The organism is Lysobacter sp. KACC 24251 (genome assembly GCF_057747755.1).
This window is the reverse complement of record NZ_CM173222.1, coordinates 902,710-958,993: the sequence shown is the minus strand read 5'-3', so window position 1 is coordinate 958,993 and position 56,284 is coordinate 902,710. Positions and strand designations below refer to the sequence as shown.

Below are 56,284 nucleotides of genomic sequence, written 5' to 3'. Positions count from 1 at the left end.
TCGAATGGCTTGCGCCAACGCGGGTCGGCCGGTATCGGGCCGATCCTGCGCATCCAGGTGCCCAATTTGCGGTCGCGTCGGGCCAGGTGCCCGAATGCCGCGTCAGTGTCGAATCCGCGTGCAATCCGAGCCATGTCGCCCTCACTGCCTCACGGCGGCCGCGGCCCAGGCGAGCCACCCCGCCATCATCAATGTGCCGCCCATCGGGGCCAGCGCGGTAGGCCATTGCAGGAACACGTTCCCCACGAGGCTGCCGGCGAACAGCAGCGTGCCTGCCAGCAAAGATGTCAGGGCGAGCACCCGCCACACGCGGCCCGCGGCCAGTGGCCCAAGCGCGGCCAAAGCCACGCCGTGCCCAAACAGGAACAGTGCGGCCGACTGCAGTCGTGCCTGCGCCTCGCCCTCGGTGCCATGGGACGCGTGGGCCGCCAGGCCCACCGCCAACGCCGCCAGCACCGCTCCTGCCGCGGCCAGCCATCGGCCCGCCACCACGCGGATGGGCGTCGTCGCTGTCACCGACCTTCCGGTTGCCTGCATGGCGTCGCCTCCTGTTGATCGTCCGCCGTCACGATACCAAGCTCCGCCCTTTTCCACCGCCCAAAACAAAACGCGCCGCGGAGTGCGCGGCGCGTTCTGCTTCCGGAAGCCGGAGGGAAGGGCTTACTTGACCGCCCAGACCACTTCGAACTCGCCTTCCTCGGTGAAGCCCTTGTCCAGGCCGCCGATCCAGTTCTCGTACGGCCGCTCGGTGGTCTCGTAGCCACGGGTCATGGCCCAGCCACGCAGCGCGTCGCGGATGCGGTTCAGGTTGGCCATGTGGCCCTTGAAGCGGGTCACCGCGATCTTGGTCGGCTCGGTGTAGTTGGCGGTCACCGGGCCCTCGAGCTTGATGTCGAGCTTGCCGGTGGCACCGGCCTTGCGGACCGGCTGAACCACGTCGAACGAATAGGTCTGCGAACCGAACTCGTTGGTCACGATGCGCACCGGACCGGCGGCCTCGAGGCCGTTGGCGGCCATCACCTTGTTGATCCACTGCATGTTGTTCTGCATGGTGGACTGCACGACTTCGTTGTTGCGCTCGACCGCGGCGGTCACGACGAGGACGTTCTCGGCGGCACGGTCAGCCAGCTTGGGAGCGGCGGTCGCATCGACCTTGGCCAACTCGTTGTAATCGTAGTTGGGCACGGTCGCCAGCATGTTGCTCAGGCGGGTCAGGCCCATCTTGATGTCTTCGCCGACGTTGCTCGAGACATACATGCCGGCGTAACGGCCCAGCAGGTTCCAGCCGTAATCGATATCGTAGGTCTGGGTGATCTGCACGTTGCGGTTGTTGCGGCCGGTGGGTTCCAGCAGGAACTCCATGCGCTTGTTGCGACCGGGATCGACGGTCTCGAGGTCAAAGGCGATGCGCTTGTTCTTCTCGCTTTCGGCCAAGGTCCAGCTGCCCGCACCGATGCCCCGCTCCTCCGACTGGTAATCCAGACGGGCACCGACGCCCGAATCCGGGCCCGACAGCGACAGCTTGATGGCTGGGTCGCGCAGCACCAGCGGGTTCCAATCCTTGAAGCGGCGCAAGCTGTTAAGCGTGTCAAACACGATCGTCATCTTGCGGTTGGTTTCCACCGAATGCTCAAGGTGGCGGCTCGACGGCAGCACGATGCCGACAACCAGGAACAGCGCGGCGACGATCGCCAGCGAAATCAGAATCTCAAGCAGACGGGTCATTCAGTTTCTCCAGGGCCTTGGCCCGGGGCGGGTGTGGGCACAGACCTGCCATCGTATCAAGCGCGGGGCGGGGAGGCGAGATGCCAGTACGTGGCGCCGGTTCACGTTCCAGCGCGGACCCGGGGCACGATCACATCGTTGTCACACCAGTTGCAGCTCGAACGCCTTCAGCACGGCCCGCGTACGGTCCCGTACGCCCAGCTTGCTCAGGATGTTGGACACGTGGTTCTTGATCGTGCCCTCGGCCACGCCCAGCGAATTGGCGATCTCCTTGTTGGAGAAGCCGCCCGCCATCAGCCGGAGGATCTCGGTCTCGCGCTCGGTGAGCGGGTCCGGGCGGTCCAGGCTGACGAAGTCGTTGCGCATGTGCTCCAGTCCGGACAGCAGGCGCTGGGTCATGGCCGGCTGTACCAGCGAGCCCCCGTCGGCCACGGCCTGGATGGCGCCCACCAGTTGCTCCAGCGACACGTCCTTGAGCAGGTAGCCCTTGGCCCCCGCCTTCAACCCGGCCAGCACGAGCTGGTCGTCGTCGAAGGTGGTGAGGATGATGGTCGGGGGCAACTGGCCAATGCGGGCCAGGGCCTGCAGTGCTTCCAGCCCGGACATCACCGGCATGCGCATGTCCATCAGCACCACGTCTGGCTTGGCCTGCGGGATCAACTCCACGGCCTGCTTGCCATCGCTGGCCTCGCCAATCACTTCGATGCCGTCGGCCAGCGCCAGCAGCGAGCGCACCCCCTGACGCACCAGGGTCTGGTCGTCCACCAAATACACGCGAATCATCCGCTGACTCCTTCACAAGCAGCGACCTGCGTCGCCGAGGCCGGTAACCGGAGGTCCAGGCGGAAGCCTGCCCCGGGCCGGGTTTCAATTTCGATCGTGCCACCGTATTGGGCGATGCGCTCGCGCATGCCGCGCAGGCCATTGCCCGCCACCAGCGCATCCGCGCCGCGTCCGTCGTCGCGGGCCTTGATGTGCACGCATCCGTCTTCGCGCCGCACTTCGATCCACAGGTGCCGGGCCCCTGAGTGACGCACGGTGTTGGTGATGATTTCCTGGGTGCAGCGCAGCAGCACGTGGGCGCGCTCGGGATCGTCCAGGGTCAGTGGCGACTCGACGTCCATGCGGATGTCGAGCGCGGGCACGTTCTCCGCCAGCGGCCGCAGCGCGGCCGACAGGTCGAGGGCGCCGCTCTCGCGCAGCGTACTGACCGCCTCGCGCACGTCGGTCAGCAGCAGCCGGGCCAGCGTGTGGGCCTGCTGTACGTGTTCCTTGACCCGGCCTTCCGACAGGTGCCCGGCCACTTCCAGGTTGAGGCTCAGCGCGGTCAGGTGGTGGCCCAGCAGGTCGTGCAACTCGCGCGAGATGCGCGTGCGCTCGTTGATCCGGGCGCTTTCGGCCAGCAGCAGGCGGGTCGCGCGCAGTTCGGCGTTGAGCCGGCGCTGCTCCTCACGGGCCTGCGCCTGTTGCTTGGCCACCAGCGCGGTCACGAACACGAAGCTGGAGAAACCCATGTACAGCAGCGACTGGATCACTGCGATGAGCAGGGGGAAGTCCAGTGCCTCGACAAACACGGGGATGATGGCCAGGTTGCTGGCCACCAGCCAGACGATGGCTACCCGGAGGTTCAGAAGCCACGGAAGCAGGCCGGCCATGACCATGAGCAGGGCGCTGCCCAGCCCCGAACCGGAGAAAAACCCCACGGCAATGGCACAGACGGTCAGTACCAGCAGCAGGAGATGGTCGACGTAGCCGGCCACGCGCTGGCCCAGCGACCGGGTCATCCACCAGTACACCCCGCCAAATGCCAGGTAGGCGGCGACCCAACGCAAGACCCGGCCCCGGGGGTCGAAGACCGGCTCGCCGGGCTCCGCCAGCTCGGGAGAGAAGAAGGCCGGGTCGAGCCACACGGACAAGAGCCACCACCCGACCATGGCCCAGGTGAAGAGGCCGGCGTAACGTAGCAGTCGGGAATGGTTCAGGCGGGCGAGCATGTCCGCATCGTAGCGGCATCCCGGCGCCACCGTGCCGCCCGAAAGTCATGGCTGAACAGGGAAATCTTCCCGGGACGGGTGCCCACGCCCCCGTCGCCCCGGTTCGGGGACCATGCGATAATCGCGACCGCCGGGCAGCACCATGCCCCGCCCCACGAAACACTGGAGCCCGGAATGTCGATCGTCGTCCGCGACGTGCGCGAGCACGAGCTGGATTCCGTCCTAGCACTGAACAACGCCGCCGGACCTGCGATCCTCCCGCTGGATGCCGCAAGACTCCGTTACCTTTTCGAGAACGCTGAATATTTCCGCGTCGCCGAGCGCGACGGCACGCTCGCGGGCTTCCTGATCGGATTCGGCAGCCACGCCAACCATGACAGCAGCAACTTCCGTTGGTTCCGCGAGCGGTACCCGGAGTTCTTCTACATCGACCGCATCGTGGTGGCCAGCCGCCGCCGCGGCGGTGGCGTGGGCCGTGCGTTCTATGCCGATGCCCAGAGCTACGCCGAACTGCGCTACCCGCAGATGGCGTGCGAGGTGTTCCTCGAAGGCACCAACGACCCGGTGTTGCTGTTCCACGGCAGCTTCGGTTTCCGCGAAGTCGGCCAGCACGTCATGGAGGAAACCGGCGTGCGCGCCGCGATGCTGATGAAACCCCTGTGCAGTTACGCCTGGGTCCACGAGACCTACGGCGATGCCCTTCCCCATGAGCCCTGGATCACCCAGCCACGCAGTGCGATCACCGCGCGACGGCTCACGGGGACCTGCCCATGAGTGCAAACGCATTCGACTACGAACAGGCAGGTGAACTGAAGATCGGCCAGGTGGGCATCGCCAACCTGCGGGTGCGCACGCTCGACGTGCCGCGCCTGGTCGAGGAGATGCGCAGCCGGGTAGAGCGAGCGCCGAAGCTGTTCCAGCGCGCCGCGGTGGTGCTGGATTTCGGCGGGCTCACCCAGGTGCCCAATGCCTCCACCGTGCAGGCCCTGATCGACGGCCTGCGCGAGGCAGGCGTGCTGCCGGTGGCCATCGCCTATGGCAGCAGCGAGACCGAGCGTCTGGCGGAAAACCTCGGCCTGCCGCTGCTTGCCAAGTTCCGCGCGCAGTACGAGCGCGGCGACGAGCCGGCACCCGCACCGGCCCCGACGCGCCGGGAGCCGGAGCCCGAACCCGCCGCCGCCAACCCCAAGGCCCCTGCAACGCCGCATGCAGGCCAGCCCGGGATGATGCATGCTTCACCGGTGCGCTCGGGCCAGCAGGTCTACGCCGACAACCGCGACCTCACCGTGCTGACCTCGGTCGGCGCGGGCGCGGAAGTGATCGCCGACGGCTCGGTGCACATCTACGGCCCGCTGCGCGGTCGCGCACTGGCCGGCGCGCAAGGCAATGAAAAGGCCCGGATCTTCTGCCGCGAGTTCCATGCGGAACTCGTCGCGGTGGCCGGGCATTACAAGGTGCTGGAAGACATCCCCAAGGACCTGTACGGCAAGGCCGTGCAGGTCTGGCTCGAAGACGGGCAACTCAAACTCGCGGCGTTGGATTGACGCTGCTTCACCGGAGGAACATCACTTGGCCGAAATCATCGTAGTCACGTCGGGCAAAGGCGGCGTCGGCAAGACCACCAGCAGCGCCAGCATCGCCTGCGGCCTCGCGCGCCGCGGCCACAAGGTCGCTGTCATCGACTTCGACGTGGGCCTGCGCAACCTTGACCTGATCATGGGCTGCGAACGCCGCGTGGTGTACGACTTCGTCAACGTCGTCAACGGTGAGGCTTCGCTGAAGCAGGCACTGATCAAGGACAAGCGCTTCGACAACCTGTTCGTGCTGGCCGCGTCGCAGACCCGCGACAAGGACGCGCTGACCAAGGAAGGCGTCGAGAAGGTGCTCAAGGACCTGGCCGACGAAGGCTTCGACTACATCCTGTGCGACTCCCCCGCGGGCATCGAGAAGGGCGCGTTCCTGGCCATGTACTTCGCCGACCAGGCGGTGGTGGTCGTCAACCCGGAAGTGTCCTCGGTGCGCGACTCCGACCGCATCCTGGGGCTGCTATCGTCCAAGACCCGCCGCGCCGAGAACGGTGAGCGCGTGAAGGAGCACCTGCTGCTCACCCGCTACAGCCCCAAGCGCGTGGAAACCGGCGAGATGCTCAGCATCGCCGACGTGGAGGAGATCCTCGGCCTGAAGACCATCGGCGTGATCCCCGAGTCCGGCGACGTGCTCAACGCGTCCAACAAGGGCGAGCCGGTGATCCTGGAAACCACGTCAGACGCCGCCCAGGCATACGACGACGCGGTCGCCCGTCTGCTGGGTGACAGCCGCCCGATGCGCTTCGTCACCGTTGAGAAGAAGGGCATCCTGGCCAAGATCTTCGGAGGTTGATGATGGGTCTGTTCGATTTCCTGCTGACCAAAAAGCAGACCGCATCGGTCGCCAAGGACCGACTGCGCATCATTGTCGCCCACGAGCGCTCGGGCCGGGGCAACAGCCCGGATTACCTGCCGATGCTGCAGCGCGAACTGCTGGAAGTGATCCGCAAGTACGTCAATGTCGATGCCGAAGCGGTCAAGGTCGACCTCATCGGGGACGGCGACAACAAGGTGCTGGACATCTCCGTGGCGCTGCCGGAGAACCCGGCGCAGGCCTGATTGATCGGGGCGGTGGCCTGAAACCACCGCCCCACTGCCCATGCTCACCCTGGCCCACATCGGCTTCGAGGCGCCTGCCGCCCTGCTCGCCCGCTATGGCCTGACGCTGCGCCGCGTCGGGGACGGCGAGCCCATTCCCGGCAGCTATTGGGGCGAATGCGAGGCGGGCCTGGTCGGCACTCAGGTCCATGCGCGCGCAGACACGCCAGTGCACTCGTTGCTCCACGAGGCGTGCCATCTGATCGTGCTGCCGACCGAACGCCGGGAACAGGTGCACACCGACGCCACCGACTCGATCGAGGAAGAAGATGCGGTCTGCGTGCTGCAGGCGTTGCTGGGAGACGAACTGCCCGGCGTAGGACGCGAGCGCGTGCTCGCCGACATGGACGCGTGGGGCTACACGTTCCGCCTGGGATCGGCATCGGCCTATTTCCACGATGACGCCGCGCTGGCCTGGGACTGGCTGCATGAACGCGGCCTCGCCGACCGCGAAGCCCGCCGCGCCCTCTTGCCTGCCGCACCGCGACTTGCGCCACCCTCCAGCGCCCTCTAGCCTTCGCGGACCAGCGCCCCGGCGCGACCGTACCCTGAGGAACCATGCGCATGACCCCGATCCGCACGCTGCTCGCACTCGGCGTCACCGCCGCCGTGCTGGGCATGGCTGGCTGCAAGAAGGAGCCCACGCCCGCGCCCGCCACCAGCGCCGCCGCATCCACCGCACCGGCCGGCGAGACCGCAGACCAGTTCATCGCCCGGGTCAATGCCGAATACCTGGCCATGTACCCGGAGCTGACCGCCGCGCAGTGGCTGTCGTCCACCTATATCAGTGACGACAGCCAGTTGCTGTCGGCCAAGGCCAACGAGCGCTACCTGACCCAGCTCAACAGCTGGATCGAACAGGCCCGCCAGTTCGAAGGCAAGCCGATGTCGCCCGAGACCGCGCGCGCCATCCACCTGCTGAAGCTGGCCACCGCTATGCCGGCACCCAAGGACCCGGCCAAGTTGGCCGAGCTGACCAAGATCGCCACCAAGATGGAAGGCATGTACGGCGCCGGCACTTATTGCACCGGTGACGGAGAGGCCAAGAAGTGCCGTCAGCTGGGTGAACTCGAAGATGTGCTGCGCAGCAGCCGCGACTACACCGAGCAGCTGGACGCGTGGCAGGGCTGGCACACCATCGCCCGGCCGATGCGCAAGGATTACACCCGCTTCGTCGAGCTGGTCAACGAAGGCGCCAAGGAAATGGGCTTTGCCGACGCCGGCGAGATGTGGCGCTCGGGCTACGACATGACCCCAACCGAGATCGCCGCGGAGACCGACCGGCTGTGGGGCCAGGTCAAGCCGCTGTACGAACAGTTGCACTGCTACGCGGGCACCCGGCTGGACGCCAAGTACGGCGCCGACAAGGGCCACGTGGCCGGCGGCATGCTCCCCGCCCACCTGATGGGCAACATGTGGCAGCAGGACTGGGGCAACCTGTGGGACGTCCTGGCGCCCTACCCCAACGCCGGCAGCCTGGACATCACCGGCGCGTTGGCGGCCCAGTACCGCACGGCCTATGACGCCGAGCTGGCCAAGCACGCGGGTGAGCGTTCGCCGATGGACCTCGCGGAAATCGAGCACGCCGCTCAGACTGCCGTGGCCCGATCGATGACCGAACGCGCCCAGGATTTCTACACCTCGCTGGGCATGGCCAAGCTGCCGGAGACCTACTGGGCCAAGACCCAGTTCATCAAGCCGCGTGACCGCGACGTGGTGTGCCACGCCAGCGCGTGGGACATGAACATGACCGGCGACGTGCGCACCAAGATGTGCATCAAGCCCAACGAGGAAGATTTCACCACCATCTACCACGAGCTGGGCCACGTGTATTACTACATGGCCTACAACAAGCTCCCGCCGCTGTTCCAGCAGGGCGCGCACGACGGCTTCCACGAGGCCATCGGCGACACCATCGTGCTGTCGATGACGCCCAAGTACCTGCAGTCGATCGGCCTGGTGGGTGAGCAGCAGCAGAGCAACGAGGCGCTGATCAACGCGCAGATGCGCATGGCGCTGGCCAAGGTGTCGTTCCTGCCGTTCGGCCTGATGATCGACCGCTGGCGCTGGGGCGTGTTCGACGGCTCGATCAAGCCGGGCGATTACAACAAGGCGTGGTGGGAGTTGAAGGCCAAGTACCAGGGCGTGGCCCCGGCTGCCGCGCGCGGGGAGGACTTCTTCGATCCGGGCGCCAAGTACCACGTGCCGGGCAATACCCCGTACACCCGCTACTTCCTGGCGCACGTGCTGCAATTCCAGTTCTACAAGTCGCTGTGCGACGCGTCGGGCTACAAGGGTCCGCTGCACGAGTGCTCGTTCTACGGCAACCCGGAGGCGGGCAAGCGCTTCCAGGCAATGCTGGCCAAGGGCGCCAGCCAGCCGTGGCAGAAGACGATGAAGGAACTGACCGGCGGCGAGAAGATGGACGCGTCCGCCGTGCTGGAGTACTTTGCGCCGTTGCAGGACTGGCTGAAGCAGCAGAACGAAGGTCGTACCTGCGGCTGGCAGGCCTCGGCGACGAACGCCGCACCGGCCAAGGCGGCCACCCCTGCGCCGGCAGCGCCGGCCAAGCAGGGCTGATCGGCCCTGTGTGTAATCGGAAGGCCGGCCGCGAGCCGGCCTTCCGCATTCCGGGGGGCGCAATCCCCCTTCATAGCCCGTCAGGCTAGGCTAGCGGCATGACCCACTTGCTCCATCCGGCGGACTCCGCCCGGCATCACGCGCCCATATCCCGTACCCGCTACTGGGTGCGGGGCACTGGCGTGTTCTTCGCCATGGGCGTGCTGTACCTCGGGCTGATGCAGGTGGGTTTCTTCCATTGGCTGATGGCCAATGGCGCACTTTTCGCCGCGCTGTGGTGGCTGCCTCGACGATGGTGGCCATGGCTTTGTGCCGCCACCATCGCGGCACGTCACGCCAACGGCGTCATCGTAGCGTTGCATACCCGCGACATCCTGGATGGGTTTCTGGGCTACTGGCCCGGGCCTGTGCAGTACGTGCTCGGCAACGTGCTCGAGCCATTCCTGGTCATGACGGGGGTGCTCGTGCTGCGGCGGCGGTCGCTCTCGCCCGACGGCCCGATGCTCCCGGAGCGGATCGTCCCCTTGCTTCTGGGTGGTCTGCTCTCCGGGATGATGGTCGCGGCCAAGGATCTGGCCTACGTGCTTTCCGAAGGCCGTGTGGGCGACATCCGCGCCAACCTGCGCGGCAACTACGTCGCACTGGGCGGGCCCGACGACGCGGCGATACTCGGGACGTTCACCATCAGCCATGCGCTCGGCACGTTCCTCGCGATCCTGCTGGTCGCCCCGTTGGTGCCGTGGCTGACATCTGAGGAGAGCCGCGCCGGTTCGGCACGTATTGTGCGCAGCGCATTGCACTGGATGGTGCCTGCGGCCGCGCTGTACCTGATCGTCGCGCTGCAACTTCCGGGTAGCAACCTCTCGGAACTGTTGCGGGTGCTGCTGCTCGTGGGCACGGTGGTGTTCGCGATGCGCCATGGCTGGCGCGGCGCGCTCCTGTCGACGCTGGCCACCAGCGTGGTGATTGCGCTGGAAGATCACGTGGGTCAACCCGCCTACAACCCGATCCGCATGCAGGCTTACCTCGGCATCAGCGGCACGATGGGGCTGCTGCTGGGCGCCAGCATGGACAACATTCGGCAGCAGGCAAGCACACTGCGCGAGGCGCGCGAACGCAGCGACCAGTTGGCGCGCGACCTGTATCTGGCAGCGGCGCGCAACCTCCACACCGAAGAACGCGAGCGGCGCCGCCTGGCCAGCGAGCTGCATGACGAGTTCGGACAGAACCTGACCGCGCTGCAGACACACCTCAAGCTGGCAGAACGCGACTTCAACGCCGCCGGCAGGTCCGCCGCCCTTTCCGCGCTGTTCGACCTCACCGGCGCCATGCGCCAGAACATCTCCGGGGTGCTGGAAACACTGCGCCCGGCAGCGCTCGACCAGATGGGGCTGTATGCGGCCATCGACCGCGGCGCGGTGCGGCGGCTGGCCGAGGATGCCGGACTCCATTTCGAGACCCACCTTGAAGGTGACGCCCGCCTGCTCATCGCCTTCAATGACACGCAGGTGATTGCCGCCTACCGGCTGGTTCAGGAAGCGGTGACCAATGTGGTGCGTCACGCGCGCGCCTCGCGCTGCAGCGTTCGCCTGCGTCCGGAGCAGCGCAACGGCATGCTGTGGTTGTTCATGGACGTGCGGGATGATGGCATAGGCGGAGCCGATTGCTTCCTGCAGGGACGCGGACTGACCAACATGCGGGACCGGGTGCTCGCGCTGGGCGGTTGCCTGCACGTGCGCGAACTTAGACCCGGGTCGCGAATCCACGCCGTTTTTCGTCAAGCCTCGTGAACGCCACCCTCACGACGATAGCGGTAATTTCACCTACCTGAACAAAAGCGTTTTCCAGGGGACGTTTGTGACTCAAACCGCCACACCCCGCCGCGCAACGCGGCCCCGAGCTCCCGCCAAAACTCCCCAGGATCCGCTGCCGATGATCCTCGCCGCCATGCAGGCGGTAAGGCGCGGTGATTTCTCGGTGCAATTGCCCGCCCACTGGGACGGCATCGAAGGCAAGCTGGCGGAAGCCTTCAACGACATCGCCTTGGCCAACCGTCGCCTGGCCACCGAACTGGATCGCGTCGGCCAGAAGGTGGGCCGCGAAGGCCAGACCCGCCAGCGCATCGCCCTGCACCACCGGGAAGGCGCGTGGGGTGGCATGGAACATTCGGTCAACGAACTGGTCGATGACCTGCTGCGCCCGGTGGAGACCATCACCGAGGCCATCGCGGGCGTCGCCAAGGGCGACCTGACCCGCACCGTGCCGCTGGAATCCAATGGTCGCCCCTTGCAGGGCGAATTCCTGCGTTCGGCCACCATCGTCAACCGCATGATCGACCAGATGGGCGAGTTCAGCTCCGAGGTCACGCGCGTGGCGCTGGAGGTGGGTACCGCCGGCCTGCTGGGCGGGCAAGCCAAGGTCAAGGGCGTATCGGGCGTGTGGCGTGAGCTCACCGACTCGGTCAACCAGATGGCATCCAATCTGACCGGCCAGGTGCGCAACATCGCCGAGGTCACCATCGCCGTGGCTAACGGCGACCTGTCGCGCAAGATCACCGTGGACGTGCGCGGTGAGATCCTGCAGCTGAAGGAAGCCATCAACACGATGGTGGACCAGTTGCGCGGCTTCGCCTCGGAAGTGACACGCGTCGCCCGCGAGGTCGGTACCGAGGGCAAGCTGGGCGGCCAGGCCATCGTGCCCGGCGTTGCCGGCACCTGGAAAGACCTGACCGACTCGGTCAACGCAATGGCGTCCAACCTGACCAGCCAGGTCCGCAACATCGCCGAGGTGACCACCGCCGTAGCGAAGGGCGACCTCTCGCGCAAGATCACCGTGGACGTGCGCGGGGAGATCCTGGAGCTCAAGGACACCATCAACACCATGGTGGACCAGCTCAACGGCTTTGCCTCGGAAGTGACGCGCGTGGCGCGCGAAGTGGGCACGGAGGGTCGCCTCGGCGGCCAGGCGCAGGTACCCGACGTCGCCGGCACGTGGAAGGACCTGACCGACCACGTGAACTCGATGGCGTCCAACCTCACCCTGCAGGTGCGCAACATCGCCGACGTGACCACCGCGGTGGCGAAGGGCGACCTGTCGCGCAAGATCACCGTGGACGTGCGTGGCGAGATCCTGGAGTTGAAGAACACCATCAACACCATGGTGGACCAGCTCAACGGCTTCGCCGCGGAAGTGACCCGCGTGGCACGCGAAGTGGGCACCGAAGGCCGTCTGGGCGGCCAGGCGGTGGTGCCGGGCGTGGACGGTACATGGAAGGACCTGACCGACTCGGTCAACGCCATGGCCTCCAACCTCACCACCCAGGTTCGCGCGATCGCCGAGGTCACCACCGCGGTGGCCAAGGGCGACCTGTCGCGCAAGATCACCGTCGACGTGCGCGGCGAGATCCAGGAGCTCAAGGCCACCATCAACATGCTGGTGGACCAGCTCAACGGCTTTGCCTCCGAAGTCACGCGCGTGGCGCGCGAGGTGGGTACCGAAGGGCGGCTGGGCGGCCAGGCCGAAGTGCCCGGCGTGGCCGGCACCTGGAAGGACTTGACCGACTCGGTCAACCAGATGGCCTCCAACCTCACAGCGCAGGTCCGCAACATCGCCGAGGTGACCACCGCGGTGGCGAAGGGCGACCTGTCGCGCAAGATCGGCGTGGACGTCAAGGGTGAGATCCTCGCGCTGAAGGACACCATCAACACCATGGTGGACCAGCTCAATGGCTTCGCGTCGGAAGTGACACGCGTGGCGCGCGAGGTCGGCACCGAGGGCAAGCTGGGCGGCCAGGCCGAGGTGCCAGGCGCGGCGGGTACCTGGCGCGACCTCACCGACAACGTCAACTCGATGGCGTCCAACCTCACCACCCAGGTGCGCAACATCGCCGAGGTGGCCACCGCGGTGGCCAAGGGCGACCTGTCGCGCAAGATCGCGGTGGACGCGAAGGGCGAAATCCTCGAGCTTAAGAACACCCTCAACACCATGGTGGACCAGCTCAACGGCTTCGCCGCGGAAGTGACGCGCGTGGCGCGCGAGGTGGGCACCGAGGGCAAGCTCGGCGGCCAGGCCCGCGTCCCGGGCGTCGCGGGCACCTGGAAGGACCTGACCGACAACGTCAACTCCATGGCCACCAACCTCACCACCCAGGTGCGCGGCATCGCCAAGGTGGTGACCGCGGTGGCCAACGGTGACCTGCACCAGAAGCTGACCGTGGAGGCCAAGGGCGAAATCGCCGCGCTGGCCGACACCATCAACTCCATGACCGACACGCTGGCGATCTTCGCCGACCAGGTGACGTCGGTGGCACGCGAGGTGGGCGTGGAAGGCCGCCTGGGCGGCCAGGCCAACGTGCCCGGCACCGCCGGCATCTGGAAGGACCTGACCGCCAACGTCAACCAGCTGGCGGCCAATCTCACCACGCAGGTGCGCGCGATCGCGGAGGTTGCCACCGCGGTGACCCAAGGCGACCTCACCCGTTCGATCACGGTCGACGTGCGTGGCGAGTTGTCCGACCTGAAGGACAACATGAACCTGATGATCGGCACCCTGCGCGCCACCACTGAGAGTGGTCGTGAACAGGACTGGTTGAAGTCCAACCTCGCCCGTTTCAGCGACATGATGCAGGGCCAGCGCGACATGATCACGCTGGGACGCATGCTGCTCTCGGAACTGGCGCCGCTGGTCAACGCCCAGCAGGGCGTGATGTACGTGGTGGAAGGCGACGGCGGCACGCACGCTCCCTACCTGCGCCAGCTCGCGGGCTACGCGGACGCCGCCACGTCGCCCACGCAGCGCACGCTGCGCATCGGCGAGGGCCTGATCGGCCAGTGCGCCGCCGAGGGCCGCCTGATCCTGGTGGAGGACGTTCCGCCGGGCACGGTGCAGATCGAATCCGGGCTGCTCAACGCAGTGCCACGCAGCGTGATCGTGTTGCCGGTGCTGTTCGAAGACCAGGTCAAGGCGGTGCTGGAACTGGCCTCGCTGGGCGAGTTCACCCGCTCGCAACGCGCCTTCCTCGAGCAGCTCTCCGGCAGTATCGGCATCGTGCTCAACACCATCGAAGCGACGATGCGGACCGAGCACCTGTTGTCCCAGTCGCAACAGCTGGCCAAGGAACTGCAGTCGCAGCAGACCGAGCTGCAACAGACCAACGAGGAAATCGCGCTCAAGGCCACCCTGCTCGCCGAGCAGAAGGCCGAGGTGGAACAGAAGAACCTGCAGATCGAGCAGGCCCGACGCGCGCTGGAAGAAAAGGCCGCGGAGCTGGCGCTCACCTCGCGCTACAAGTCCGAGTTCCTCGCCAACATGTCGCACGAGCTGCGCACGCCGCTCAACTCGATCCTGATCCTCGGCCAGCAACTGGCGGAGAACCCGGAAAGCAACCTCAGCAACCGCCAGATCGAGTTCGCCAAGACCATCCACGCTGCGGGTACCGACCTGCTGCACCTGATCAGCGACATCCTCGACCTGTCCAAGATCGAATCGGGCACCGTCACAGTCGAAAGCGAGGAACTGCGCTTCACCCACCTGCGCGAGAACCTGGTGCGCGGCTTCCGCCATGAAGCGGAGCGTCGCCAGCTCGATTTCAGCGTGGAAGTCGACCCGGCGCTGGGCAACTCGCTCAGTACCGATCCCAAGCGCCTGCAGCAGATCCTGAAGAACCTGCTGTCCAATGCCTTCAAGTTCACCGAACAGGGCAGCGTCCGGCTGCGCGTCTTCCCGGCCAAGCGCGGCTGGCACCCCGACCACGACGTGCTGTCGCAGGTGCCGATGGTGGTGGCGTTCGAGGTCACCGACACCGGCATCGGCATCTCGCCCGAGAAGCAGAAGATCGTGTTCGAGGCTTTCCAGCAGGCCGACGCCGGTACGTCCCGCAAGTACGGCGGCACCGGGCTGGGCTTGGCGATCAGCCGCGAGATCGCCGGCCTGCTCGGCGGCGAGCTGACCCTGTCCAGCAAGGTGGGCGAAGGCAGCACCTTCACCCTGTACTTGCCGCTCAAGTACGTGGGCGCCGACCACACCCACAGCGTGCGCGCGGCCAGCGCACAGGCCATGTCGCCCATGCCGGAACTGCCGCCCGCTCCGCCGCGCGAGGCCGTGCCCGACGACCGCGAGTTCGTCACCCAGGGTGAGCCCACGCTGCTCATCGTGGAGGACGACACCCGCTACGCGACCGTGCTGCGCGACCTCGCGCGAACCAACGGATTCCGTGTGCTGGTGGCCCACACCGGCGCAGAGGCGCTGCAACTGGTGCGCGACTACCGCCCCACCGCGATCTCGCTCGACATCTTCCTGCCGGACATGCTCGGCTGGACAGTGCTCGCCAAGCTCAAGCAGGACTCCAGCACGCGTCACATCCCGGTGCAGATCGTCACGGTGGAGGAAGAGCGCCACCAGGGCATCGAGCGCGGCGCATTCTCCTACCTCGCCAAGCCGGCGACCCCGGATACCATCAGCGCGGCGCTGGAGCGCATCCGCCAGTTCACCTTGCCTCGGGTCAAGAAGTTGCTGGTCGTGGAAGACGACGCGGGCGAGCGAATGAGCATCGAGGAGCTGGTCCGCCACGACGACATCGCAGTCACCACCGTCGGCACCGGTACCGAGGCGCTCGAGCAGCTCGCCCAAGACGCCTACGACTGCGCCGTTCTTGACCTGCGCCTGCCTGACATGGACGGCTTCGAGCTCATCGACCGCATCCAGGCCAGAGCCGAACTGCAGGATCTGCCCATCGTCGTGTTCACCGGCAAGGACCTGACCGCCGACGAGGACCGCCGCCTGCGCAAGGCCGCGCGCAGCGTGGTGATCAAGGGTGTGGAGTCGCCCGAGCGCCTGCTGGACGAGACAGCGCTGTTCCTGCACCGCGTCATCGCCGACCTGCCGCCAGGCAAGCAGAAGATGGTGCAGCGCCTGCACGAGTCGGACGAAGCGCTGACCGACAAGCGCGTGCTGGTGGTGGACGATGACGTGCGCAACATCTTCGCCCTGTCCAGCGTGCTGGAGCGCCACGGCATGCATGTGGTCAGCGCCGGCAACGGCCAGGAGGCCATCGAGAAGGTCACCAGCGAGGGCGACATCGACCTGGTGCTGATGGACATCATGATGCCCGGCATGGACGGGTACGAGACGATGCGCGCGATCCGGCGCAACCCCGACCTGCGTGCGTTGCCCATCGTGGCATTGACGGCCAAGGCGATGTCCGGCGACCGCGAGAAGTGCCTGGAAGCCGGTGCGTCCGACTACCTCGCCAAGCCCGTCGTCACCGACCAGCTGTTGGGAGTGCTGCGGCAATGGCTGCATCGCTGAGCCTGGCCGGGCCCCCGGGCACCGACGCCCCGCAGGCGCCGGTGAAGATCCTGCTGGTCGATGACCAGCCGGGACGCCTGCTCACGTACCGCGCCATCCTGGAGCCACTCAACGAGACGCTGGTATCGGTCAGCTCGGGCATGGAGGCGTTGAAGCGCCTCATGGACGACGACTTCGCCGTCATCCTGCTCGACGTCAACATGCCCGAAATGGACGGCTTCGAGACGGCCAGCCTGATCCACCAGCACCCGCGCTTCGAGAAGACACCGATCATCTTCGTCACCGCGGTCAACGTCACCGACATGGACCGCCTGCGCGGCTACAAGCTCGGCGCCGTCGACTACGTGATGGTGCCGGTGATCCCGGAGATCCTGCGCAGCAAGGTCGAGGTGCTGGCCGAACTGCACCGCAAGCGGCGCGAGCTGCAGGCGCTCAACGAGAGCCTGGCCGCTGACAACCAGGCCCTGCAACGCGAGAAGGCCGCACAGTTGGAGGCGCTCAACCAGTCGTTGCGCGAAGCCAACGAGGCCTTGGCGGCGCGGAACGCCGAGCTCCAGGTCGAAGTGGCCGAGCGCCAACGCATGGAACAGCAGTTGCGCGATGCGGACCAGCGCAAGGACGAGTTCCTTGCGACCCTGGCCCATGAACTGCGCAACCCGCTGGCGCCGCTGCAGAACGCGCTGTCGATCCGCCGCATCGGGCTGGACGGCCGCGCCGACCCCCTGCAGGACACGATGGAACGCCAGATGCACCACCTGGTGCGCCTGATCGACGACCTGCTGGACGTGGCGCGCGTCACCCGCGGCAAGCTGGTGCTGCGCCTGCGGGACACCGCTCTCGCCGACGTTCTGGCCACCGCGATCGAGATCGCCACGCCTGCCATCGAGACGGGCCACCACCACTTCACGTCCTCACTGCCCAAGGATGTACTTCCGCTGCACGCCGACCCCGAGCGCCTGGCCCAGGTGTTCGCCAACGTGCTCAACAACGCCGCCAAGTACTCCGACCCGGGTGGCGAGATCCACCTCGACGTCCGTCGCGAGGGCGATACCGCGGTGGTGCGCATCAGTGACCAGGGCATCGGCCTGAGCGCCGACCAGCTCGACACCGTGTTCGAGCTGTTCCGCCAGGTCGACACCGGCGTCGAGCGTACCCGCGGCGGTCTCGGCATCGGCCTGACTCTGGTGCGGCAACTGACCGAAATGCACGGTGGCCACGTCAGTGTCACCAGCCCCGGCCCCGGAAAGGGCACCACCTTCGAGGTGCGCCTGCCGTTGTGCACCACGGCAACGCCCAGCGAAACCGTCACTCCGCCCTCCCCCGCGCGTCTGCCCCGCCACCGCGTCCTCGTGGTCGACGACAATCGCGACTCCGCCGATACGCTGGCGATGATGCTGCGCGTGCTTGGGCAGGACGCCATCGCGATGTACGACCCGCAGGAAGTCGAAGCCACGGTGGAAAATTACGCGCCCACCCTCGCCTTCCTCGACATCGGCATGCCGGGCCGCAGTGGTTACGACGTGGCCCGCGCACTCCGCGACCGCCATGGCGATGCGCTGCGGCTGGTGGCCATCACCGGCTGGGGCCAGCCCGAGGATCGCGCCCGCACCCGCGAGGCCGGGTTTGAAGCGCACGTGGTGAAACCACCCGACGTTGACGCCATCCGGCGCATCCTCGCAGGACAACCCCTGCCCGAATGAGCCTGCCCTGCTGATGAGTCCCGAACGTTCTGCCTGGATGGACCGGCTCGCCCACGACTTGCGAGGCCCACTCTCACCGCTCAGTACCGCCGCAAAACTGCTGCGTGACCCCTCTCTCGCGGAGGCCGACCGCCTCGAGCTGCTTGACGTGGTGGACCGCCAGTGCACGCGCCTGGGCCGCATGATCGAGGAGGTCAGCGACTGGATGCGGGCCGAAAAGGGCCGCCTGATCGTCCGGCAGGAACCGCACGAACTGCAGATGCTGCTGGCCAACGTGACCTTCGGGCTGCGCGCGCCGCTGCCGGTCGTCCATGTGAGCCCGGAGGCAGAGTCCGCGGTGGTGCGGGGCGACTCGCTGCGCCTGGGCCAGCTGCTGCGCATCCTGCTGACCCAGCAGTTCGAAGGCGCCGGCCTTCCAGCCGACGTGCGGGTGACCGTGCCGTCTCCGGGACGCGTGCGACTGTCCCGGTTGATTCCGTTCAGCAACGCGGGCGACCTTGACTGCGAGCAGCTGCTGCTGCACCCGTGGCCCGAACCCGGCGACGGCGGCCTGGGCCTGTCCCTGCCGATTGCGCGTGCGATTGCGGAAGCCCACGGCGGCACCCTGACCTGCCGTACGGAGGGCAATGAGGCAATCGAATTCGCCCTCGAACTCCCCACGGTCCCCGCCGGGGTATAATCGCCGGGCTCCATGCACGCGGTGGGAGAAGCGGTTAAGACCGCTGCCGAAGGCGTAACGCCCGTAATCGCTCAGGCCCCCGTACCACTCCGTGCGAGCAACTCTGGAGAGACCGGTCAAATCCGGCGCCGAAGGTGCAAGCAGCGTCTCTACCCTCCCCCGGGTGCTGCAAACTCTCAGGCAAAAGGACAGAGGGGCGCCTCGCGTGCGGCACCGCACGTATGCCTTCGGACGCCCTTCCATGAGCCACAACATTTCCTTGCGCGCGCTTGAGCACCACGATGCCTTCATCGAGCGCCACATCGGCCCCAACGACGCCGAAATCGCCACCATGCTGTCCGTGGTTGGCCACGACTCGCTGGAAGCGCTGACCGACGCCATCGTCCCCGCGTCCATCAAGTCCGCCGCCCCGCTGGCCCTGCCGCAGGCCGTGACCGAAGTCGAGGCGCTGGCCAAGATCCGCGCCGTCGCCGACAAGAACCAGGTCTTCCGCAGCTTCATCGGCCAGGGCTACTACGGCACCCACACCCCCAACGTCATCCTGCGCAACGTGCTGGAGAACCCCGCGTGGTACACGGCCTACACGCCGTACCAGGCCGAGATCTCGCAGGGCCGCATGGAGGCGCTGATCAACTTCCAGACCATGTGCGCCGACCTGACGGGCATGGAGATCGCCAACGCCTCGCTGCTGGACGAAGCCACCGCGGCCGCCGAGGCGATGACGCTGGCCAAGCGCTCGTGCAAGAGCAAGTCCAACGTGTTCTTCGTCTCCAACGGCGTGCACCCGCAGACGCTGGAAGTGCTGAAGACCCGCGCCGAGCCGCTGGAGATCGAGCTGGTCATCGGTGACGACGCCGACGCCATCACCACCGACGCGTTCGGCGTGCTGCTGCAGTACCCCAACACCTTCGGCCAGATCAACGACTACAAGGCGCTGGCCGATGCCGTGCACGCCCGCGGCGGCCTGGTCGCCGTGGCCACCGACATCCTGGCGCTGACCCTGATCGCCGCGCCGGGCGAATGGGGCGCCGACATCGTGGTCGGCAACACCCAGCGTTTCGGCGTGCCGTTCGGTTTCGGCGGCCCGCACGCCGCGTTCATGGCCTGCCGCGACGCCTACAAGCGCTCCATGCCGGGCCGCCTGATCGGCGTGTCGGTGGACACCGAGGGCAAGCCGGCCTACCGCCTGACCCTGCAGACCCGCGAGCAGCACATCCGCCGCGAGAAGGCCACGTCCAACATCTGCACCGCGCAGGTGCTGCTGGCGGTGATGGCCTCGATGTACGCCGTGTACCACGGTCCGGAAGGCCTGACCCGCATCGCCCGTCGCACCCACCGCCTGGCCAGCATCCTGGCCGGCGCGCTGCGCTTTGCCGGCGTGACGGTGGGCCCGGACTTCTTCGACACCCTGCACGTGCTGGGCGTCGACGCCGAGGCCATCCACGCCAAGGCCAAGGCCGCGCGCATCAACCTGCGCCGCATCGACGGCAACAGCGTGGGCATCAGCCTGGACGAGACCACCACGCGCGATGACGTCATCGCCATCGCCGGCCTGTTCGGCGCCAACGTGGCCGACATCGACGTGCTGGACGCCAACACCGCCGACGAGCTGCCGAGCGGCCTGCTGCGCACCAGCGCGTTCCTGACCCACCCGGTTTTCAACACGCACCACAGCGAGCACGAGCTGCTGCGCTACCTGCGTTCGCTGGCGGACAAGGACCTGGCGATGGACCGCACGATGATCCCGCTGGGCTCGTGCACCATGAAGCTCAACGCCACGGCCGAGATGATCCCGGTGACGTGGCCCGAGTTCGGCAACATCCATCCGCTGGCCCCGGCCGAGCAGACTCAGGGCTACTTCGAGCTGATCGACGGCCTGGAGAAGATGCTGGTGGAGTGCACCGGCTATGACGCCGTCAGCCTGCAGCCCAACTCCGGCGCGCAGGGCGAATACGCCGGCCTGCTGGCCATCCGCGCCTACCACCAGGCCAACGGCCAGACCCAGCGCGACATCTGCCTGATCCCGGAATCGGCGCACGGGACCAACCCGGCGTCCGCGCAGATGTGCGGCATGACCGTGGTGGTCACCAAGTGCGACAGCAACGGCAACGTCGACGTCGAGGACATCCGCGCCAAGGCCGAGAAGTACAGCGACCGCCTCGCCGCGATCATGATGACCTACCCATCCACGCACGGCGTGTTCGAGGAGGACGTGGTCGAGATCTGCAAGATCGTGCATGACCACGGCGGCCAGGTGTACACCGACGGCGCCAACATGAACGCGCTGGTCGGCGTGGCCAAGCCCGGCAAGTGGGGCTCGGACGTGTCGCACCTCAACCTGCACAAGACCTTCTGCATCCCGCACGGCGGCGGCGGCCCAGGCGTCGGCCCGTGCGCGGTGAAGTCGCACCTTGCCCCGTACCTGCCCAAGGCATTCGGCACCGACGGCGCGCGCACCGAAGGCGTGGGCAACGGCGCGATGGTGTCGGCCGCCACCTTCGGCAGCGCCAGCATCCTGCCGATCAGCTGGATGTACGTGACCATGATGGGCAGCCAGGGCCTGCGCAAGGCCACCCAGGTCGCCCTGCTCAACGCCAACTACATCGCCAAGCGCCTGGCCCCGCACTACAAGACGCTGTACACCGGCCGCAACGGGCTGGTGGCGCATGAGTGCATCCTCGACCTGCGTCCGCTGAAGGACGCCACCGGCATCGGTGCCGAGGACGTGGCCAAGCGCCTGATCGACTTCGGCTTCCACGCCCCCACCCTGAGCTTCCCGGTGTCGGGCACGCTGATGGTGGAGCCGACCGAGAGCGAATCGCAGTACGAGCTGGACCGCTTCATCGACGCGATGATCCAGATCCGCGAGGAGATCGCCGCGGTCGAAGCCGGCAAGCTCGACCCCGAGGACAATCCGCTGAAGAACGCCCCGCACACCGCCACCATGGTGATGGGCGCCGAGTGGACCCACGGCTACAGCCGCGAGGCCGCCGTGTTCCCGCTGGCCACGCTGAAGCAGCAAAAGTACTGGCCGCCGGTGTCGCGCGTGGACAACGTGTACGGCGACAAGAACGTCATGTGCGCGTGCATCCCGGTGGATGCATACAAGGAAGACGTGGAGGCGTAAGCCACCGCACCGCAACACTCCAGAAGCCCCGCCCCGTGCGGGGCTTCTGCTTTCTGGCGCCCCCTCGCGGCGCGCGCCGCCCAACCCGCGCCACGCGCGGGTAGGGGCCGATTCCCGCTTGAAAACCGCCGCCGGGCACCCAGATTGACGCCCAGTTCCCACCCCATGCCCCCAAGGCCATGACCACACAGACCGAAACCCACCGCTTCCAGGCCGAGGTCCAGCAAGTCCTGCACCTGGTCACCCACTCCCTGTATTCCAACAAGGACGTGTTCCTGCGCGAGCTGGTCTCCAACGCCGCCGACGCCTGCGACAAGCTGCGCTTCGAAGCCCTGCAGGACGCCAGCCTGTACGGCGACCAGCCCGAGCTGGCCATCGACATCAGCTGGGACAAGGACGCGCGCACGCTCACCTTGCGCGACAGCGGCATCGGCATGAGCCGCGACGAGCTGATCGGCAACCTCGGCACCATTGCCCGCTCGGGCACCCGCAAGTTCATCGAGGCACTGTCGGCGCAGCAGAAAGCCGACGCGCAGCTGATCGGCCAGTTCGGCGTTGGCTTCTACTCCGCGTTCGTGGTGGCCGACAAGGTGGTGGTGGAAAGCCGCCGCGCCGGCGCCGAGGAGGCCTGGCGCTGGACGTCCAGCGGCGAAGGCGAGTTCGCGCTGGAACCCGCGGACAGCACCGCACGCGGCACCACCGTCACCCTGCACCTCAAGGACGGCGAGGACGAGTACCTGGACGGCTGGCGCCTGCGCGAGCTGGTGCGCCGCTATTCCGATCACATCGGCTTCCCGATCCGCATGCCCAAGCAGCAGTGGGGCAAGGACGAGGCAGCCGATGGTGAAACCCCGGCCGAAGACGCCGCCGCGCCGGAAGTCGTAAACCAGGCCTCCGCCCTGTGGACCCGCCCCAAGGCCGAACTGAGCGACGCCGACTACCAGGCCTTCTACAAGCACATCAGCCACGACTTCAACGAGGCGCTGGCGTGGACCCACAACCGGGTGGAAGGCAACCAGAACTTCACCTCGCTGGTGTACCTGCCCAGCAAGGCGCCGTTCGACTTCCAGTACAACCGCGACGAGCGCCGCGGCCTCAAGCTGTACGTCAAGCGCGTCTTCATCATGGACGCCGCCGAGCAGATGCTGCCGGCCTACCTGCGCTTCGTGCACGGCGTGCTGGACTCGGACGACCTGCCGCTCAACGTCTCGCGCGAGCTGCTGCAGGGCAACCGCCAGCTGGACAAGCTGAAGACCGCGCTGGTCAAGCGCACGCTGGACCTGCTGGACAAGGTGGCGCGGGACGAAGTCGACAAGTACCTGGGCTTCTGGCGTGAGTTCGGCAACGTGCTGAAGGAAGGCCTGGCCGAGGACCACGGCAACCGCGAGCGCATCGCCAAGCTGCTGCGTTTCGCGTCCACCCGCAGCGAGAAGGCGGATGACACGACTTCGCTGGATGCCTATGTCGAACGCATGCAGGCCGGTCAGAAGGCGATCTACTACCTCACCGCCGACGGCTGGAACGCCGCGCGCAACAGCCCACAGCTGGAAGCCCTGCGCGCCCGCGGCATAGAGGTGCTGCTGCTGCACGAGCGCATCGACGACTGGGCCATTGGCCACCTGCACGAGTACGCCGGCAAGCCGCTTCGCCACGTCGGCAAGGGCGACCTCGACCTGGGCGACCTGGACAGCCAGCAGGACAAGGAGAAGCGCGAGGCCGACGCCAAGGCCGCCGCGCCGCTGGTGGAGGCCGTCAAGGGCCTGCTGGGCGACCGGGTGAAGGACGTGCGCGTGTCCACGCGCCTGACCGACTCCCCGGCCTGCGTGGTGCTGGAGGAGTACGACGTCTCCCTGCACCTGCAGCAGCTGCTGCGCGCGGCAGGCCAGCCGGTGCCAATCAGCAAGCCGGTGCTGGAGATCAACCCCGGCCATCCGCTGCTGAAGCGGCTGGAAGGCGAACAGGATGGCATCGGCCGCGAGGACCTGGCGTTGCTGCTGCTGGAGCAGGCGCAACTGGCGGAAGGCAACGCGCTGGACGATCCGGCCGCGTTCATCCAGCGGGTGAACCGCCTGCTGGTGCCGTAAGGGGGCGCCACGGACGCGTCTGCGGCGGGCGAGGCCCTCGCCCGCCGCATACTCACCCGCGTTCGAACGAGAACAACTGCTGCAGCGGATGCGGCCGCCGCTCGATCAGCGCGCGCAGCAGGCCGGCCCCCATCATCGAGTAGGTGATGCCATTGCCGCCGTAGGCCATGGCGAACAGCACGCGCGAACCGTGGTCCCGGTGCGGCCCGAAGTACGGCAACCCATCCGCGGTTTCCGCGAACGTGCCACCCCACGAGAACACCGGCTCCACGGGCAGCTGGGGAAACAGCTCGGCCACGCGCTTGGCGAGCTTCCCGGCCTTGCCCTCGACCCGTGCGTCGCGGCGTGCGGCGATGTCCACCGCATCGTCCTCGCCGCCCACCAGCAGGCGTCCGTCGCCGGTGGTGCGCAGGTACAGGTAGGGCCGCGCGGACTCCCACACCATCGTGGCCGCCAACGGACCCAGTTGCGCCTCGGGAATCGGATCGGTGATGAACGCGTAGCTGCTGCGGTTGCGGGCCACGCGTCGACCCAGTTGTTCCTGCGCCGCATAGCCCGTGGCCACGACGAGATGCTGTGCATGCACCGTGCAGCCGTCGCCGGTGGTCAGCACCACGCTCCGCGGGCGGACCTGGATGCGCGTGACCCGGGTGCGATCGTGCACGGCGACGCCGCGCGCCTGCGCACGGTGCAGCAGGCGGTAGGCCATGCGATAGGGATCCACGCGCGCCGCCAGCCGGCTGAGGATCGCGCCGGGCGCCTCGAACCCATAGGCCTCCCGCACGTCCTGCGGTTCCAGCCACTCCACATCGAAACCGTGGCGACGACGCAGTTCATACTCCGCACGGAGATCGCGCGCGTGGCGCTTGCGGCTGGCGAAATACAGGCTGTGGTTGCCGGCGAAGTCCACGTCGCGCACCTCGCGCGCCTTGTCGCGCAACAGGTCGATCGCTTCCGCGCAGGCGTGGTAGGCCAGCACCGCGTTCGCCTCCCCGTACTGCTTGGCCAGATCGACCATGTGCGTGTCGATCTCGTACTGCAGCAGCGCGGTGCTGGCCGCCGTACTGCCCCACGCCACGTCGCGCTGCTCCAGAACGACCACGTCATGGCCATGGGCCGACAGTTCGTCGGCGATCAATGCCCCGGTGATTCCCGCGCCCAGCACGGCGACTTCGCAGCGCAGATCCCCGCCCAGCGGCGGAAAACATTGCATCAGCCCGTTCTTCACCGCCCAGAAGGGGTAACCGCTCTTAAGGTCCATGAACGTTGGTTGAGTGGGTGCACATCCATTCAGCGTAAACAGGGACATGCGAACGCGATTTCACGGGTGTTGCACCCGCGGTCGACCACTGTGGGGCTCCCCCCCGCAACGATGAGGCAAATCCCATGGCCCACTACGAAGAAAAGCAGCTGCACGAGCTGCTGTACCAGATGCTGGAAACGGAGCTGGGCGGCGAGCAGGTGTACAAGACTGCGATCTCCTGCGCCGTCAACGACGACCTGAAGAAGGAATGGAAGGAATACCTGGACCAGACCCGCCACCACCAGGAAGTGGTGCTGCGCCTGTTCGAGCATTTCCGCCTGGACCCCAACGCCACCACCCCGGGCCGTGAAGTGGTCGCGCACACCGGCAAGTCGCTGGTGCAGGCGATGGAATTGGCCAAGGCCAAGGCCTCCAAGGGTGCCGCTGAACTGGTGGCCTGCGAGTGCGTGGTGATGGCCGAGACCAAGGACCACAGCAACTGGGAGCTGCTGGGTCGCGTCGGCAAGAAGGCCACGGGCGAGGACGGGAAGGTGCTGCGCGCCGCACACGAGGAAGTGGAGCAGGAAGAAGACCACCACCTCTATCACTCGGCCGGCTGGCTGCGCGAACTGTGGATCGACAGCCTCGGCATGCCCGCCGTGCTGCCGCCGCCGGAAGAGGTCAAGCAGGTGGAGACCGCGATTGGCGCCTCGCGCGCTGAGCAGGCCCGCAGCAAGATGATCTGATCCGCAGCGATGCAAAAGAAGAAAGGCGCCTCAGAGGCGCCTTTCTTCATGGGCGGTTTTGCAGGAGATCAGCGACCGTCGCGGTCGGCGTCGCCCGGCATCGCGCGCTCCAGCATGTGCCAGCCATCGCGAACGGCTTCCTTGGCCTCGTTCCAGGCCAGGCGGGAGTTGGCACGGGCCTTGTCCCAGCCGCGCTCCAGATCGCCCTCGATCTGGTCGAAGGTGCGGCCCGAACGCGTGTTGTAGCTGCTCTCCGCATAGCGGTAGGCCGGCTCATAGTCGTCCCACGCCATGTCCTTACGGTAGTAAGGCGTGTTGTTGTAGGTCTTCTGGAAATGCTCGGTGTAGGTGTTCTGCTTCATCGGGTCATACTCCTTATGCAACTTCGTCCGTAACCGGACAGGGGCGCTGCGGTTGGGGCCAATGCCCTTCGCGGCGACGCGAACCAAGTTACGCAGGCGCGCGCAAACAACGGGTGATATGAACACGCACTGCCACCCCACGTTGTCTTAACGATTTTTTGGGTTCATCTTTGCAGACGGCTATTCAGCCGAAGGTTGCAGCAGTCGCATGGTGTGCGGGTCGCGCTCGCCACCATGGAACTGGCGTAACGCCTGTTCAAATTCGGGAACCTGGGGTGCCACCGCCATGAACAGGGTCATGCACGAACGGAACTTCATCCCATCGACGCCACCGAGGATGTCCTCGGCTGTTTCCGTGCGATGGTGAAGCATCGCCCTGACGCACTCCAGCAAGCGTGGGCCCAGCACCGGATGTGCAAGGTACGCCCGCGCCTCGTCCGCATCGGCGAGACCATAGCGTTCGGCCATCGCGCTGCGCCCAAGTCCACGCAGCTGCGGCAGCACGAACCACATCCAGTGCGTGCGTTTGCGTCCCTCGCGCAATTCGCGCAACGCGGTCTCGTACGTATCGCGCTGGGCGTCCACAAAGCGCTGCAGGTCGGGGTCGTGGCTCATGGCGGAACGAATGGCTCTTCGTGCGGTGACGCCACTCTTCCGGGGCCGCCGTTACCCGGCCATGAAGCCGGGACCCCACGCAGCCAGGCCGCGCGCACCAATGCGAGCCATCGTCACGGCTGCGTTACATCGAACTAACAACATAAGGCGCATGGTGTCCTTGCACTACGACGCAAGGTCGTAACGGCCACTCAGCCGCGCAGCACTCTCCCTTCCCAAACCGCACTGAGCCTCGCACCCCTGCACCCTGCAGGGGTCACGGCTTCGGCCGTTCCCGATTCCGCATCCTGCGGATCGCACTCAAGGCACAAATTCCATGAACAGCATCAACACTACCCCGAGCGGCACCAGCACTGCCCGCACCCCCAGCACCCTCGACCTGATCGACACCGCCGCTGCCAACGGCTCGTTCAAGACCTTCGGCAGGGCCGTGCAACAGGCGGGGATGACCGACGTCCTGCGCGGCGAGGGCCCCTTTACCGTGTTCGCGCCCACCGACGCGGCTTTTGACAAGCTGCCCGCCGGCAAGCTCGACACGCTGCTGAAGCCGGAAAACAAGGAAGAGCTGGTTTCGCTGCTCAACTACCACGTCATCCGCGGCCGCAAGACCGCTGCCGACCTGGGCAAGTGGGAGCAGGCCAAGATGGTCAATGGCCAGAGCGCCCCGATCAAACTGGTTGATCGCCGCGTCAACATCGGCGGCGCGCAGGTCACAGCGGCCGACATCGCGTCACGCAACGGCCTCATTCACGGCATCGACACGGTCAATATTCCGACCAAGCAGTAACACTTGCCCAAGGCAGGGTTGCCTGAAGTGAGACGTCCACGGCGGGGCCATTGGCCCCGCCGTTTTGTTGTGTGCGGCGCGTGGACCGCGCTCAGCGCAGCACGTACGAGGCCAGCACGCTCTGCACCTCGTAGATGCTCAGGTGCTTGTTGAACTGCTTCTGGATCGGCGCGGCCGTGCTGCTCACCCAAATCTTCAATTCGGCATCGAGGTCAAAGGTGCCGCCGGTCTCGATGCTGAAGTGGGTGATGCTGCGGTACGGGATGGAGTGGTACTCGGTCTTGCTGCCGGTGATGCCTTCCTTGCCGACCATGACGAAGCGCTTGTCGGTGAAGACGAAGTAGTCGCGGATCAGCTTGTAGGCGTGCTCGACCTTCTCGCCGGGGGCGAGGATGCGCGCGAATTCTTCCTGGATCTTGGCCGGGTCGATCTTGGAGGCGTTGCCAAGGAGGCCGTCGAGAAGTCCCATGCGTCTGGTTCCTATTGGAGGTGGGTGGTGGTCAGGCGCGACTGGCGCCACGGTTCCCGAGAACGTCAACTGGCGTGCCAGAACGAGATGTCAGGTGGCCCCGCCAGGAACGCGCCGGCCGACTGGATGAAGGATTGGATGTGCGGTTGCTGCATATGGGGACCCAGGAAGACTTCTTGGCTGGGCCAGCGCTCGACCAGCGTGAAGCGGGTTGCGTCACTGGCGCTCTGGAGCAGAGTGATGCCCGCACACTCCGGCTCGGATGAAAGCACCGTGGCAACCAACGCGGCGAGGGCTTGGCTGGCGACCTCCACTTGCCCGGGAAGTGCGGTGTAACTGACCAACACGACGATCTCGCTCATAAATCCCTCCGAAATGCTCAACTGCCTGAAAGAAGCGGATTGCACCACCTTGAGCGCCACTACATTTCCGGCGTAGTGGCCTCAATGACCTTCATCGCCTCGTCCGCGCGCCGTTGTTGCCTGCGTATTTCCTCGGGGGTTGGCTCTGGGCGAATGGCAGGCGGAGTGTGCGGTTCTGCAACGACCGGCCGGGCGGGCATGGTAGGCATGGGCGTGGGTAATGGCCGGGGCGAGGGCGCGACTTGGCGCGCGTCCTGCCTGCGCTCCACCGTCGATCCCGACGGTCGGATCAGATCAGATACCCGTCGAGAGCATTGCCACAGTGCAAGCAGCGCGACGATGCACAGCACAAGCTTCACGAGTTCACCGTCGAGCTTGAAGGTTGGCGGCTTACGACCGACCTCGACGGTCCCCCTCGGCGGCAGGACGAGATCATTTGCCGGGAGTTCCCCACCCCACAGCTTTGGCGGGATCGGCTCGGGCTTCGGAGCGAGCCCCGGCTCCGACGCCAGCATCTCCCGCAGACGGTTCCCATCCACCAGTTGCACACGCGGCTCATGGGCGGCCTTCTGCCATGCCGCGTTGGTGAACTCGCCGGTATTGACGACGATGGCCTTGGTCGCGCGTTCGGTCAGCATCACGCCCAACAACTCATGCATCACGTTGTGGGTGACCTGGTACGCGTTCTCGCGCTTGCACTGCACCACCGTGTACTCGCCATCGCGGTACAGCTTCAGATCGATGCCACCGTCGTAGCGGCTACCGCGACCTCCGGTTCCAACGTGCTCCACGGTGTAGCCCTGCCGACGGAAGTAGTCGGCCATCAGGCGTTCAAACTCCAGTGGATCAATCCGCGCCAGTACGTCGTCGTGCCGGTTGCGGACGGGTCTGCGAGCGTAGCGTGTCCTGCCCCCTGAGCGACTCATACCGGCACCTAGACCGTCAGCGACTCGGGCCACAGAAAGTAGCCGCCAAAACGCGGGCTCATCCTGAACTCGCCACCGGCTTCCTTGCCCTTGTCCGTCAGGTAGGGTTTGCCGGACTTGAGTGCCAGATAGCCTTGGCTGGTCAGCTTCTCGGAGAGGTCACCGGTCTTCAGGCCCAGCTTCTTGGCGAGCTTGGAGGTGGTGAGCTTGCCGACGGTTTCCTCGTCGTCACCGCTGCCATCGTGCTCGGACTCGGCTGGGGCCCCTGCTTGCTCACTGGTCTCGACCCGCTCCAGTGAAATACGCACCTCGTCGCTGATGCGGATGATGCGCTGCGCTTCCTCGTACGCCTCCCGGTACAGTTCCGCGTCGTCGGAACGGCGGATGAGGATGCCCATCTCGTTGTTGTTGACCTGACTGAACTCGTAGAGGTTGAGGCTGGTGATGATGCACAGCTCCTCGTTGAGGTAGCACTTGGCGTGCAGGTTCTTGCAGAAGCTGGTGCGGATGTAGGTCTGCTCTCGCAGCCAGCTGATCTCCATCGGCTGCAGTTCGCTCTTGCCGTACACCATGCGCACGTCAATCTTGAGCCGGTTCTTGTCGGCCAGCAGTTCCTTCACCCGGTCATTGAGCTTGAGATACGGGCTGATCAGGATCAGCCTGTCCTTCGCGTCCTTGATCAGTTCTTCCAGAAAGTAGTTGGTCGCACTGGTGTTTAGGAACTTGGCCATGTGTCTACCTCTCAAACGTAACAATCCACGATTGGAATCCTTAATCGCCGCACGCAAAGCGACAGCTAAGTTGTGCCCCTTCGACCCGATTGCACAAGACAGGCAGGCTGGGCGGCTCGCCGCCCAACCCGGCGCCCTCGCGTGACTCCCCTATGCATGCGCGTTGCTGCTGGGGAGGATACGACAGGGGGTTGCAGGGGTCGGCCGGAAAAAGCCTCAGCTGACCAGCGCACCCCCAGAACACCGCCAGTACCCGACCATGGATGGGGCCCGTGTGCGCGAGGATCGGATTTGGATGCCCCGGCATCCCGGGGCCATGCGCGCGCATTGGTTTTCAATGCGGCAGGACCGTTCGACCAAGCCCGGGCACCCCGCGGCGATGCGGGCGCATGGGATCTCCATGCTCGCGGACCCTCCGACCATCCCGGAGCATTGAATTCCAATGCCCGAGGATCCTCGGGCAATGCGCGAGGATTGAATTTCAATGCCCGGGCATCCCCGCCAGGTCAGCCGGCATTGGAATCGCATCTTCCTTGCGTCTGGGCGCCACCGAGCGCAAGGTCAGCCCCTCATGGCCGCAGCTGGCCCCCGCTAGCGTTGGGCCCAAGACAACCATTTCGTCACCGCCATTGGGGACGACACACCGTTGTGGCCGGGGGGGCGACAATGAAACTGGACAACCTGGTGCGTGCCGGCAGCCTGCAGCCGCACGTCACCTCGGCGGCGGAGGTGCAGCTGCTCCTGGCCGCGGCCCGGCGCAACCTGGCCGATGCCGCGGTGACGGTGCTCAGCGACGAATCGCGCTACGACCTGGCCTTCAAGGCGATCGTGCAGTGCGCCCTGGTCGGTCTGGCCGTAGCCGGCTACTCGGCGCCGCATGCGTCGGCGCAACACGAGACAGTGATCCAGTCGTTGCCGCTGACGCTGCGCGTGTCGTGGGAAGACTGGATGACGCTGGAGACCTTGCGACGCCAGCGCGACGCGATGGACGACAGCGGTGGCCTGGTCGATGCCGCAGCGGTCGACCAGTGCGTGGCGCGGGCGCAGGCGCTGTACCTCCATCTGGAGCGCTGGCTGATGCTGCATCGGCCGGAGCTGCTGGACACCTGAGCTCTGCGGTTTGCTAGCCGCAAAACAACGGGCGGAGCCTCGCGGCCCCGCCCGTTGCTGTACAGCGTTGGTGGTCGGCCCCGCCGCCGGCCGGTGGATCAGGCCAGGCTTTCGGCCGGCGCGTTCACTTCGCCGCTGCGCCCACGCCCCTTCCAGCGCGCGCCCAGCTCCTTGCGCATCGCCTCCAGGCCCTCGCTGTGGCCGGTGGCCTTGAGCAGGGCATAACCCTCCAGGGCGGCGGTGTGGATGTCGCTGCCCAGCGCGATCTGGGTGTCCTCCGCGCGCTGCACCAGCTTCTGCAGTCGGCGCAGGCGCGGGCGCAGGGCGTCCAGCGCGGCGACGTCGGCGCGGGCTTCGTCCAGACCGAAGCTGGCGGGCACCACGGTCGGGTTCTCAGCCATTACGTCGATCACCTTGCGGCAGAAGGGCTCGGTCTTGCCGCCCATTTTCAGCAGGCCCTGGATCTCGTCGTCAGGCAGCGAGATCAGGTCCGCCAGTTCGTTCTCCGCGGTCTGGATGGCGCTGTCGAGGCGGTTCAGGCGTTCGGCATCGAACGCCAGCTTGATGAGGTTCTGTTTCACTCAACACTCCGTTGTTTTCCATGTGGGTAACCCCGACCCGGGCCTCGGGTTCGGCCGTCCGGCCGGGGGTGTGCTCCGTTGCGTCCTTCGGTGGCGGGACCGTGGGGCCGCCGGGAGCGGGCGCACTTTAACAGAGTTGCGCCATCCCCCAATCGGGCGCCCCCGTCCGTGCGCTCCCATTCCGTCCGTTGAATCTAGACGCAGTGGCCGCCCCCGCTGGCCGCCGCGCCCCTGTCCAACAAAGGAGTGTGCTCGCATGTCTGCCCAGCCTTCCGTACACCCGCGCGCAAAGCGGGCGGTGCGCGTCAACCTGGTCGCCACGGCGCTGTTCCTTGCGCTGGCACCCCACGCCCATGCCGACGTCGTCCTCGACTGGAACCGCATCGCCGGCACCCCGCCGGTCGTCGGTTCATTCGGCGGTCCGTACCAGCAGTTCCGCAGCCTGGCCATCGTGCAGATCGCCGTACACGACGCGCTCAATTCAATCGACCGCCGCTACGACACCTACAGCACGGTGCCGACGGCGCCGGCCGGTGCGTCAGCGGACGCGGCGGTGGCCGCTGCCGCGCGCTATGCGCTGCTGGGTGACGATGACGCCGGTCTGGCTGGCGTGGTGCCGGCGGCCAACACCGCCGCCCGAGACGCCGTCGCGGCGGCCTATACCGCGGCGCTGGCGGCCATCCCTGACGGCACCGCCGAGGACCACGGCGTGGCTGCGGGCCGCGCCGCCGCAGCGGCGATCCTCACCACGCGGCTCAATGACGGCTCCGGCTCGCCGCATACACCGGCGTATTCCGCGGCACCGGCGGCGGGTATCTACGTATCGACCGTGCCGTTCGGCTCGGCGGCGCCACAGTTCAACCACTGGTCTGCAACGCGCACATTCGTGGTGCCCAGCGCCACGGAGTTCCGCGTACCCGCGGGCGAAATTTTCGACCTGGCCAGCGATGCGTATGCCAGCGAGTACAACCAGGTCCGCAACCTGGGCGATGCGCGCAAGCGCGGCAGCGCGCCTGACTCCGAGCAGAGTGACATCGCGCGCTTCTGGTACCACGGCGGCGTGGACTGGCATGCCAACGCCCGGTTGATCCTGCCCGGGTTCAACCTGGATGCCTGGGACCAGGCCCGCACGTTGGCGTTGATGGGTGTGTCCATGGCCGATGCCGGCATCGCCAATGCCGAGAGCAAGTACGAGTACGCCTTCTGGCGACCCTTGACCGCGATCCGCTGGGCCGACGACGGCAATCCCAACACCGAAGCCGACCCGACGTGGCTGCCGTTCCTCGTCAACCCGCCCTACCCGGACTACCCGTGCGGCTCCACCAGTGCGGCCGGCGGCGCGACCACCGCGTTGCGGCTGGCGCTGGGCACCAACCATGCGCCGTTCACCCGCACCATCAATGCACCGGCGCTGCCGGTCGCCAACCAGGCGTGGCCGGAGGGCCAGTCCGGAGTGCCAGCCAAGGCGATCACCCGCACCTTCCGCTCACTGACGCACGCAGCCGGTGAAGTGGGCCGCTCGCGGGTGTACGCGGGCATCCACTTCCTCGAGGGCTGCCAAGCCGGCGTAGTGCAGGGGGCGATGACCGCCGAGTACGTGTACGCCAACATCCTGCAGCCGGTGGACTGAGCGCCAACCGCGACGCCCGCGCCCTGCGGGCGTCGCCTCCACCGTGTCTGCACGTGCACCGGGGGATGGTGGACACCTCCCCCCATGACACGGTGGCACCATGACCACGCCGGCCCCGCAGAACCCCCACACCACCAAGCCCGCCGACGACCCGGACGCGCACTGGCGCGAGACGCTGGCGCAGGCGCCCTACTACAAGGCGGGCTACAACTTCGACGATTACGCGCCCGCGTACCGTGCCGGGCGCGAGGCGCCGGGCAAGTACGCAGGCAAGAGCTGGGCCGACGCGGAGAACGCGCTCCGCGCCGACTGGGAACGCCTCAAGGGCGGATCACGCCTCTCTTGGGAGGAGGCGTCGGCCGCGTGTCAGGCGGCGTGGTATCACGAGACGCAGGCTTCGCCGCCGTCTTCGGCCACTTGAGTCGCAGGGTCTCCGGCCAGGCATGGTCGGCGGCGTGCTTGTCCCGCTCCCACAGGGCGCGGGACTGGGTGCGCTTGTGCTCCCAGCGCAGTGCGTCGCGCTGGGCCCCCGCAGAGGGGGTGGGGGCGTGGTGTCCGGTGTGGGCCATGGCCGATCTCGACTCGGGAAACGGGGAAACGCTACCCACGCCAATGTAATGCGCAGGTGATGAGGCCGTTCAGAACGGCACCACGATCCCGACCTGGCCCGAGCGGGCAGGCAGCAGCCCGCCACGTGCGTCGCGATAGTCGGCGTACCACCACCAACTACGGCCGCCCTGCCCCAGCAAACGTAGCGTCAGCAGCGTCTGGTCACGGTCCAGCGCGCCATCACCGAGCGCAAACGTCGCGTCCGGCATGCCGGTGAATGCCGCCTGCGGGCTGCCATCGCTCGCATCCAACACGGAGCGCCGATGGCCGCTGATGTCCAGCAACCAGCCGTTGCCCGTGCGACCCGGCCAATGCCGCAGGTAGCGCACACCCCCGTCGGCATACGTCCGCCACTGCGCGGCGTCCGCGACCGCCAGTTCAAAGCCGGTGTTGCCCCGCTCGGCGAACGCATCGGACTGGATGCGGTCATGGCCGAGTGCGGCGAACGGCACCCACCTGCCCTGGTCCGTCGCCCACGTCCTGCCGGTTTCAAGCCGCAGGTGCGTGGTGCGCGCCTCGCGCCGTGAATACGCGCGGTGGACCTGTCCATCGGCCACGTCGAGGGGACGGTCAGTGATGATGCGGCTCCGCCGGTGGCTGGCGGTGGCAGCGACATACGACGGCCCGGCCTCGCGCAGCAGCGCCAGTTCCATCGGAAGGGTCTCGATCTGCGCGCGTCCGCCACCACGGTCGAACTGCAGGTGGCCCAACGTCTGTCCCACCGCGCTGCCCAGCAGCCAGCGTGGCCCCAGGCGCGCGTCGTGACCGGCAAGCAGGGAAGCAGCGGTGTACTGACTGCCGGCGGCAAATGCCCCGCGCAAGCCGCCCTCCTGCCGGATGTTGCCCGACCATGCACCGGGCGCGTGGCCGTGTTGCAGCGCGCCCAGTCGCGCCTGCAGCAGCGGCGACGGGCCGGCTTCGTCCAGCAGCACGTCGGTGGTCAGCGAATGCGATTCACCGGAGAGGCTGTCGAGCATGCCGATTGCCTGGTCCACGTCGCGGATGCGCTGGATGGCGGACGCCGAGGTGAAGAACTGCTGCTGGGCCAGTGGCAGCGTGCCGCGAGGCGTACGGGCCAGCGGGTCGGCGGCGTGGAAGGCACCGTCGATGCGCCCGGCGGTGCCCAACAGCACCGGGTCGCCCACGCCCTGCGCCTGCATGGCGGCTGCCACCGGCACGCGGGTCACGTCAAACACCACGCTGCCGGGGAAATATACGAGTTGGCCTTCGAGGAACAACCCCGGGGAGGTCCAGCGGTCGAAGGTGCCGCTCAGTCCCAGCTCGGTGAACAGGATGTATTCCCGGTATGGCGCGGTGCCGATATAGCCACCGTTGGGGTCGACGAAGAACTCGAGGGTGCCCCCCGACAAGGTTGCCATGCCATCGACCGTCACCTTCCAGGGGGTTCCCGAACCGAGCTGCACGCGGAGCTTCGCATCTTGCGTCTGGCTGTAGTTGCCGCGGATCTCCACCGACGAGCAGTAGTCCCAGGGACCGCAGGTAAGCGTGCTGAACGTACCGGCGTTGTGGATGTTGCCAATGAAGGTGACGTAACCCACCAGTTCCGCGCCCGGTTGGATCGTCACGTTGCTGCGCAGGTCGCCAATGACGTGCACCGAGCCGGCGTTGATGAAGGTACCCGCGTCAAAGCGGCTGTACTCCAGCAGGTTCAGGCGGCCCGAACCCTCCTTGGTGAGGGAACCGGTAGTGCGCGCGTTCCTGAGTTCCTCGGTGCCTTCCGTGTTGACCACGACATTGCCCGTGAGCGTGTACTCGGGGGGCGATGGTGGGGGCGGGGGCGGCGGGGGCGGCGGCGAACCGGGTGGCGGCGAAGCCGGCGGTGGCGAGGTCACCACGAGGTTGTCGCCCCCACCTCCGCCGCAGCCCGACAGTGCCACGAGTGCAATCAGGGGCGCTGCGCGGAGGGCAGCGGTACGCAGCGCGCGGCGCGGCGTTGCCAGGTGACGGCCTGCTTCAACGGGGGTCTTGGCCATGGGACGCGGCTCCTGCAGTCGAGACGCCCCCTGTATGGAAAGCCAACGTCAGCGAGCCGCGGGAGCTGCCACCCCCGGTCGGGTGATGCCTCGCCCACTGCCCTGGAATGGGTTTCCTAGACCTTCTTCAGGTAGCACGCCTTCAGCATGAAATTGCCGGCGTCCATGCGGCAGTCCACTTCGTGGTCGCCACTGCCGACCAGGCGGATGCTCTTGACCTTGGTGCCCTGCTTGAGGGTGATCGAGGAGCCCTTCACCTTGAGGTCCTTGACCAGCACCACCGCGTCGCCATCGGCGAGCACGGTGCCGTTGGCGTCCTTGACCACGGCGTCGTCCTCGTTGGCGGCCGCCGTGCCACCCGCGGCATCCGCCATGGGCCACTCGTGGCCGCAGTCGGCGCACACGAAGTTGTCGCCGTCCGGGAAGGTGTTCTCCATGGCGCACTGCGGGCATGGGGGAAGCGTGGGCATGGCGCCGCTCCGGTCGGGTGTGGGGGCGGCAGTATAGGCGGCGGGTGCGGGCCCGGCAGAATGAGACCCATTGCCGCAAGGAGGCCGTATGCCATCGATGCCCGAACTACCACTGCCCGCCCTGGTCGCGATGTCGGTCTGCATGCTCGGCACGCTGGGACTGCTGTGGGCCGAAGCGCGCCACGCGCGCGCTGCGCGTGCGGCGTTCAAGACGGTCGCCAGCAGCGCGTTCATCCCCGTGGCGTTGGCCGCGGATGCGACGGCAACGCCCTATGGCCGCCTGGTCCTGATCGCCCTGGCGCTGAGCTGGTTGGGCGACGTGCTGCTGCTTGCGCAGCGCAGCGCGGTGTTCCTCGCGGGGTTGGGCGCGTTCCTGCTGGCGCACGGGGTGTATGCATGGGCGTTTGCGGGTGGGCCGCTGCATGGCGGCGCGTTGCTGGCGGGTACGACGTTGATGATCGCGGTCGGCGTGGTGGTTCTGCGCGCGTTCTGGCCGCGGCTCAAGCCGCTGTACCGCATCGCGGTGCCCGCCTACGTGGTGGCCATCGGCGTGATGTGCACGCTGGCCATCGGCGCGGGGGTGGGCAGCGGTGCGTGGTGGCTGCCCGCGGGGGCGCTGGCCTTCGCTGCGTCCGACATCTCGGTTGCGCGCGATCGTTTCATCGGCCATGCCTTCGCGAACAAGGCCTGGGGACTGCCGCTCTATTACGCGGCGCAGCTGGTGCTGGCCGCTTCGGTGGCGCGAGGGCTGTAGCCGACGCAGGCCACGCCCTCCCCGCCCCCCGCCGGGGCGTTCGCGCATGCTCACGCCTGCCTCACGCCTCCGCCACGCGAAAGCAGTCACGCTCCCCGCATCTTCCGTTCACCGCCGGGACCACGATGCCGGAGACCATCTACGACGCGCTGCACGAGAGCCACGAGATCCAGCGCTCGCTGTGCCGCCGGCTGCTGCGCAGCAAGCCACATACGCAGGCAAGGCAGGCGATTTTCACCGAGCTGCGGATCGAGCTGGCCGCGCATGCCGCCGCCGAGGAACGCTTCCTCTACGCCACCATCCTGATGGACGACCTGGGGCTGTCACCCTCACGCCATGCCCTGCACGAACACCACGAGATCGACGAGATCGTGGAGGCGATGCGCCGCCACGGCCCCTCCGACCGCGGCTGGATGGCGCGCGCCAAGTCCCTGTCGCATGAAGTGCACCACCACCTGCGCGAGGAGGAGAAGAAGTTCTTCCAGCTATCGGGCAAGATCCTGAGCGCGGCACAGAAGCAGAAGGCGGCCAAGGCCTATCGCCGCGATTACGCCCGGATGCTGGCGAAACTGCGCGCGGAGTGAGCTCCCGCGGCGCGCCGACGGCCGCCGTGAATGACAGCCTGCTGCCGCGCGCGGATTCACCGCCAGAAAGGCGGATTGTCGCCGGAAGTTGACCGTCCGTCGGCTGGGTCAGTCTTGGAGCCCTATTCACGTTTGCAATGAAACCGTGACGGGGAGCACGCTGTGCTTCCGTTTCATGGAGCCACGCCGCCGTGCCGTACTCCCTGAAGGTTCCTGACTGCGCCAGCCTGCTGGCAGAGCTTGATGAGATGGCCAACCGCTGGTCGTCCAATGCGCGGTTGTCGCTGCGCGAGGAAGAACTCGCTCGCTACGCAGCCGTGAAGGAAGCGCTGCGCGAGCTGGGCCAGTACGAATGCAGGATCGTGCGTGCCCCCGACGGCGCCGGACAGTACACGGTGGAATTCGAGCCGCTCTGAGCAGCCTGCGCGCTATTGCGCAACGGCGTGCGGCACGCGTCGTACCTGTCGGATGTCGTAGCCCAGTGCCTTCAGGCGTGCCAGGTGCGCACGGTAATCCGATTCGGCGATGCGCGGTTTGCGCGCCATGATCCATGCGTAATCGCGCGCACTGCGCCCCACGATGGTCTGCTGGTAATCCGCATCCACGTACACGATCACGTACTCGGCCTGGATGGGCCACACGAACTGCATGCCCCAGACGGCATTGCGCGTGCCGGGGCGCACCGTACCCACCGGACGCATGGTGCGGAGCGGCTGGTCAAAACCACCGTGGCGATAACGGAAGGTGGTCTGCACCTTGCCGTCAGGCCGCAGCGCATACGACTCGACGGCGTCGAACGCCTTGCGCTCGGGGAAGCTGGGGATGTGCGCGATCACGTACCAGTCGCCCATGAAGCGCGGCAGGTCGACCTGCGCGACGGCCGGGATGGCGCGCGTCGGCGCGGTGCCGCACGCCGCGCACAACGCCGCCAGTGTGGCCACCACCCAACTCGCAGGACGTTTACCCATGGCGTTCATTCCTCGCGGGGCGGCATTCATGCCGGACGGACGAAACGGTAATGCGCCACCAGCCATTCCTGGCCGCGTGCATAGCCGAAGAGTTCCGCGCAGGCCATCCAGAACATGCGCCAACGCTGGTTCCAAAGACGCGCGGTTACGGGTCCGTAGGCCTGCTCCAACACGCGCATCACCTGTTCACGGTTGGCGTCCTGGTTGCGCAGCCAATCGTTTGCCGTGCGCTGGTAATGCGTGCCATCCACCAGCCAGCGCTGCTCGATCCGCAGGTGCTGCTGGAACCACAGCAGCGTGTCGGTGGCGGGCATCAACCCGCCGGTGAAGAAGTGCCGCCCCATCCAGTTGTCGTCGCCCTCGGTCTCGAACGGGTACATCAGACGCTGGTGGGCGAAGATGTGGACGAACAAGGCACCCCCGGGGCGCAGCCAGCCGCCGATACGCTGCAGCAACTGTTCGTAGTTGCGCATGTGCTCGAACATCTCGATGGACACGCAACGGTCGAAGGCGTCTGCCGGAAGGTGCAGCCGGTTCACGTCACGCGTCAGCACAGTGACGTTGTGCAAGCCCCGCGCCAGACATTGGGCTTCGATGTACTCGCGCTGCGGCGTGGAATTGGAGACCGCTGTGATCCGCGCATGGGGGAAGCGCTCGGCCATCCACAGCGTGAGCGAGCCCCACCCGCAACCCAGTTCCAGGATGTCCTGGCCATCAGCCAGTTGGGCGCGTTGGCCATAGAGCTCCAGCATGGCCGCTTCGGCCTGGTCCAGGGTCTCGTCGCCGCGGGGATAGTAGGCGCACGAATACTTGAGCCGCCGTCCCAGGCAGGCCTGGAAAAACGCCGGGGGCAGTTCGTAGTGCTGCGCATTGGCCGCATCGGTATGGATGGCCACCGGGCTGTGGCGCAGCGCCTCGATCTGCGCCAGGAAGCGCGCGGATTGCTTGGAAGCGCCTCCGGCCTGCTCGGCCTTCAACCGCTCCGCGCACATGCGGCGTATGCCCAGGCGTACCAGCCCATCGGGCAGCCAGCCCCGCTCCGCCCACCCCAGCAACCCCGGTGCGGCGTGATCCTGCGAAAGTTCATCCAAAACGGCGGTATCGCTCATGGCACGGTCCTGTGAGAGGGGGACGGGTTGCGGGGGAACCACGGAATCAGCAGCGACGTGGTGCGTTGGTACTCGCGGTAGTCATCGCCGCGCGTGCGCAGTGCCTGCGCCTCGGTGAAGGGAATACCGCTGATCCAGCGCAGGAAGACGTACATCACCACCGGGCCGGCCCACGCCAAGGCCGCCCACGGCGAACCCACTGCCAGCGCGACGTAGGCAAACCAGTGGGTCCATTCAAAGAAGTAGTTGGGATGTCGGGAGTAGCGCCACAGCCCGCTGCGGCAGGTACGTCCGCGCATCGCGGGATTGGCGCGGTGGCGGGCCAACTGGCGGTCCGCCACGGCCTCGCCGGCGACGCTGGCCAGCCATACCGCGACGCCAAGCACGAGCCAGACAGGCCGCACCTGGGTATTCCAGGCGACGGCTGCAAACGGCAAGGCAAACAGCGGCACCAGCAGTGCCTGCAACTGGAAGAACCCAAAGAACTTGCCGGCGTGCCCTTGCCAGTGCGCGCGTAGATGGGCGTAGCGACCGTCTTCCGGCTCATGCCGAACGCGGTGCCACAGGTGCCACGCCAATCGCAGCCCCCACACCCCACCCAGCACCGCGACAGTCAGGCGCAACGGGACAGACCCGCTCCCCAGCACGGCCATCAGGATGGCGCCGGTGCCAACGCCGGCCGACCACAGCACATCGACAATGCCGGCGTTGCGATGGCGTTGCTGCCACCACCAGCCGAGCGTCATCGCCACGGCCGCGAACAGCCACAACCACAGGAGGGCCAACCAGGGACTCATGCCGGCAGTACTCCGCGATGGGGCAGCTCGGGCAGGGGCACGGGCCTGCGATGCCCGGGGCGCGCCATCAGCAACTGCGCCACGCCGATGGAACGCTCGCGGAAGCCGCCCTCGCAGTACGCCAGGTAGAACTCCCACATGCGGATGAAACGCTCGTCGAAACCCTGCGCGCGCACCTGCGGCAGGCACGTCAGGAAGCGCTGTCGCCATGCCTGCAGCGTGCGCGCGTACGACAGCCCGAAGTCTTCCATCTGGACCAGCGCAAGATCGCTGGCGCGCGACTTGGCGGACACCATCGCCGCCACCGAGGGAATGAAGCTGCCCGGGAAGACATGGCGCTTGATGAAATCCACCGAGCGCAGCGCGTGATCGTAACGGTGGTCCTCGATGGTGATTGCCTGCACCAGCGCCTGACCGTCGGGGCGCAGCAGGCGGCCAACGGTCGCGAAGTACGTGTCCAGATACGGGGCGCCGATCGCTTCGATCATCTCGATCGAAACCAGCTTGTCGTACTCGCCCTGCAGATCGCGGTAGTCCTGCAGGAGCAGCGTGACCCGGTCGCCGAGGCCGGCGTCGGCAACGCGGCGGGCCGCCATCGCGTGCTGTTCGCGCGAAATGGTGGTGGTGGTCACGTGGCACCCGTAGTGCCGCGCGGCATGGAGGGCAAAGCCGCCCCATCCCGTACCGATCTCGACCACACGGTCGCCCGGGCCGAGCTCGAGCTTGCGACAGATGCGATCCAGCTTGCGCGTCGATGCGGCGTCCAGCGTGTCGTCGTCGCCATCCCAGATGGCCGACGAATACATCAGGTCAGGGGACAGGAAGAGTTGGAAGAAGTCGTTGCCCAGGTCGTAATGTGCAGCGATGTTGCGCCGGCTGCCTTGGCGGGTATTGCGTCGTAACGCATGCCACGCACGCAGCGCCCAGCCACCAAGGCGCGCAGGCCCGGTTTCCAGCCCATCCAGCAGTTCGCGATTTCGCACCAGCAGGCGCACGAGGCCAACCAGGTCGTCGCACTCCCAAAGTCCCTCCATGTACGCCTCACCAGCCCCGACGCTGCCATGGGTGGCCACGGCGCGATAGAACCCCGGGTCGAGAACACGAAGACGCACGCGCAGGCCCACTGCCTCTTCCCCGGCCGCGCCGCGTTCCGCCGTACCCAGCAGGACCGTCCCCAGTCCGTCCTCAACCACAAGGCTGCCGCCAGCCAGCCCCGCCATCGTCGTGATCAAGCGCGACCGCAGTGCGCGATCCACCGTCCGGTAAGCTTGCCGATCGTCCTGGGCAATGTCGTTCATGGCGTGTCCTTGTGGAGTCGAGGGTGCGAATGGAACGGCGTGCGTTTGATCCACAGCCGCAATGCCTGCCAGTGGATGGCGCCGATGACCTGGGCGCTCATCAGCGGGTAACGCCAGAGCACGCGCGCCAACGCGGGCCCGTCCAGCGCGCGGCGCTGCAGGCTGAGCGTGGCGTCGAAAGCACGCGCGCCCTCGCCGCCGGCGGCCAGCACGTCCATATGGACATGCAGATCCTCGTCCGGTGGCGTGAAGCGCCACGCGTAGCGATGTTGCATGCCCATGAAGGGCGAAACGTGGAAGGCCTTGTCGAAATCCCACTGCAGGGCGCGGCCCCGCCGCACCGCCTGGTCGGCGGGCAACACGTATGCGTGGCGCTCGCCCCAGGGTGTATTGGTGATTTCCGCGACCACGCACTCAAGCGCGTGACCGTCCGCTGCGAAGCAGTAGTAGAAGCTCACCGGATTGAATGCGTATCCGCCGTAGCGCAGGTGGGTCAGCAGGCGGATCGGACCGCGGGGCGTCGTGCCCGTCGCAGCGCGGACTCGTTCGCGCACCGCGTCGGCCAGGGACATGTCGACGGGCCCCAGATAGTCCGTGCGGCGGAACTCCGCCACGTTGCGCCGGTTCACCGACCACAGCCATCGGCCGTCGAACGCGCGGTCCACTTCGTCCAGATCGAGGTACAACTGGGCGATGCGGTACTCGAAGGCGTGTTCGTGCGGCGTGTGCCGCCGGTGCCGCACGACGCCTTCGTAGACCGCACTCACCAGTGGCGATCCATGGGTCATGCGTCCTCCGGTACGCGGTCGTTTTCGCATATGCGTACGTTCCGCGTGGCTGGCTCGTCGGGCGTCGCGGCCCCGTAGTGGGGTCCATCGGGCCAACCCACTCCCAGACCCTGCGCCACTTCCACCGCACTGCGCATGCCGTCTTCGTGGAAACCCCAACCCCAGTAGGCCCCGGCATACCACGTCCCGTTGCGTCCCTGGATCTCCGATTTGCGCTGCTGGGCGCGCACGGAAGCATGGCTGTATACCGGATGTTCGTAGCGCATCCGGCGTAGGGCCTTGGCCGGGTCGATCGCATCGGTACGGTTGAGGGTGACGATCAAGGGCTCCGGTGCATCGATCCCCTGCAACAGGTTCATGCAATAGCTGACCGTGCAAGCGCCAACCGACCCTCGCGGAACATGGGCATTCCATGCGGCCCACGCCTTGCGGTCGCGCGGCAGGACGCGCGCGTCGGTGTGCAACACCGTGTCATTCGCCTGGTAGCGGATCGCCGACAGCACTTCCTGTTCAGCCACTGTCGCGTCGTTGAGCAGGCGCAGCGCCTGGTCACTGTGGCACGCCAGCACCAGTTGGTCGTGGCGCTCGATGCCTCGATCAGTGAACACCTCCACACCCTCCGCGTCCCGGCGCACCAGCCGCACCGGACAACGCAGCCGCACGTCCACAGCCCACTCGTTGCGAAGCGCCGTCACGTACCGGGACGACCCGCCGCGCACCACGCGCCATTCCGGCCGGCCTGCCACCTGCAGCATCTGGTGGTTCGCCATGAACTGCACCAGGTACTTGGCGGGAAACCCCAGGATCGTGGCCGATGGCGACGACCACAACGCCGAGGCCATCGGCACCAGATGCTCGTCGCGGAACGCCACGCCATACCCGTGGCGGTCGAGATACTCGCCCAGCGTGGGGCCGTCCCCCGGTATATCCAGCAAGCGCGGCGCCTGCCTATAGAAGCGCATCAGGTCACGCACCATGCCAAGAAAGCGCGGCGACACGAGGTTACGCCGCTGGCAGAACAGCGCATCCAGTGACGTGGCGTTGTATTCCACGCCACTCGCCTCGCTACGCACCGAGAAGCTCATGGTGGTGGGCTGTGTTTCGACGCCCAACTGGTCGAACAAGCGCGTCAGCAGTGGATAGTGGCGCGGGTTGTGGACGATGAAACCGGTGTCCACCGCGTATCGGCGACCACCGAGTTGAATGTCATGCGTGTGCGTGTGCCCGCCGAGGTAATCATTGGCCTCGTACAACGTCACGTCATGGCGTCGCGAGAGCAGCCACGCAGAAGCCAACCCCGCGATACCCGATCCGACCACTGCGATGCGCATCACCGCGCCCTCGCCTTCTGCGCCACCCAGGCCGGCACCGGCTTGAGGTCGCGCACCAGTCCCATGAACGCCATCAGCCGGAGGCCGTAGTAGGTCAGGTCCACCTCCCACCATCGAAACCCCTGGCGCGCCGAGCCGGGGAAGAAATGATGGTTGTTGTGCCAGCCCTCGCCGAAGGTCAACAGGGCGAGCCATACGTTGTTGCGGCTGTCATCGCGCGTATCGAACCGGCGTCGCCCGAAACGGTGGGCCAGGGAGTTGATGGTGACCGTGGCGTGGAACAGCAGCACCGTCGAAATGAAGAATCCCCACACCAGCATCTGCCCACCGCTGGTGCCCAAGGATGGGGCCACATGCTCGAGCAGCGCCCCAAGCCCGAACAGCGCGATTGCCAGCGCCACCGGCACCACGATGTCGTACCGATCCAACCAGCGCAGCTCGGGGAAACGGACCAGATCCGGAATCCGATCCCAATCGGTGCGGAATCCGTTCGGGGTCAGGAACCAACCCACGTGGCTCCACAGGAAGCCGTGCACCGCCGGCGAATGCGGATCCAGCGGCGTGTCCGTATGGCGATGATGGTTGCGGTGGTGCGCGGCCCACCACAAGGGACCGCGTTGCACGCAGGACGCTCCCACGAGCGCGAAGAAGAACTGCACCGCCCTCGACGTACGGAACGTGCGATGGGAGAAGTAGCGGTGATAGAACGCGGTCAGCGCGAACATTCGCACCACGTACAGCACCGCCGCCACGCCCAGTGCAACGGGCGATACCCCCACCCACAGCACCGCCAGGCAGGCCAGGTGCATGGCCACGAAGGGTGCTGCACGGAGCCAGTCGATGCGATTGCCGTCCACCGTCTCCGCCACCGTCGCCCCCGTGTCGAACCAGCGTCGTACCACGCCCAGCGGACGCGCCACCCGGCCGGTGCGTCCCGGGGGTACGGCCGGCGCGATCGGCGCATCGGCAACGGTGGAACTGGGGGGCATGCGCATCTCCATGGGCGGTTTCATCAGCAGTTACGCAGTTGAGGCGCAGTTGGATGCACAGGCATGGCGGGGGGCCTCCGCGTCGCCGGCCCCAGCATCCGGACTCACCCGCGGCATCCCGACACCAGGGGCAGGGCCAGCGCCTTGGCGAATTCACCCCGCGAAAGCCCCTGCACCCGCTCTGCCACCGGATACACCAGGCGCACGTCCTGGTGGCGTCCCTTGGCATCGCGGATCGTGGCTACACCGCGGAACTCCAGCAGGCGTCGATCACGCAACGAGTACCGCAGTTCGATGGGCTTGAGGGCGAAGCCCAGCCAATGGTCCAGGGTCATCCGGAACCGACGCTCCTGGTCCGGCGGCTGCTCCCGCGACACGGGCGCAATGCGAATCGGATAGAACGCAAACCGGCTGGGCAGAAGGAATGGCACCACCACCCCGTCGGCAGCACCGAGCCGGTCCCACTGCTGCCGCACCAGCGCGTCGAAGCCCGCGTCGATCACCCCGCCGGCTCGCATCGTCAGAGGTCGTGACTTGAGGCTGCTCCCTGTCCGTTCCTGCAGGAAGACCTCGCGCGCTCCCTGGCGACTGCGCACGCCCTCACGGTAGCCATCGCGTGCATCGAGGAACTCGAAATCGGGCGCGGCGGCCGCGCCACTGGGCTTCACGACCTTGCGCGCAAAGGGCTCGCCGCCAGGGCAGCGGTACACCACGACCCGCTGTCCATCAGGGCCATGCCAGTGCGTCTCGCGGTACCGCAACCGGCCATCCTCGCGGCCGTAGGCGTGCCCTTCGTATCGCTCGACGGTCGCAGCCGACCACCCCGTGGCCGGATATCCCGTCGCCAGCAGCAGGCCCAGGATCGTTGCCCTCGCGCGCCCTCGGTTCACCATCGCACCGCTCCTGCCACCGTGGTGGTGGCCTTTGCGGACACGTACGCGTGCAGGCCGACGGCGGATGCAGGCTCCAGCCAGCGCGCGATCAGTTCAGGCGGCGCCTGCGCCGCCCGAAGCGCTCACTCGACGGGTGCGGCCATCACCAGCTTCTCGATGGGGTAGCCGCGTTCTGCAGCCCGTCGGGTCAGCCGGTCGAAGGTGGCCCGGTCCATGCGCGGCTCGCGCGAGAGGATCCACAGGTACTTGCGCGACGGCCCGCCCACCACTGCCCATTGGTAGCCGGGGTCCAGGTCCACCACCCAGTAGTCGGCCCAGACCATCGGCAGCCACGAAAGCCACCCCGGGGCGAACCGTACCTGCAGTGCGCCGGGACTGCCTTCGACCGGCCGCGCGACGCCCACCGATTCGTCCATCGTTCCCTTTCGCGTGCGGCAGGCATTGCGCACTTCGATGTGGCCGCCAGGCAACTTCGCATAGGTCGCGGTGATGCGGTCCACGCACTGCCGCTGGAAGAACATGGGCAGGTGCGCGATTTCGTGCCAGGTGCCCGCGTAGCGCTGCAGGTCCAACTGGTCGACTGGCCGGTTCAGGCCGGCTGCCTGCGCATTCGCTGTTGGGGAAGAAGCCATCGCCAACACCGAGACCAAGAGCACTGCTGCCACCGTCCGCATCGTTGCGTCCTCCAGATCCTGGGGCCACGATCAAACGCAATGCATCGTGACGGCTTCGTGACCCCTCCGCCGGTCCGGACAGGCTAGGTTGCGGGGGGAGCCTGCGGAACCCGCTCCATCGCCGCGACCTCCCACCGCCAGAAGCCCCAGCCCACCGCCAGGAACGCCGTGGCCGTCAGTACCAGCGTCATGCCGCTGCCACTGATCAAGGGCGACAACACGCCCGCGATCAACGCATTCAGCACCAGGCTGGTGAACGCCTGCAAGGACGACGCCGAACCGCGTTGGCGGGGAAACATGTCCAGGATGGCCAGCGTGATTACCGGGAACACCAGCGCGATGCCGAACGCATTGAGGCTCATGGGCAACACCGCCCACGGCACGCGCGGCACGTCGACCAGCAGGTTGTAGCCAAGGTTGTAGACCATGGCGAGCGCGCTCGCGGCAAAGCCCATCGCGATCAATCGTGCGCCGCCCACGCGGCCCGCACTGCGGCCCGAGACCCAGGCGCCCACCGCCATGCCGCCAATGGTCGGCACGAAGAACCACGCGAACTGCTGCTCGTTGAGCTTAAGCAGATCCAGCACGAACGCAGGCGCCGACGCGATGTACAGGAACAGTGCGCCGAAGTTGAACGCCGATGCCGCGGCCAGGCGCTGGAAGCGTGGATTGAGGAAGATGCCGATGTAGTCGCGCAGCAATTGTCGCGGCACCAAAGGCAACCGCGCCTCCACCGGATGGGTCTCCGGCAGCACGCGCCAGGTGGTGACCAGCAACACCGCGGAGAACAGCACGAGGAACCAGAAGATTGCCGGCCAACGGCTCCAGCCCAGGATCCAGCCGCCGATCACCGGCGCGATGGCCGGCGCCACGCTGAAGATCATCGACACCTGGCTCATCAGGCGTTGCGCGTCATGGCCATGCAGCACGTCGCGGATCACCGCGCGACCGACGATCAGGCCCACGCCCGCGGACAGGCCCTGCAGCGCCCGGAACGCCAGCAGCGTGCCCATGTCGCGGGCCAGCGCGCAACCAATCGATGCAAGGGTGAACACCGCCAGTCCACCGAGGATCACCTTGCGCCGCCCGATCGCATCCGAAAGCGGCCCATGCACCACGCTCATCAGCGCGTACGCCGCGAGGTAGATGCTGATGGTCTGCTGCATCGCCACCTTGTCGGCACCAAGTGCGACGCCCATCGCCGGAAAGGCCGGGAAGATGGTGTCGATGGAAAACGGCCCGAACATCGCCAAGCCCGCCAGCAGGATCGCGAGCGTGCGGATGGTGATGGGCAGCGGGGTAGCGCTTCCGGACGAAGATGGGGCAGCAGGGGGCATCAGCAGGTCATTATGTTGAAGTTCGACCGGGGGATGACCTGTCGACAACCACAGGCCCTTCCAGATCAATGACAACGCCCCAAAAAGGCAAGGCCCCGCGATGCGGGGCCTGCCAATGAAGCGGCAGCAGGTCGATCAGGCCCACGGATCCTGCAGCACCATCGTGTGCTCACGGTCCGGACCGGTCGACACGATCGCCAGCGGGCATCCTGACAGTTCTTCCAGCGCACGCAGGTAGGCACGCGCGGCGAGCGGCAGCTTCTCCCACTCGGTGACGCCGTGGGTGTTCTCGGTCCAGCCGGGGAACTCCAGGTACACCGGCTCGCATTCCTCCCAACCCGCGGCGTCGAGCGGCGCGTATTCGGTGGTCTTGCCGCCGTACTTGTAGCCGACGCACACCTTCAGCTTTTCCATGCCGTCCAGCACGTCGAGCTTGGTGATGCACATGCCGGTGATGCCGTTGATGGCCACCGCGCGCTTGAGCGCCACGATGTCCATCCAACCGCAGCGGCGCGGGCGGCCCGTGGTGGCGCCATACTCGGCACCGCGGTCGCGGATGCCCTGACCCACTTCGTCATCCAGCTCGGTCGGGAACGGACCGCCACCCACGCGCGTGGCATAGGCCTTGCAGATGCCGAGCACGTAATCGATCGCGTCCGCGCCCACTCCGGTACCGGCGTACGCGCCGCCGACCGTGGTATTGGACGAGGTCACGTAAGGGTAGGTGCCGTGGTCGATGTCGAGCAGCGAGCCCTGCGCGCCTTCGAACAGCACGCGCTTGCCCTGCTTGCGCAGGTCATGGAGGATGCCGGCCACGTCGGACTTCATCGGCTCCACGTACTCGCCGAACGCCAGCGCCTCGTCGAGGGTCTTCTGGAAGTCCACCGCTTCCACGCCCAGGTACTTGGTCAGCACGAAGTTGTGGTAGTCCATGGTGCCGCGCAGCTTCTCGGCCAGCTCCGTCGGGTAATGCAGGTCGGCCACGCGGATGCCGCGGCGCGCCACCTTGTCCTCGTACGCCGGGCCGATGCCGCGGCCGGTCGTGCCGATAGCGCTCTTGCCGGCGGCCTTCTCGCGGGCCTGATCCAGCGCGATGTGGTACGGCATGATCAACGGCGTGGCCGGGCTGATCTTCAGGCGCGAACGCACGTCAACGCCGGTAGCTTCCAGCTCGTCGATTTCCTTGCGCAGCGCGGCCGGGCTCAGCACCACACCGTTGCCGATCAGGCACAGCGCACCTTCGCGCAGGATGCCCGACGGAATCAGGTGCAGCACGGTCTTCTTGCCGCCAATGACCAGGGTATGGCCGGCGTTGTGGCCACCCTGGAAGCGCACCACGGCACCGATTTCCTCGGTGAGCAGATCGACGATCTTGCCCTTGCCTTCATCGCCCCACTGGGCACCCAACACCACGACAGACTGACCCATCACTCGCTCCAATCAGGTTCCGCCGGGCCGATAGCGTAGGGGGAAGGCCGGGCAGAAAAGGTGAAGGGCCTGATGGCCCCCCAGACACGGAAAAAGCCGACCGGGGAACCCCCGGCCGGCTTTTGTGCATTATCCGGGTTTTGAGGGGTGGGGGCCAGTCCTTTTGTCAGAACCGGTGACGCACCCACATCAGCGACAGCAGGCCGAGGATGACCACGACGCCGCCAATGGCCCGCAGCCGCTGGTTGGGCATCGCGTAGAGCTGCTCCGCGGCCCGCTTCCAGCCCTGGGGGGTGGCGAACAACACCAGTCCCTCCAGCACCCCCACCAGGCAAAGCGCCGACATCAACTCCTCGGACACGATCAGCGGTCTTTGTTCAGGTATTGCAGGAACGGGTCGTTGCGATCCATCACGATCACGCCCTGCCCGTCCGCGAACGACTTCCGGTAGGCCTCCAGGCTGCGCTGGAAGGCATAGAAACCCGGGTCCTTGTTCGCGGCGGCGGCATACGCCTTGGCTGCCTGCGCATCGCCCTCACCGCGCAGCCGCTGCGCATCGCGCTCGGCCTCGGCGGCAATAACGGCCTGCTCGCGATCCGCCTCGGCGCGCACCGTATTGGCCTGCTCGGCACCCTCGGCGCGCAGGCGGCTGGCCACCTGCTGGCGCTGGGCGCGCATGCGACGGTAAACGTCCTGGATCACCTGGCTGTCGGTGGGCAGGTCGATCTGCTTGATGCGCATGTCGACGATGCGTATGCCCATCGTCGCCGCGCCGTCGTTGATGCCCTTCAGCTGCTTGCCGATCACTTCCTGGCGGTCGCCGGAAACGACCTGCGAAAGCGTGCGCGCGTTGATCTCGTTGCGCAGGGCATCCTTGATGATCGGCGCCAGGCGCTGCACCGCCACCGACTCATCACCACCGGTGGCGCGATAGAACGCACGCGAATCCTCGATCATCCCCACCGCGAAGAAATCCACGCTGACGTCCTTGCGCTCGGAGGTCAGGTAACGCTCGGGCTCGGCGTCCAGCACCTGCAGTCGGCGGTCGAAAATGCGCGCGGTTTCAACCAGCGGGAACTTGAAGTGCAGGCCCGGGCCGATGTCGCTGCGCACCACGCGGCCGAACTGCAGCACCATGCCGGTCTGCCCTTCGTTGACGATGTAGACCGACCCCATCAGCGCCAGCAGCGCCGCCACGGCAGTGGCTACCCAGAACGAAACCTTCATCGGGTGACCTCCTCACGGCCGGTGGGTCGTGGCGTGCGGCCACTGCGGGTGGACTGTTCGGCAGCCTGCTCGATGGCCGTCACGGTGGGCGCCAGCGATTCGGGCGAAAGCGGGGCGCTGGCCGCGCTGGAGCCCTTCGCCGGCTCCATCGGCACGTAGATCAGCTGGCGCGAGTCGCCGCCCACCACCTTGCGGTTATCGGCCAGCACTTCCTGCACTGTCTCCAGCCACAGGCGCTTGCGGGTCACTTCCGGCGCGGCCTGGTACTGGTCCACCAGCATCGAGAAGCGGTCCGCGTCACCCTGTGCACGCGCGATGGACGCGGTCTTGTAACCCTCGGCCACGGTGCGCACGCGCGCGGCCTGGCCGCGGGCTTCCGGCACCACCTGCGCAGCGTAGGCGCGGGCCTCGCTGATCAGCCGGTCCTTGTCCTGCTGGGCGCTGTTGACGTCGTCGAAGGCCGGCTTGACCTCTTCCGGTGGGCGCGCGTTGGGCAGATTGAGCTCGGTCACGGCAAGGCCGGTGCGATACGCGGCCAGCGACTTCTGCAACTGGTCGCGCGCGGACACGGCCAGCGCGTTGCGCGCGCCCAGCACGGTGTCCAGCGTGGAGCGGCCGACCTGTTCGCGCACCGTGCTCAGCGCGGCCTGCGCCAGCATGGCATCGCCATCGCGGGTACCGAACAGGTATTCCTGCGGATCGCTGACGCGGTACTGCACGTTGATCTCCACCAGCACGATGTTCTCGTCGGCGGTCAACACCGGCACGTTCTCGCTGAAGGTCTTGATCTGGGTGGCGTTGATCTTGGTGACGCGTTCGACCGGCCACGGCAGCTTGAAGTGCGGACCCGGCTGCAGCACGCGCGAGAACTGGCCGAAGCGCAGTACCACGCCACGCTGCTGCTCGGTGATCAGTACGAAGCAGTTGAAGACCAGCCACAGGCCTATGACTATGGCGACCCAGCGCAGGATGCCGCCATTGCCGCCGCCACCGTCCAACAGACCGCGCAGGGGGTCCAGAAGGGCGTCCAGACCGCGTCCGCCAGGACCACGACGCGGCGAACGGCCGCTCGAGCCGCCCGAATTGCTACTGCCAGGGGTGTTCCAGGCCATGCCTGCTCCATGTAGTGAAACGAGCCTGCAGGCGCGGCGGAGCCGTCCTGCAGGCGCGGGTCGATTCTAGGTGGGGGCTCCCGCCGCCTCAAGCAAGGGCCGCAGCGACTCCCCGTGCGACTGCGCGAACAATCTCTGGGCATCGGCCAGCGCGATGTCGACCTGCAGGCGCCAGCCGTGCTCGTCGCCCTGCTCGCTGCGGACCGCGCCCAGTTCGTGCAGGCGGGCGCGCAGGCGGGCTGCCTGCGGCGGGATACGCACTTCACCCTGCACGTGTCGCAGCTCCAGGGCGTCGGCCATCGCCCCCTGCAGCAGGTCCAAGCCCACGCCGTCCCGGGCGGACAGCCACACCCGCACCGGGCCCTCGCCCGGCTGGTCGAGCCGTGGCGCCGCGCCTTCGATCCGGTCGATCTTGTTGAACACCAGCACCTGGGGGATGTCTCCCGCCCCGATCTCGGTCAGCACCGAGTTGACCTGGGCGATCCGCTCATCGCGCAGCGGGTCGGCGGCGTCGATCACGTGCAGCAGCAGGTCGGCCTCGCGCGACTCCGACAGGGTGGAGCGGAACGCGGCCACCAGCGCGTGCGGCAGGTCGCGCACGAAGCCCACCGTGTCGGCCAGGGTCACGCTGCCGCCGGACAGGTCGATGCGTCGCACCGTCGGGTCCAAGGTGGCGAACAGCTGGTCGGCCGCATAGGCCTCGGCGCCGGTCAGCGCGTTGAACAGGGTTGATTTGCCGGCATTGGTGTAACCCACCAGCGCAACGCGGGGCATCTCGCTGCGCACGCGTGCGCGGCGCATCTGGGTGCGCTGCACTTCCACCTTCTCCAGCCGTCGCTGCAGGGATTCAAGCCGGGCCTGCAGCATGCGGCGGTCGAGCTCCAGCTGGGTCTCACCCGGGCCGCGCAGGCCGATGGCACCACCGCGCTGACGCTCAAGGTGGGTCCAGCCGCGGACCAGCCGGGTGGACATGTGGCGCAATTGCGCCAGTTCCACCTGCAGCTTACCGTCGTGGCTGTGCGCGCGCTGGGCGAAGATGTCCAGGATCAGCCCGGTGCGATCGACCACGCGGCGCTGCAGGAACCGCTCCAGGTTGCGCTCCTGCGTCGGCGAGAGCGTGAAATTGACCAGGATGAGGTCCGCGCCGGTTGCCTCCACCGCCGCCTTGATCTCGTCCAGCTTGCCGCTGCCGATGAGGGTGGCGGCGTTCGGCCGGTCGATGCGCGCGTTAACCACCGCCGCGATGGTCGCGCCGGCGGATCGGGCGAGGTCGGTGAACTCCTCCAGCAGCCCCTCGTCGGGTGGTCCCCCGGCGTGCGGCTGGATCAGCAGCGCGTGCTCGCCCTTGCGGGATCTCTCAAAAAACACGCGTGCTCACTTTCCGGGAACGGCCAGACGACAGATCGTTATTCTGCCTCGTCGGCGTCTTCGCCGCCTTCACCCGGCTGCACCTGGCCGCCAGTGGGCCCCACGCGCACGTTGCGCGCCGGCACCACGGTGGAAATGGCGTGCTTGTAGACCATCTGGCTGACCGTGTTGCGCAGCAGCACCACGAACTGGTCGAAGGACTCGATGGTGCCCTGCAGCTTGATGCCGTTGACCAGGTAAACCGAGACGGGCACGCGCTCGCGGCGCAGGGCGTTCAGGAAAGGATCCTGCAAGGACTGTCCCTTGGACATCAGAGTGTTCCCCAACAATTATGAGTTCTAGTTATGGGCGGGTAGCCTGACTCCATGGCAGCCGCGTCGCCGGTAGCTGTCCCCACAGCGGCGATGGGCCGATGGTAACGCAAACCCGCCCCGGGGGAAGTTGCCGCCGGCGGCGTTTTACGCAACACCGCTGGGATCGGGGTATCAACCGGACCGCGAGGCCGGCATGAACATCGCCAGGGCCTGCTCCAGCGCAGGGCGTTGGACACTGGGATCAAACCAACGGGCGTCCAGCTCCCCGCGCAGCCAGGTGAGCTGGCGCTTGGCCAACTGGCGCGTCGCGAAGATGCCCCGCTCCCGGAACTCTGCCGTGCGCGTGTGCCCTTCCAGATGCTCCCACGCCTGCCGGTACCCGACCGCTCGCAGCGCCGGCAATTCCAGCGGCGCGGGATGCGCCTTCAATCGGGGCAAGGCGCGGAGGGCGCGCACCTCGTCCAGGAACCCCGCATCCAGCATGGTGTCGAAACGCTGCTCGATCCGGGCATGCAGCACCGCCCGTTCCGTCGGCGCCAGTACCAGCTTCAGCACCCGGAAAGGCAGCCGCGGCATCGCCAGGCCTTCGCGGCGCCAGTCGCTGATCGTGCGGCCCGACAGTCGATAGACCTCCAAGGCGCGCTGGATCCGCTGCGCGTCGGTGGCGTGGATGCGGCGAGCGGCTTCGGCGTCAATCGCCGCCAATTCAGCGTGCAGGGCAGCCCAGCCGCGCACCGCCGCCTCGGCTTCCAGTTGTGCGCGCACCGCCGGGTCCGCCTCCGGCATCGGGGACAGTCCGTGCAACAGCGCATGGAAGTACAGGCCGGTGCCGCCGGCCAGCACGGGCACGCGCCCGCGCCCCGCGATTTCGTCCATCGCCCTTCGTGCGTCGTGGGCGAACTCCGCCGCCGAATAGGGCTCCCAAGGGTCCCGGATATCGATCAGATGGTGCGGCACGCGACGCTGCTCGTCGCGCGTGGGCTTTGCCGAACCGATGTCCAGGCCGCGATACACCAGCGCCGAATCCACGCTGATGATCTCGCCGCCCAGCCGCTCGGCCCAGTCGAGGGCGAGCGCCGTCTTGCCCGATGCCGTGGGCCCCATGAGGGCGATGGCGGTGGGCCGGTGGTCCAGGTGCTCGACGGTCATGGCAGGCAAATCATCGGGGGACGTGCGACGTCCGGCGATGATCGCATTCAGTGCGGGTTCTCGCGCAGGGACGCACGTACCTGCTGGTGCGTCACCTGCACTGCATGCGGCGGCTCCTTGCCCAGCAGACTGACCACCACGATGGCCAACGTCGCGGCGATGAATCCCGGCACGATCTCGTACATCGCGCTTCCGGTCTGTTTCCACAGGATCACGGTCAGCGCGCCGGTCAGCATGCCCGCCAATGCGCCATTGCGGGTCATCCGCTGCCACGTCAGCGACAGCAGCACTACCGGGCCGAACGCGGCGCCGAACCCCGCCCAGGCGTAGCTCACCAGGCCCAGCACGCGGCTGTCGGGGTCGCGCGCGATGGCAATCGCCAGCAGCGCCACGGCCAGCACCGCCGCCCGACCTACCCAGACCAGTTCGCGCTGGCCGGCCTTGGGGCGCAGGAAGCCGCGGTAGAAGTCCTCGGTGATGGCGCTGGAGCACACCAGCAACTGGCACGACAGCGTGCTCATCACCGCGGCCAGGATGGCCGACAGCAGGACGCCTGCGATCCAGGGGTTGAACAGCTGCTCCGCCAACGTGATGAAGACCCGCTCCGGGTTCTGGCTCACCGGCCCGGCAGCTTCCGGGTGGGCGGCGTAATGCGCGATGCCGAAGAAGCCCACCGCGATCGCCCCGGCCAGGCACAGCACCATCCAGGTCATGCCGATTCGCCGGGCCTTGGGGATGGAACTGACATGGTCGGCGGCCATGAAGCGCGCCAGGATGTGGGGCTGGCCAAAATAGCCAAGTCCCCAGGCGGCCGCCGACACCACCGCGATCAGCCCGCCGGTTCCCACCCAGTCCAGCCGGGCGGGGTCCACCTGCTCGATCAGCGCCAGGCTCGGCTGCACGCCCCCGTTGCTGGCGATCACGATGATCGGCGTCAGTACCAAGGCAAAAATCATCAGCGAGGCCTGCACCGTATCCGTCCAACTGACCGCCAGGAACCCGCCGATCAGGGTGTAGGCGATGGTCGCCGCCGCGCCATACCACAGGGCCTGCGCGTACGGCACGCCGAACACGCTTTCGAACAGCCGCGCTCCGGCGACAATGCCGGAAGCGCAATAAACGGCAAAGAACACCAGGATCACCAACGCCGAAAAGATGCGCAGGACACGCCGGTCATCGGCGAAGCGGTGGGTGAAATAGTCGGGCAGTGTCAGCGCATTGTGCGTGCGCTCCGTGTAGATGCGCAGCGGACCGGCAACATAGCGCCAATTGAGGTAAGCGCCGATGGTCAGGCCAATGGCGATCCAGGCCTCGGACAATCCGGTCAGGTACAGCGCGCCAGGCAGGCCCATCAGCAGCCAGCCGCTCATGTCCGACGCCCCGGCTGACAGCGCGGTGACGAAACTGCCCAGGGAACGGCCGCCCAGGATGTAGTCGTCGAAGTTTCGCGTGGACCGCCACGCAATGAATCCAATCATGACCATCGCGATCAGGTACAGACCGAAGGTCACTAGGAGCGGCGTGCTGGCGGTCATCTGGTTCTTCCCCCTGTATCAGCCCCGGAGCTTACCGCAGTGCGCCCAAACTGGCGGCGCGGGCTGGCCCCAAGTTGGCAGGCTTGTCCCACCGGTCGCTATCACCACGGTTGTTC

General features: G+C 67.1%; 53 protein-coding genes and 1 riboswitch (1 of these 54 cut by a window edge). Of the genes, 20 read left to right on the top strand and 33 right to left on the bottom strand.

Annotation, left to right across the window (positions count from 1 at the left end; translation table 11 throughout):
- From AC3ARF_RS04560 to AC3ARF_RS04540, 5 genes are all read right to left on the bottom strand, one after another.
- Positions 1-134, bottom strand: partial view of a DNA-3-methyladenine glycosylase family protein gene (locus AC3ARF_RS04560; protein ID WP_498930696.1) — the start only. The gene continues 541 nt to the left of window position 1, outside the view; 134 of the gene's 675 nt are visible here — the first part of the coding sequence; it begins with the start codon at positions 132-134; its stop codon lies off the left edge, out of view.
- A 7-nt stretch (positions 135-141) separates the two neighbouring features.
- Positions 142-537, bottom strand: coding sequence for a DUF423 domain-containing protein (locus AC3ARF_RS04555; RefSeq protein ID WP_498930694.1), 396 nt, complete (start codon positions 535-537; stop codon positions 142-144).
- 123 nt (positions 538-660) lie between these two features.
- On the bottom strand, positions 661-1,725 hold the full coding sequence (locus AC3ARF_RS04550; protein WP_498930692.1) for an SRPBCC family protein: 1,065 nt from the start codon (positions 1,723-1,725) through the stop codon (positions 661-663).
- 141 nt (positions 1,726-1,866) lie between these two features.
- On the bottom strand, positions 1,867-2,508 hold the full coding sequence (locus AC3ARF_RS04545) for a response regulator (protein WP_498930691.1): 642 nt from the start codon (positions 2,506-2,508) through the stop codon (positions 1,867-1,869).
- Positions 2,505-3,719 (bottom strand): sensor histidine kinase, encoded by a 1,215-nt coding sequence (locus AC3ARF_RS04540; RefSeq protein ID WP_498930689.1) that lies wholly within the window; start codon positions 3,717-3,719, stop codon positions 2,505-2,507. The genes AC3ARF_RS04545 and AC3ARF_RS04540 overlap by 4 nt, the downstream gene beginning before the upstream one ends.
- A gap of 174 nt (positions 3,720-3,893) precedes the next feature.
- Between AC3ARF_RS04540 and AC3ARF_RS04535 the strand changes: the two genes are divergently transcribed.
- The 12 genes from AC3ARF_RS04535 (at position 3,894) to htpG (ending at position 23,878) form a co-directional block, all read left to right on the top strand.
- On the top strand, positions 3,894-4,493 hold the full coding sequence (locus AC3ARF_RS04535) for a GNAT family N-acetyltransferase (protein WP_498930687.1): 600 nt from the start codon (positions 3,894-3,896) through the stop codon (positions 4,491-4,493).
- Positions 4,490-5,263 carry a septum site-determining protein MinC gene (gene minC / locus AC3ARF_RS04530; RefSeq protein WP_498930685.1) on the top strand — a complete coding sequence of 258 codons (774 nt, stop codon included), beginning with the start codon at positions 4,490-4,492 and terminating at the stop codon, positions 5,261-5,263. The genes AC3ARF_RS04535 and minC overlap by 4 nt, the downstream gene beginning before the upstream one ends.
- A gap of 25 nt (positions 5,264-5,288) precedes the next feature.
- The gene (minD, locus tag AC3ARF_RS04525) at positions 5,289-6,098 is read left to right on the top strand and encodes a septum site-determining protein MinD (RefSeq protein WP_498930683.1); all 810 of its coding nucleotides are present in this window, start codon (positions 5,289-5,291) and stop codon (positions 6,096-6,098) included.
- A gap of 2 nt (positions 6,099-6,100) precedes the next feature.
- The gene (minE, locus tag AC3ARF_RS04520) at positions 6,101-6,364 is read left to right on the top strand and encodes a cell division topological specificity factor MinE (RefSeq protein ID WP_498930681.1); all 264 of its coding nucleotides are present in this window, start codon (positions 6,101-6,103) and stop codon (positions 6,362-6,364) included.
- 40 nt (positions 6,365-6,404) lie between these two features.
- Positions 6,405-6,917 (top strand): hypothetical protein, encoded by a 513-nt coding sequence (locus AC3ARF_RS04515; RefSeq protein ID WP_498930678.1) that lies wholly within the window; start codon positions 6,405-6,407, stop codon positions 6,915-6,917.
- Positions 6,918-6,967: 50 nt separating this feature from the next.
- The gene (locus AC3ARF_RS04510) at positions 6,968-8,983 is read left to right on the top strand and encodes a M2 family metallopeptidase (RefSeq protein WP_498930677.1); all 2,016 of its coding nucleotides are present in this window, start codon (positions 6,968-6,970) and stop codon (positions 8,981-8,983) included.
- Between the two features lie 98 nt (positions 8,984-9,081).
- Positions 9,082-10,773, top strand: coding sequence for a histidine kinase (locus tag AC3ARF_RS04505; RefSeq protein WP_498930674.1), 1,692 nt, complete (start codon positions 9,082-9,084; stop codon positions 10,771-10,773).
- Positions 10,774-10,915: 142 nt separating this feature from the next.
- The gene (locus tag AC3ARF_RS04500; protein WP_498930672.1) at positions 10,916-16,288 is read left to right on the top strand and encodes a HAMP domain-containing protein; all 5,373 of its coding nucleotides are present in this window, start codon (positions 10,916-10,918) and stop codon (positions 16,286-16,288) included.
- The gene (locus AC3ARF_RS04495; protein WP_498930670.1) at positions 16,273-17,988 is read left to right on the top strand and encodes a response regulator; all 1,716 of its coding nucleotides are present in this window, start codon (positions 16,273-16,275) and stop codon (positions 17,986-17,988) included. Before AC3ARF_RS04500 ends, AC3ARF_RS04495 begins: the two co-directional genes overlap by 16 nt.
- Positions 17,989-18,001: 13 nt before the next feature.
- Entirely contained in the window at positions 18,002-18,667 is a 666-nt protein-coding gene (locus tag AC3ARF_RS04490; protein WP_498930668.1) for a sensor histidine kinase, read from the top strand.
- 93 nt (positions 18,668-18,760) lie between these two features.
- Positions 18,761-18,869: riboswitch (glycine riboswitch) on the top strand.
- Between the two features lie 39 nt (positions 18,870-18,908).
- Positions 18,909-21,794 (top strand): aminomethyl-transferring glycine dehydrogenase, encoded by a 2,886-nt coding sequence (gene gcvP / locus AC3ARF_RS04485; protein ID WP_498930666.1) that lies wholly within the window; start codon positions 18,909-18,911, stop codon positions 21,792-21,794.
- A gap of 179 nt (positions 21,795-21,973) precedes the next feature.
- Positions 21,974-23,878: a molecular chaperone HtpG gene (gene htpG / locus AC3ARF_RS04480; RefSeq protein WP_498930664.1), complete on the top strand. Its 1,905-nt coding sequence runs from the start codon at positions 21,974-21,976 to the stop codon at positions 23,876-23,878.
- A 52-nt stretch (positions 23,879-23,930) separates the two neighbouring features.
- On the opposite strand, the gene AC3ARF_RS04475 is transcribed toward htpG, so the two are convergent.
- Positions 23,931-25,139 carry an NAD(P)/FAD-dependent oxidoreductase gene (locus AC3ARF_RS04475; protein ID WP_498930662.1) on the bottom strand — a complete coding sequence of 403 codons (1,209 nt, stop codon included), beginning with the start codon at positions 25,137-25,139 and terminating at the stop codon, positions 23,931-23,933.
- 125 nt (positions 25,140-25,264) lie between these two features.
- On the opposite strand from AC3ARF_RS04475, the gene AC3ARF_RS04470 reads away from it, so the two are divergent.
- Positions 25,265-25,867, top strand: coding sequence for a hypothetical protein (locus AC3ARF_RS04470; RefSeq protein ID WP_498930660.1), 603 nt, complete (start codon positions 25,265-25,267; stop codon positions 25,865-25,867).
- A 68-nt stretch (positions 25,868-25,935) separates the two neighbouring features.
- Here the strand turns inward: AC3ARF_RS04470 and AC3ARF_RS04465 are convergent, their stop codons facing one another.
- Positions 25,936-26,229 (bottom strand): hypothetical protein, encoded by a 294-nt coding sequence (locus AC3ARF_RS04465; RefSeq protein ID WP_498930658.1) that lies wholly within the window; start codon positions 26,227-26,229, stop codon positions 25,936-25,938.
- A gap of 180 nt (positions 26,230-26,409) precedes the next feature.
- On the bottom strand, positions 26,410-26,844 hold the full coding sequence (locus AC3ARF_RS04460; protein WP_498930656.1) for a DUF1810 domain-containing protein: 435 nt from the start codon (positions 26,842-26,844) through the stop codon (positions 26,410-26,412).
- Between the two features lie 316 nt (positions 26,845-27,160).
- Between AC3ARF_RS04460 and AC3ARF_RS04455 the strand changes: the two genes are divergently transcribed.
- Positions 27,161-27,631, top strand: coding sequence for a fasciclin domain-containing protein (locus AC3ARF_RS04455; protein ID WP_498930654.1), 471 nt, complete (start codon positions 27,161-27,163; stop codon positions 27,629-27,631).
- Between the two features lie 91 nt (positions 27,632-27,722).
- On the opposite strand, the gene AC3ARF_RS04450 is transcribed toward AC3ARF_RS04455, so the two are convergent.
- The 4 genes from AC3ARF_RS04450 to AC3ARF_RS04435 form a co-directional block, all read right to left on the bottom strand.
- Positions 27,723-28,100, bottom strand: coding sequence for a PH domain-containing protein (locus AC3ARF_RS04450; RefSeq protein WP_498930652.1), 378 nt, complete (start codon positions 28,098-28,100; stop codon positions 27,723-27,725).
- Between the two features lie 65 nt (positions 28,101-28,165).
- Positions 28,166-28,462: a putative quinol monooxygenase gene (locus AC3ARF_RS04445; RefSeq protein ID WP_498930650.1), complete on the bottom strand. Its 297-nt coding sequence runs from the start codon at positions 28,460-28,462 to the stop codon at positions 28,166-28,168.
- Between the two features lie 59 nt (positions 28,463-28,521).
- Positions 28,522-29,388 (bottom strand): restriction endonuclease, encoded by an 867-nt coding sequence (locus AC3ARF_RS04440; RefSeq protein ID WP_498930648.1) that lies wholly within the window; start codon positions 29,386-29,388, stop codon positions 28,522-28,524.
- An 8-nt stretch (positions 29,389-29,396) separates the two neighbouring features.
- A complete protein-coding gene (locus AC3ARF_RS04435; protein WP_498930646.1) occupies positions 29,397-30,119 on the bottom strand; it encodes a phospholipase D family protein in 723 nt (240 codons plus the stop codon).
- Positions 30,120-30,785: 666 nt separating this feature from the next.
- Between AC3ARF_RS04435 and AC3ARF_RS04430 the strand changes: the two genes are divergently transcribed.
- Positions 30,786-31,229: a DNA-binding protein gene (locus tag AC3ARF_RS04430; RefSeq protein WP_498930645.1), complete on the top strand. Its 444-nt coding sequence runs from the start codon at positions 30,786-30,788 to the stop codon at positions 31,227-31,229.
- 98 nt (positions 31,230-31,327) lie between these two features.
- On the opposite strand, the gene AC3ARF_RS04425 is transcribed toward AC3ARF_RS04430, so the two are convergent.
- On the bottom strand, positions 31,328-31,810 hold the full coding sequence (locus AC3ARF_RS04425) for a hypothetical protein (protein ID WP_498930643.1): 483 nt from the start codon (positions 31,808-31,810) through the stop codon (positions 31,328-31,330).
- Between the two features lie 256 nt (positions 31,811-32,066).
- Here AC3ARF_RS04425 and AC3ARF_RS04420 point away from each other — a divergent pair, with 256 nt between their 5' ends.
- The gene (locus AC3ARF_RS04420; protein ID WP_498930642.1) at positions 32,067-33,440 is read left to right on the top strand and encodes a vanadium-dependent haloperoxidase; all 1,374 of its coding nucleotides are present in this window, start codon (positions 32,067-32,069) and stop codon (positions 33,438-33,440) included.
- Between the two features lie 100 nt (positions 33,441-33,540).
- Positions 33,541-33,861, top strand: coding sequence for a hypothetical protein (locus AC3ARF_RS04415; protein ID WP_498930640.1), 321 nt, complete (start codon positions 33,541-33,543; stop codon positions 33,859-33,861).
- Between the two features lie 217 nt (positions 33,862-34,078).
- Here the strand turns inward: AC3ARF_RS04415 and AC3ARF_RS04410 are convergent, their stop codons facing one another.
- Together AC3ARF_RS04410 and AC3ARF_RS04405 are read right to left on the bottom strand one after the other, a co-directional pair.
- Complete coding sequence (locus tag AC3ARF_RS04410) at positions 34,079-36,043, bottom strand: autotransporter outer membrane beta-barrel domain-containing protein (RefSeq protein WP_498930638.1); 1,965 nt, start codon at positions 36,041-36,043, stop codon at positions 34,079-34,081.
- A 116-nt stretch (positions 36,044-36,159) separates the two neighbouring features.
- Entirely contained in the window at positions 36,160-36,513 is a 354-nt protein-coding gene (locus AC3ARF_RS04405; protein ID WP_498930636.1) for a zinc ribbon domain-containing protein YjdM, read from the bottom strand.
- Positions 36,514-36,610: 97 nt separating this feature from the next.
- Here AC3ARF_RS04405 and AC3ARF_RS04400 point away from each other — a divergent pair, with 97 nt between their 5' ends.
- The 3 genes from AC3ARF_RS04400 (at position 36,611) to AC3ARF_RS04390 (ending at position 38,267) form a co-directional block, all read left to right on the top strand.
- Entirely contained in the window at positions 36,611-37,267 is a 657-nt protein-coding gene (locus AC3ARF_RS04400; protein ID WP_498930634.1) for a lysoplasmalogenase, read from the top strand.
- 125 nt (positions 37,268-37,392) lie between these two features.
- A complete protein-coding gene (locus AC3ARF_RS04395; protein ID WP_498930632.1) occupies positions 37,393-37,851 on the top strand; it encodes a hemerythrin domain-containing protein in 459 nt (152 codons plus the stop codon).
- A 191-nt stretch (positions 37,852-38,042) separates the two neighbouring features.
- Complete coding sequence (locus tag AC3ARF_RS04390; protein WP_498930630.1) at positions 38,043-38,267, top strand: hypothetical protein; 225 nt, start codon at positions 38,043-38,045, stop codon at positions 38,265-38,267.
- A gap of 12 nt (positions 38,268-38,279) precedes the next feature.
- On the opposite strand, the gene AC3ARF_RS04385 is transcribed toward AC3ARF_RS04390, so the two are convergent.
- From AC3ARF_RS04385 to putP, 18 genes are all read right to left on the bottom strand, one after another.
- Entirely contained in the window at positions 38,280-38,819 is a 540-nt protein-coding gene (locus AC3ARF_RS04385; RefSeq protein WP_498930628.1) for a lipocalin family protein, read from the bottom strand.
- A gap of 26 nt (positions 38,820-38,845) precedes the next feature.
- A complete protein-coding gene (locus AC3ARF_RS04380) occupies positions 38,846-39,928 on the bottom strand; it encodes an SAM-dependent methyltransferase (protein ID WP_498930625.1) in 1,083 nt (360 codons plus the stop codon).
- A complete protein-coding gene (locus tag AC3ARF_RS04375) occupies positions 39,925-40,725 on the bottom strand; it encodes a DUF1295 domain-containing protein (RefSeq protein WP_498930623.1) in 801 nt (266 codons plus the stop codon). The genes AC3ARF_RS04380 and AC3ARF_RS04375 overlap by 4 nt, the downstream gene beginning before the upstream one ends.
- Positions 40,722-42,023 (bottom strand): class I SAM-dependent methyltransferase, encoded by a 1,302-nt coding sequence (locus AC3ARF_RS04370; RefSeq protein WP_498930622.1) that lies wholly within the window; start codon positions 42,021-42,023, stop codon positions 40,722-40,724. Before AC3ARF_RS04370 ends, AC3ARF_RS04375 begins: the two co-directional genes overlap by 4 nt.
- A complete protein-coding gene (locus tag AC3ARF_RS04365; protein WP_498930620.1) occupies positions 42,020-42,811 on the bottom strand; it encodes a DUF1365 domain-containing protein in 792 nt (263 codons plus the stop codon). Before AC3ARF_RS04365 ends, AC3ARF_RS04370 begins: the two co-directional genes overlap by 4 nt.
- Entirely contained in the window at positions 42,808-44,142 is a 1,335-nt protein-coding gene (locus AC3ARF_RS04360) for an NAD(P)/FAD-dependent oxidoreductase (RefSeq protein WP_498930618.1), read from the bottom strand. The genes AC3ARF_RS04365 and AC3ARF_RS04360 overlap by 4 nt, the downstream gene beginning before the upstream one ends.
- On the bottom strand, positions 44,142-45,131 hold the full coding sequence (locus tag AC3ARF_RS04355) for an acyl-CoA desaturase (RefSeq protein ID WP_498930616.1): 990 nt from the start codon (positions 45,129-45,131) through the stop codon (positions 44,142-44,144). Before AC3ARF_RS04355 ends, AC3ARF_RS04360 begins: the two co-directional genes overlap by 1 nt.
- Positions 45,132-45,235: 104 nt before the next feature.
- Positions 45,236-46,024, bottom strand: coding sequence for a hypothetical protein (locus AC3ARF_RS04350; RefSeq protein WP_498930614.1), 789 nt, complete (start codon positions 46,022-46,024; stop codon positions 45,236-45,238).
- Positions 46,025-46,146: 122 nt separating this feature from the next.
- A complete protein-coding gene (locus tag AC3ARF_RS04345; protein WP_498930612.1) occupies positions 46,147-46,656 on the bottom strand; it encodes a lipocalin family protein in 510 nt (169 codons plus the stop codon).
- Positions 46,657-46,781: 125 nt separating this feature from the next.
- Positions 46,782-48,035, bottom strand: coding sequence for a multidrug effflux MFS transporter (locus AC3ARF_RS04340; protein ID WP_498930610.1), 1,254 nt, complete (start codon positions 48,033-48,035; stop codon positions 46,782-46,784).
- Between the two features lie 135 nt (positions 48,036-48,170).
- On the bottom strand, positions 48,171-49,463 hold the full coding sequence (locus AC3ARF_RS04335) for an adenylosuccinate synthase (RefSeq protein ID WP_498930608.1): 1,293 nt from the start codon (positions 49,461-49,463) through the stop codon (positions 48,171-48,173).
- Positions 49,464-49,629: 166 nt separating this feature from the next.
- Positions 49,630-49,809 (bottom strand): DUF2065 domain-containing protein, encoded by a 180-nt coding sequence (locus AC3ARF_RS04330; protein WP_498930606.1) that lies wholly within the window; start codon positions 49,807-49,809, stop codon positions 49,630-49,632.
- Between the two features lie 17 nt (positions 49,810-49,826).
- Positions 49,827-50,690 (bottom strand): protease modulator HflC, encoded by an 864-nt coding sequence (hflC, locus tag AC3ARF_RS04325; RefSeq protein ID WP_498930604.1) that lies wholly within the window; start codon positions 50,688-50,690, stop codon positions 49,827-49,829.
- Positions 50,687-51,802: an FtsH protease activity modulator HflK gene (gene hflK, locus AC3ARF_RS04320; RefSeq protein ID WP_498930602.1), complete on the bottom strand. Its 1,116-nt coding sequence runs from the start codon at positions 51,800-51,802 to the stop codon at positions 50,687-50,689. Before hflK ends, hflC begins: the two co-directional genes overlap by 4 nt.
- 66 nt (positions 51,803-51,868) lie before the next feature.
- Positions 51,869-53,170: a ribosome rescue GTPase HflX gene (gene hflX, locus AC3ARF_RS04315; RefSeq protein ID WP_498930600.1), complete on the bottom strand. Its 1,302-nt coding sequence runs from the start codon at positions 53,168-53,170 to the stop codon at positions 51,869-51,871.
- A 38-nt stretch (positions 53,171-53,208) separates the two neighbouring features.
- Positions 53,209-53,481, bottom strand: coding sequence for an RNA chaperone Hfq (gene hfq / locus AC3ARF_RS04310; RefSeq protein ID WP_498930598.1), 273 nt, complete (start codon positions 53,479-53,481; stop codon positions 53,209-53,211).
- A 174-nt stretch (positions 53,482-53,655) separates the two neighbouring features.
- Complete coding sequence (miaA, locus tag AC3ARF_RS04305) at positions 53,656-54,633, bottom strand: tRNA (adenosine(37)-N6)-dimethylallyltransferase MiaA (RefSeq protein ID WP_498930596.1); 978 nt, start codon at positions 54,631-54,633, stop codon at positions 53,656-53,658.
- Positions 54,634-54,680: 47 nt separating this feature from the next.
- Positions 54,681-56,168, bottom strand: a complete 1,488-nt coding sequence (gene putP / locus AC3ARF_RS04300) for a sodium/proline symporter PutP (RefSeq protein WP_498930594.1) — start codon at positions 56,166-56,168, stop codon at positions 54,681-54,683.
- Between the last annotated feature and the right edge of the window lie 116 nt (positions 56,169-56,284).

What these genes read in the sequence shown, in the direction of transcription:
- AC3ARF_RS04550 (WP_498930692.1), bottom strand. Translation starts at nt 1,725, where the DNA reads ATGACCCGTCTGCTTGAGATTCTGATTTCGCTGGCGATCGTCGCCGCG.
- AC3ARF_RS04440 (WP_498930648.1), bottom strand. Translation starts at nt 29,388, where the DNA reads ATGAGTCGCTCAGGGGGCAGGACACGCTACGCTCGCAGACCCGTCCGC.
- AC3ARF_RS04360 (WP_498930618.1), bottom strand. Translation starts at nt 44,142, where the DNA reads ATGCGCATCGCAGTGGTCGGATCGGGTATCGCGGGGTTGGCTTCTGCG.
- AC3ARF_RS04395 (WP_498930632.1), top strand. Translation starts at nt 37,393, where the DNA reads ATGCCGGAGACCATCTACGACGCGCTGCACGAGAGCCACGAGATCCAG.
- AC3ARF_RS04340 (WP_498930610.1), bottom strand. Translation starts at nt 48,035, where the DNA reads ATGCCCCCTGCTGCCCCATCTTCGTCCGGAAGCGCTACCCCGCTGCCC.
- AC3ARF_RS04495 (WP_498930670.1), top strand. Translation starts at nt 16,273, where the DNA reads ATGGCTGCATCGCTGAGCCTGGCCGGGCCCCCGGGCACCGACGCCCCG.
- AC3ARF_RS04370 (WP_498930622.1), bottom strand. Translation starts at nt 42,023, where the DNA reads ATGAACGACATTGCCCAGGACGATCGGCAAGCTTACCGGACGGTGGAT.
- AC3ARF_RS04420 (WP_498930642.1), top strand. Translation starts at nt 32,067, where the DNA reads ATGTCTGCCCAGCCTTCCGTACACCCGCGCGCAAAGCGGGCGGTGCGC.
- AC3ARF_RS04335 (WP_498930608.1), bottom strand. Translation starts at nt 49,463, where the DNA reads ATGGGTCAGTCTGTCGTGGTGTTGGGTGCCCAGTGGGGCGATGAAGGC.
- AC3ARF_RS04545 (WP_498930691.1), bottom strand. Translation starts at nt 2,508, where the DNA reads ATGATTCGCGTGTATTTGGTGGACGACCAGACCCTGGTGCGTCAGGGG.
- AC3ARF_RS04405 (WP_498930636.1), bottom strand. Translation starts at nt 36,513, where the DNA reads ATGCCCACGCTTCCCCCATGCCCGCAGTGCGCCATGGAGAACACCTTC.
- AC3ARF_RS04500 (WP_498930672.1), top strand. Translation starts at nt 10,916, where the DNA reads ATGATCCTCGCCGCCATGCAGGCGGTAAGGCGCGGTGATTTCTCGGTG.
- hfq (WP_498930598.1), bottom strand. Translation starts at nt 53,481, where the DNA reads ATGTCCAAGGGACAGTCCTTGCAGGATCCTTTCCTGAACGCCCTGCGC.
- minC (WP_498930685.1), top strand. Translation starts at nt 4,490, where the DNA reads ATGAGTGCAAACGCATTCGACTACGAACAGGCAGGTGAACTGAAGATC.
- AC3ARF_RS04555 (WP_498930694.1), bottom strand. Translation starts at nt 537, where the DNA reads ATGCAGGCAACCGGAAGGTCGGTGACAGCGACGACGCCCATCCGCGTG.
- AC3ARF_RS04470 (WP_498930660.1), top strand. Translation starts at nt 25,265, where the DNA reads ATGGCCCACTACGAAGAAAAGCAGCTGCACGAGCTGCTGTACCAGATG.
- AC3ARF_RS04400 (WP_498930634.1), top strand. Translation starts at nt 36,611, where the DNA reads ATGCCCGAACTACCACTGCCCGCCCTGGTCGCGATGTCGGTCTGCATG.
- AC3ARF_RS04375 (WP_498930623.1), bottom strand. Translation starts at nt 40,725, where the DNA reads ATGAGTCCCTGGTTGGCCCTCCTGTGGTTGTGGCTGTTCGCGGCCGTG.
- minE (WP_498930681.1), top strand. Translation starts at nt 6,101, where the DNA reads ATGGGTCTGTTCGATTTCCTGCTGACCAAAAAGCAGACCGCATCGGTC.
- AC3ARF_RS04410 (WP_498930638.1), bottom strand. Translation starts at nt 36,043, where the DNA reads ATGGCCAAGACCCCCGTTGAAGCAGGCCGTCACCTGGCAACGCCGCGC.
- putP (WP_498930594.1), bottom strand. Translation starts at nt 56,168, where the DNA reads ATGACCGCCAGCACGCCGCTCCTAGTGACCTTCGGTCTGTACCTGATC.
- AC3ARF_RS04330 (WP_498930606.1), bottom strand. Translation starts at nt 49,809, where the DNA reads ATGTCGGCGCTTTGCCTGGTGGGGGTGCTGGAGGGACTGGTGTTGTTC.
- AC3ARF_RS04515 (WP_498930678.1), top strand. Translation starts at nt 6,405, where the DNA reads ATGCTCACCCTGGCCCACATCGGCTTCGAGGCGCCTGCCGCCCTGCTC.
- AC3ARF_RS04505 (WP_498930674.1), top strand. Translation starts at nt 9,082, where the DNA reads ATGACCCACTTGCTCCATCCGGCGGACTCCGCCCGGCATCACGCGCCC.
- miaA (WP_498930596.1), bottom strand. Translation starts at nt 54,633, where the DNA reads ATGACCGTCGAGCACCTGGACCACCGGCCCACCGCCATCGCCCTCATG.
- AC3ARF_RS04535 (WP_498930687.1), top strand. Translation starts at nt 3,894, where the DNA reads ATGTCGATCGTCGTCCGCGACGTGCGCGAGCACGAGCTGGATTCCGTC.
- AC3ARF_RS04460 (WP_498930656.1), bottom strand. Translation starts at nt 26,844, where the DNA reads ATGAGCCACGACCCCGACCTGCAGCGCTTTGTGGACGCCCAGCGCGAT.
- AC3ARF_RS04435 (WP_498930646.1), bottom strand. Translation starts at nt 30,119, where the DNA reads ATGGCCAAGTTCCTAAACACCAGTGCGACCAACTACTTTCTGGAAGAA.
- AC3ARF_RS04465 (WP_498930658.1), bottom strand. Translation starts at nt 26,229, where the DNA reads ATGAAGCAGAACACCTACACCGAGCATTTCCAGAAGACCTACAACAAC.
- AC3ARF_RS04475 (WP_498930662.1), bottom strand. Translation starts at nt 25,139, where the DNA reads ATGGACCTTAAGAGCGGTTACCCCTTCTGGGCGGTGAAGAACGGGCTG.
- AC3ARF_RS04365 (WP_498930620.1), bottom strand. Translation starts at nt 42,811, where the DNA reads ATGACCCATGGATCGCCACTGGTGAGTGCGGTCTACGAAGGCGTCGTG.
- AC3ARF_RS04345 (WP_498930612.1), bottom strand. Translation starts at nt 46,656, where the DNA reads ATGGCTTCTTCCCCAACAGCGAATGCGCAGGCAGCCGGCCTGAACCGG.
- AC3ARF_RS04445 (WP_498930650.1), bottom strand. Translation starts at nt 28,462, where the DNA reads ATGAGCGAGATCGTCGTGTTGGTCAGTTACACCGCACTTCCCGGGCAA.
- AC3ARF_RS04540 (WP_498930689.1), bottom strand. Translation starts at nt 3,719, where the DNA reads ATGCTCGCCCGCCTGAACCATTCCCGACTGCTACGTTACGCCGGCCTC.
- gcvP (WP_498930666.1), top strand. Translation starts at nt 18,909, where the DNA reads ATGAGCCACAACATTTCCTTGCGCGCGCTTGAGCACCACGATGCCTTC.
- hflC (WP_498930604.1), bottom strand. Translation starts at nt 50,690, where the DNA reads ATGAAGGTTTCGTTCTGGGTAGCCACTGCCGTGGCGGCGCTGCTGGCG.
- AC3ARF_RS04450 (WP_498930652.1), bottom strand. Translation starts at nt 28,100, where the DNA reads ATGGGACTTCTCGACGGCCTCCTTGGCAACGCCTCCAAGATCGACCCG.
- AC3ARF_RS04355 (WP_498930616.1), bottom strand. Translation starts at nt 45,131, where the DNA reads ATGCCCCCCAGTTCCACCGTTGCCGATGCGCCGATCGCGCCGGCCGTA.
- AC3ARF_RS04490 (WP_498930668.1), top strand. Translation starts at nt 18,002, where the DNA reads ATGAGTCCCGAACGTTCTGCCTGGATGGACCGGCTCGCCCACGACTTG.
- AC3ARF_RS04510 (WP_498930677.1), top strand. Translation starts at nt 6,968, where the DNA reads ATGACCCCGATCCGCACGCTGCTCGCACTCGGCGTCACCGCCGCCGTG.
- htpG (WP_498930664.1), top strand. Translation starts at nt 21,974, where the DNA reads ATGACCACACAGACCGAAACCCACCGCTTCCAGGCCGAGGTCCAGCAA.
- hflK (WP_498930602.1), bottom strand. Translation starts at nt 51,802, where the DNA reads ATGGCCTGGAACACCCCTGGCAGTAGCAATTCGGGCGGCTCGAGCGGC.
- AC3ARF_RS04380 (WP_498930625.1), bottom strand. Translation starts at nt 39,928, where the DNA reads ATGAGCGATACCGCCGTTTTGGATGAACTTTCGCAGGATCACGCCGCA.
- AC3ARF_RS04350 (WP_498930614.1), bottom strand. Translation starts at nt 46,024, where the DNA reads ATGGTGAACCGAGGGCGCGCGAGGGCAACGATCCTGGGCCTGCTGCTG.
- AC3ARF_RS04385 (WP_498930628.1), bottom strand. Translation starts at nt 38,819, where the DNA reads ATGGGTAAACGTCCTGCGAGTTGGGTGGTGGCCACACTGGCGGCGTTG.
- AC3ARF_RS04415 (WP_498930640.1), top strand. Translation starts at nt 33,541, where the DNA reads ATGACCACGCCGGCCCCGCAGAACCCCCACACCACCAAGCCCGCCGAC.
- AC3ARF_RS04430 (WP_498930645.1), top strand. Translation starts at nt 30,786, where the DNA reads ATGAAACTGGACAACCTGGTGCGTGCCGGCAGCCTGCAGCCGCACGTC.
- AC3ARF_RS04455 (WP_498930654.1), top strand. Translation starts at nt 27,161, where the DNA reads ATGAACAGCATCAACACTACCCCGAGCGGCACCAGCACTGCCCGCACC.